This is a genomic window from Arsenicibacter rosenii, from assembly GCF_001870735.1.
Classification (GTDB): Bacteria; Bacteroidota; Bacteroidia; order Cytophagales; family Spirosomataceae; genus Arsenicibacter; species Arsenicibacter rosenii.
The window spans coordinates 1-57671 of record NZ_MORL01000029.1 but is presented as its reverse complement, the minus strand read 5'-3'; the positions used below and the strand labels follow the sequence as shown (position 1 = coordinate 57671).

Annotated in this window: 47 protein-coding genes (1 of these 47 running past the window's edge); 25 read left to right on the top strand and 22 right to left on the bottom strand. The window is 53.5% G+C overall.

The annotated features are described in order from the left end of the window. The 4 genes in view from BLX24_RS26855 to BLX24_RS26840 are tightly spaced (at most 1 nt apart) and all read left to right on the top strand, a layout consistent with a single transcriptional unit that may run on beyond the window. Nucleotides 1–420: the 3' end of a dihydrodipicolinate synthase family protein gene (locus tag BLX24_RS26855; RefSeq protein WP_071506316.1), read on the top strand. Its footprint begins 504 nt before the window's first position; 420 of the gene's 924 nt are visible here — the last part of the coding sequence; the start codon falls outside the window, past its left edge; its stop codon occupies nucleotides 418–420. Next, complete coding sequence (locus tag BLX24_RS26850) at nucleotides 389–1999, top strand: sialate O-acetylesterase (RefSeq protein WP_071506315.1); 1611 nt, start codon at nucleotides 389–391, stop codon at nucleotides 1997–1999. Before BLX24_RS26855 ends, BLX24_RS26850 begins: the two co-directional genes overlap by 32 nt. Then, on the top strand, nucleotides 1996–3999 hold the full coding sequence (locus BLX24_RS26845; protein ID WP_071506314.1) for a beta-N-acetylhexosaminidase: 2004 nt from the start codon (nucleotides 1996–1998) through the stop codon (nucleotides 3997–3999). Before BLX24_RS26850 ends, BLX24_RS26845 begins: the two co-directional genes overlap by 4 nt. Before the next feature lies 1 nt (nucleotide 4000). Further along, on the top strand, nucleotides 4001–5236 hold the full coding sequence (locus tag BLX24_RS26840) for an MFS transporter (protein ID WP_071506313.1): 1236 nt from the start codon (nucleotides 4001–4003) through the stop codon (nucleotides 5234–5236). A gap of 2 nt (nucleotides 5237–5238) precedes the next feature. Here the strand turns inward: BLX24_RS26840 and BLX24_RS26835 are convergent, their stop codons facing one another. Both BLX24_RS26835 and BLX24_RS26830 read right to left on the bottom strand, forming a co-directional pair. Beyond that, nucleotides 5239–6114 carry an aspartyl protease family protein gene (locus BLX24_RS26835; protein ID WP_071506312.1) on the bottom strand — a complete coding sequence of 292 codons (876 nt, stop codon included), beginning with the start codon at nucleotides 6112–6114 and terminating at the stop codon, nucleotides 5239–5241. A 109-nt stretch (nucleotides 6115–6223) separates the two neighbouring features. Next, nucleotides 6224–6979, bottom strand: coding sequence for a hypothetical protein (locus BLX24_RS26830; protein ID WP_071506311.1), 756 nt, complete (start codon nucleotides 6977–6979; stop codon nucleotides 6224–6226). 166 nt (nucleotides 6980–7145) lie between these two features. On the opposite strand from BLX24_RS26830, the gene BLX24_RS26825 reads away from it, so the two are divergent. Then, nucleotides 7146–7577, top strand: coding sequence for an OsmC family protein (locus BLX24_RS26825; RefSeq protein ID WP_071506310.1), 432 nt, complete (start codon nucleotides 7146–7148; stop codon nucleotides 7575–7577). A gap of 75 nt (nucleotides 7578–7652) precedes the next feature. On the opposite strand, the gene BLX24_RS26820 is transcribed toward BLX24_RS26825, so the two are convergent. Further along, nucleotides 7653–8033 carry a hypothetical protein gene (locus tag BLX24_RS26820; RefSeq protein WP_071506309.1) on the bottom strand — a complete coding sequence of 127 codons (381 nt, stop codon included), beginning with the start codon at nucleotides 8031–8033 and terminating at the stop codon, nucleotides 7653–7655. Nucleotides 8034–8116: 83 nt separating this feature from the next. Next, nucleotides 8117–9415: an aminotransferase class V-fold PLP-dependent enzyme gene (locus BLX24_RS26815; protein WP_071506308.1), complete on the bottom strand. Its 1299-nt coding sequence runs from the start codon at nucleotides 9413–9415 to the stop codon at nucleotides 8117–8119. 153 nt (nucleotides 9416–9568) lie between these two features. Between BLX24_RS26815 and BLX24_RS26810 the strand changes: the two genes are divergently transcribed. After that, nucleotides 9569–10714, top strand: coding sequence for an exo-beta-N-acetylmuramidase NamZ family protein (locus tag BLX24_RS26810; RefSeq protein WP_071506307.1), 1146 nt, complete (start codon nucleotides 9569–9571; stop codon nucleotides 10712–10714). A gap of 115 nt (nucleotides 10715–10829) precedes the next feature. On the opposite strand, the gene BLX24_RS26805 is transcribed toward BLX24_RS26810, so the two are convergent. The 7 genes from BLX24_RS26805 to BLX24_RS26775 form a co-directional block, all read right to left on the bottom strand. Next, nucleotides 10830–12476, bottom strand: a complete 1647-nt coding sequence (locus BLX24_RS26805) for an amidohydrolase (RefSeq protein WP_071506333.1) — start codon at nucleotides 12474–12476, stop codon at nucleotides 10830–10832. 183 nt (nucleotides 12477–12659) lie between these two features. Beyond that, the gene (locus tag BLX24_RS26800; RefSeq protein WP_071506306.1) at nucleotides 12660–14060 is read right to left on the bottom strand and encodes a RagB/SusD family nutrient uptake outer membrane protein; all 1401 of its coding nucleotides are present in this window, start codon (nucleotides 14058–14060) and stop codon (nucleotides 12660–12662) included. A gap of 15 nt (nucleotides 14061–14075) precedes the next feature. Beyond that, the gene (locus tag BLX24_RS26795) at nucleotides 14076–17231 is read right to left on the bottom strand and encodes a SusC/RagA family TonB-linked outer membrane protein (RefSeq protein ID WP_229201902.1); all 3156 of its coding nucleotides are present in this window, start codon (nucleotides 17229–17231) and stop codon (nucleotides 14076–14078) included. A 387-nt stretch (nucleotides 17232–17618) separates the two neighbouring features. After that, nucleotides 17619–18938: a TolC family protein gene (locus tag BLX24_RS26790; RefSeq protein WP_071506304.1), complete on the bottom strand. Its 1320-nt coding sequence runs from the start codon at nucleotides 18936–18938 to the stop codon at nucleotides 17619–17621. 42 nt (nucleotides 18939–18980) lie between these two features. Further along, the gene (locus BLX24_RS26785; RefSeq protein WP_071506303.1) at nucleotides 18981–20105 is read right to left on the bottom strand and encodes an ABC transporter permease; all 1125 of its coding nucleotides are present in this window, start codon (nucleotides 20103–20105) and stop codon (nucleotides 18981–18983) included. Nucleotides 20106–20117: 12 nt separating this feature from the next. Beyond that, nucleotides 20118–21089, bottom strand: a complete 972-nt coding sequence (locus tag BLX24_RS26780) for an HlyD family secretion protein (protein ID WP_071506302.1) — start codon at nucleotides 21087–21089, stop codon at nucleotides 20118–20120. A gap of 35 nt (nucleotides 21090–21124) precedes the next feature. Next, nucleotides 21125–21808 carry an ABC transporter ATP-binding protein gene (locus tag BLX24_RS26775; RefSeq protein WP_071506301.1) on the bottom strand — a complete coding sequence of 228 codons (684 nt, stop codon included), beginning with the start codon at nucleotides 21806–21808 and terminating at the stop codon, nucleotides 21125–21127. 511 nt (nucleotides 21809–22319) lie between these two features. Here BLX24_RS26775 and BLX24_RS26770 point away from each other — a divergent pair. From BLX24_RS26770 to BLX24_RS26745, 6 genes are all read left to right on the top strand, one after another. Continuing rightward, a complete protein-coding gene (locus tag BLX24_RS26770; protein WP_071506300.1) occupies nucleotides 22320–23003 on the top strand; it encodes a MarR family winged helix-turn-helix transcriptional regulator in 684 nt (227 codons plus the stop codon). Nucleotides 23004–23186: 183 nt separating this feature from the next. Next, nucleotides 23187–23753 carry a hypothetical protein gene (locus tag BLX24_RS26765; protein ID WP_071506299.1) on the top strand — a complete coding sequence of 189 codons (567 nt, stop codon included), beginning with the start codon at nucleotides 23187–23189 and terminating at the stop codon, nucleotides 23751–23753. Between the two features lie 83 nt (nucleotides 23754–23836). Beyond that, nucleotides 23837–24289 (top strand): hypothetical protein, encoded by a 453-nt coding sequence (locus tag BLX24_RS26760; protein WP_071506298.1) that lies wholly within the window; start codon nucleotides 23837–23839, stop codon nucleotides 24287–24289. 294 nt (nucleotides 24290–24583) lie between these two features. Further along, on the top strand, nucleotides 24584–26137 hold the full coding sequence (locus tag BLX24_RS26755; RefSeq protein WP_071506297.1) for a DUF1800 domain-containing protein: 1554 nt from the start codon (nucleotides 24584–24586) through the stop codon (nucleotides 26135–26137). Then, a complete protein-coding gene (locus tag BLX24_RS26750; protein ID WP_071506296.1) occupies nucleotides 26134–27696 on the top strand; it encodes a DUF1501 domain-containing protein in 1563 nt (520 codons plus the stop codon). The genes BLX24_RS26755 and BLX24_RS26750 overlap by 4 nt, the downstream gene beginning before the upstream one ends. An 84-nt stretch (nucleotides 27697–27780) precedes the next feature. After that, nucleotides 27781–29136: an NAD(P)/FAD-dependent oxidoreductase gene (locus BLX24_RS26745; RefSeq protein ID WP_071506295.1), complete on the top strand. Its 1356-nt coding sequence runs from the start codon at nucleotides 27781–27783 to the stop codon at nucleotides 29134–29136. A gap of 16 nt (nucleotides 29137–29152) precedes the next feature. Here BLX24_RS26745 and BLX24_RS26740 read toward each other — a convergent pair whose 3' ends face one another. The 4 genes from BLX24_RS26740 to BLX24_RS26725 form a co-directional block, all read right to left on the bottom strand. After that, nucleotides 29153–29653, bottom strand: coding sequence for a hypothetical protein (locus tag BLX24_RS26740; protein ID WP_143092824.1), 501 nt, complete (start codon nucleotides 29651–29653; stop codon nucleotides 29153–29155). Nucleotides 29654–29734: 81 nt separating this feature from the next. Continuing rightward, nucleotides 29735–29914 (bottom strand): hypothetical protein, encoded by a 180-nt coding sequence (locus tag BLX24_RS26735; protein ID WP_071506293.1) that lies wholly within the window; start codon nucleotides 29912–29914, stop codon nucleotides 29735–29737. A 2-nt stretch (nucleotides 29915–29916) separates the two neighbouring features. Further along, complete coding sequence (locus BLX24_RS26730) at nucleotides 29917–30159, bottom strand: hypothetical protein (RefSeq protein WP_071506292.1); 243 nt, start codon at nucleotides 30157–30159, stop codon at nucleotides 29917–29919. 13 nt (nucleotides 30160–30172) lie between these two features. Continuing rightward, nucleotides 30173–31609, bottom strand: a complete 1437-nt coding sequence (locus BLX24_RS26725; RefSeq protein ID WP_071506291.1) for an NADP-dependent isocitrate dehydrogenase — start codon at nucleotides 31607–31609, stop codon at nucleotides 30173–30175. A gap of 89 nt (nucleotides 31610–31698) precedes the next feature. On the opposite strand from BLX24_RS26725, the gene BLX24_RS26720 reads away from it, so the two are divergent. The 3 genes from BLX24_RS26720 to BLX24_RS26710 all read left to right on the top strand — a co-directional run bounded on the left by BLX24_RS26720 (nucleotide 31699) and on the right by BLX24_RS26710 (nucleotide 34323). Further along, nucleotides 31699–32622 carry a LysR family transcriptional regulator gene (locus tag BLX24_RS26720; RefSeq protein WP_071506290.1) on the top strand — a complete coding sequence of 308 codons (924 nt, stop codon included), beginning with the start codon at nucleotides 31699–31701 and terminating at the stop codon, nucleotides 32620–32622. Between the two features lie 242 nt (nucleotides 32623–32864). Next, the gene (locus BLX24_RS26715; RefSeq protein WP_071506289.1) at nucleotides 32865–33710 is read left to right on the top strand and encodes an AraC family transcriptional regulator; all 846 of its coding nucleotides are present in this window, start codon (nucleotides 32865–32867) and stop codon (nucleotides 33708–33710) included. Between the two features lie 79 nt (nucleotides 33711–33789). Continuing rightward, nucleotides 33790–34323, top strand: a complete 534-nt coding sequence (locus tag BLX24_RS26710; RefSeq protein ID WP_071506288.1) for a carboxymuconolactone decarboxylase family protein — start codon at nucleotides 33790–33792, stop codon at nucleotides 34321–34323. Nucleotides 34324–34934: 611 nt separating this feature from the next. Here the strand turns inward: BLX24_RS26710 and BLX24_RS26705 are convergent. After that, entirely contained in the window at nucleotides 34935–36554 is a 1620-nt protein-coding gene (locus BLX24_RS26705) for a serine hydrolase domain-containing protein (RefSeq protein ID WP_374755020.1), read from the bottom strand. 214 nt (nucleotides 36555–36768) lie between these two features. Here BLX24_RS26705 and BLX24_RS26700 point away from each other — a divergent pair, with 214 nt between their 5' ends. Genes BLX24_RS26700 through BLX24_RS26690 form a run of 3 tightly spaced genes read left to right on the top strand, consistent with a single transcriptional unit; the run spans nucleotide 36769 to nucleotide 38831 of the window. Then, complete coding sequence (locus BLX24_RS26700) at nucleotides 36769–37545, top strand: SDR family oxidoreductase (protein ID WP_071506332.1); 777 nt, start codon at nucleotides 36769–36771, stop codon at nucleotides 37543–37545. A gap of 27 nt (nucleotides 37546–37572) precedes the next feature. Beyond that, on the top strand, nucleotides 37573–37917 hold the full coding sequence (locus BLX24_RS26695) for a hypothetical protein (protein WP_071506286.1): 345 nt from the start codon (nucleotides 37573–37575) through the stop codon (nucleotides 37915–37917). Between the two features lie 5 nt (nucleotides 37918–37922). Next, entirely contained in the window at nucleotides 37923–38831 is a 909-nt protein-coding gene (locus BLX24_RS26690; protein ID WP_071506285.1) for a helix-turn-helix domain-containing protein, read from the top strand. 78 nt (nucleotides 38832–38909) lie between these two features. Here BLX24_RS26690 and BLX24_RS26685 read toward each other — a convergent pair whose 3' ends face one another. Genes BLX24_RS26685 through BLX24_RS26675 form a run of 3 tightly spaced genes read right to left on the bottom strand, consistent with a single transcriptional unit; the run spans nucleotide 38910 to nucleotide 43172 of the window. Beyond that, on the bottom strand, nucleotides 38910–39608 hold the full coding sequence (locus tag BLX24_RS26685; RefSeq protein ID WP_071506284.1) for a 3-keto-disaccharide hydrolase: 699 nt from the start codon (nucleotides 39606–39608) through the stop codon (nucleotides 38910–38912). Further along, nucleotides 39605–40426, bottom strand: coding sequence for a formylglycine-generating enzyme family protein (locus BLX24_RS26680; protein ID WP_229201901.1), 822 nt, complete (start codon nucleotides 40424–40426; stop codon nucleotides 39605–39607). The genes BLX24_RS26685 and BLX24_RS26680 overlap by 4 nt, the downstream gene beginning before the upstream one ends. Beyond that, nucleotides 40419–43172: a PQQ-dependent sugar dehydrogenase gene (locus tag BLX24_RS26675; RefSeq protein ID WP_071506283.1), complete on the bottom strand. Its 2754-nt coding sequence runs from the start codon at nucleotides 43170–43172 to the stop codon at nucleotides 40419–40421. Before BLX24_RS26675 ends, BLX24_RS26680 begins: the two co-directional genes overlap by 8 nt. A gap of 276 nt (nucleotides 43173–43448) precedes the next feature. Between BLX24_RS26675 and BLX24_RS26670 the strand changes: the two genes are divergently transcribed. Beyond that, entirely contained in the window at nucleotides 43449–44204 is a 756-nt protein-coding gene (locus BLX24_RS26670) for an NUDIX hydrolase (protein WP_071506282.1), read from the top strand. Nucleotides 44205–44253: 49 nt separating this feature from the next. Here the strand turns inward: BLX24_RS26670 and BLX24_RS26665 are convergent, their stop codons facing one another. From BLX24_RS26665 to BLX24_RS26655, 3 genes are all read right to left on the bottom strand, one after another. Beyond that, nucleotides 44254–44718: a heme-binding domain-containing protein gene (locus BLX24_RS26665; RefSeq protein WP_071506330.1), complete on the bottom strand. Its 465-nt coding sequence runs from the start codon at nucleotides 44716–44718 to the stop codon at nucleotides 44254–44256. A 23-nt stretch (nucleotides 44719–44741) separates the two neighbouring features. Further along, the gene (locus BLX24_RS26660; protein WP_071506281.1) at nucleotides 44742–45695 is read right to left on the bottom strand and encodes a sugar phosphate isomerase/epimerase family protein; all 954 of its coding nucleotides are present in this window, start codon (nucleotides 45693–45695) and stop codon (nucleotides 44742–44744) included. Between the two features lie 129 nt (nucleotides 45696–45824). Then, entirely contained in the window at nucleotides 45825–48512 is a 2688-nt protein-coding gene (locus BLX24_RS26655) for a TonB-dependent receptor (RefSeq protein ID WP_071506329.1), read from the bottom strand. Between the two features lie 576 nt (nucleotides 48513–49088). On the opposite strand from BLX24_RS26655, the gene BLX24_RS26650 reads away from it, so the two are divergent. The 6 genes from BLX24_RS26650 to BLX24_RS34010 all read left to right on the top strand — a co-directional run. Then, nucleotides 49089–50159, top strand: coding sequence for a sensor histidine kinase (locus BLX24_RS26650; RefSeq protein WP_071506280.1), 1071 nt, complete (start codon nucleotides 49089–49091; stop codon nucleotides 50157–50159). Nucleotides 50160–50166: 7 nt separating this feature from the next. Beyond that, entirely contained in the window at nucleotides 50167–50943 is a 777-nt protein-coding gene (locus tag BLX24_RS26645) for a LytR/AlgR family response regulator transcription factor (protein WP_071506328.1), read from the top strand. Between the two features lie 3 nt (nucleotides 50944–50946). Continuing rightward, the gene (locus BLX24_RS26640) at nucleotides 50947–52008 is read left to right on the top strand and encodes a hypothetical protein (protein WP_229201900.1); all 1062 of its coding nucleotides are present in this window, start codon (nucleotides 50947–50949) and stop codon (nucleotides 52006–52008) included. Then, nucleotides 51971–54418: a hypothetical protein gene (locus BLX24_RS26635; RefSeq protein WP_071506279.1), complete on the top strand. Its 2448-nt coding sequence runs from the start codon at nucleotides 51971–51973 to the stop codon at nucleotides 54416–54418. The genes BLX24_RS26640 and BLX24_RS26635 overlap by 38 nt, the downstream gene beginning before the upstream one ends. A gap of 151 nt (nucleotides 54419–54569) precedes the next feature. Continuing rightward, on the top strand, nucleotides 54570–55385 hold the full coding sequence (locus BLX24_RS26630) for an aldo/keto reductase (protein ID WP_071506278.1): 816 nt from the start codon (nucleotides 54570–54572) through the stop codon (nucleotides 55383–55385). Nucleotides 55386–55566: 181 nt separating this feature from the next. Beyond that, on the top strand, nucleotides 55567–57671 hold a 2105-nt coding region (locus BLX24_RS34010), incomplete at its 3' end, for a choice-of-anchor Q domain-containing protein (RefSeq protein WP_310590805.1).

Below are 57671 nucleotides of genomic sequence, written 5' to 3'. Positions count from 1 at the left end.
CACAACGACCTGATGGAATACCGGCAATGTGTGCTGTTTGACAACGGGAAGTATGATATGCTCTGGGGATGGGACGAAATTCTGCTGGCCGCAATGGCGATGGGCGCCAGGGCCGGGGTCGGCAGCACCTTCAACTATGCCGCCCCGCTTTACCATGACCTGATGGCAGCGTTCGATGCCGGTAACCTCGAACTTGCCCGGCAGTTGCAGGACAAGTCGATTGACATTGTGCGGTTGCTGGGTAAATACGGCGGCATTGCAACCGGCAAGGCCTATATGCGGGCTATCGGCCTCGATTGCGGTGCGTTCCGGTTGCCGGTCCGTAACATGACCGCCGGCCAGTACGGGCAGTTTCTGACCGACCTGGATGCCATTGATTTCTACCGGTATGCTTCACAAATACCGGTCAGTATCGGCTAAACAGCAGGGAATAATGCGGGCAATGGTGTGGTTTCTTGCAGTCATCGGGCTGGGCATCGGACCGGTGGTTGGGCTGGCGCAACAGCGGTTGGCGCAACAGCGGTTGGCAGCACTCCGGCTGGCCGACGTATGGCAGTCGGGTATGGTGGTGCAGCGCGGACAGCCGGTAACGGTTTGGGGATGGGGTATACCCGGCAAACGCATTAAGGTCACCTTCGGGCGATCTGTGACGCAGACGCGTGTCGCTCCGGATGCCAGCTGGCAGGTGCGCTTTCCCGCCCGGAAAGCCGCGGCGATCCCCGTAGAGCTGCGTGTGGAGTCCGGAACAGATCAACAGATCCTGACCGACATCCTGGTCGGTGACGTTTGGCTTTGCGCCGGTCAGTCTAACATGGCGTTCCCAATGACCGGCGACCCGTCTGCTACCCGGACCTTGTCCGGCGCTGGTTATCCGCTGCTCCGGCTCTGGAACAGGATTCCCGGCGCGTTTAAATACAATCAGTCGTTTACCACCGGCGAGGTAGCGCACCTGCATCCGGAGCAGTATTTTACACATACACCCTGGCAAACGGCAGACTCAATAACGGCGCGTCCGTTTTCGGCAGTGGGCTTCTACACCGGTCTGGTGTTGCAGCAGGCGCTACATATCCCGATCGGGCTTATTCACGTGGCCGTTGGCGGTTCACCGGCCGAAGCGTGGCTACCACCTGCCACAACAGGCCCGCAGGCCCCCTTCTTTACCGGCGACTGGTGGGCTAATCCGGTTCTGGAACCGTGGTGTATACAGCGGGGGCACGAGAACCTGGATGCGTTGATAAAAGCCGGCATTCCCGTTCCGCGCGATGCCGGAGGGTATCAGCATCCTTATAAACCGGGCTTTCTGTACACCGCCGCCATTGCCCCGCTAAACCGGCTGGCAATCAAGGGCATTCTGTGGTATCAGGGCGAAAGCAATGCCCTGAGCCTGGCCCGTGTACAACAGCATGAAACCTTATTTCCGGCCATGATCAGCCAATGGCGGCAACACCGGCACCAACCCGGTATGCCGGTGTATATCTGTCAGCTCTCGTCTATAAGTACCGAAAAAGGCTATCAATCAACCTACTGGCCCTTGTTTCGTGACAGCCAGCGCCGGATGGCTACCCACATCCCAAACATGGGTATGGCCGTTACCAGCGATCTGGGGCACCCTACCGACGTACATCCGGTCAACAAAAAGACGGTGGGCGAGCGCCTGGCGCGTGAGATCCTGGTGAAAACCTACGGACAAAAGCGCCTTCCGGCGCCACAACCGCAGCGTGTCGTCAGAACCGCAACCGGCTGGCGGCTTACCCTCACGCACACTGGTACCGGTCTGCACACCGCCGACGGGCAAGCTATCCGTGGTTTTGCTACGGGCGATGCAACCGGTCCGCAGACCAATGTTACCGCCCTGTTTACGGGTTCTGCGGTTTTACTCAGCGACACCGCTGCGGCAACAGGCCGCTACCTGTATTACGGCTGGCAACCCTTCACTACCGCCAATGTCGTCAATAGCGAGGGGTTACCGCTCACCACCTTCCGCATGCCTTTGCCATGATTCGTTTACTGCCTTTACTCCTTTTTCTTTGGCCCCTGCGCCATGCCGTGGCACAAGTACATCCGGCCCTGCTCCCAAAACCGAAGCAGTTGGTCTGGTCCCGTGAATCCTTTGTGCTAACCGGCCCCCTGACCATATCGGCGACCGATCCGGCCACACAGGTAGTCAGCGATTCGGTAGCGGCGTTTATCCGGCACGTCAGTCCGGCGGCAGTCGTTGAAGCCCCCCGAACAGCCGGACAGGCAACGATTGTCCTGAACATTGACGCCACGGGTATACTCCGCAACCGGCCGGAGGGTTATACACTCACCATTACCCGCCGCCAGCTCAGGCTGACCGGTGCTTCGGCGACCGGTTTGTTCAGGGCGTATCAAACTCTGCGGCAGTTGTATCAACCGGCACCGGCCCGCTTTGCAGGCTGCCGCATTACCGATTATCCGGCCTTTCCTATTCGGGGTTTCATGCACGATACCGGCCGTAGTTTCATTCCTTTTGATACGCTTAAGCAGCACATAGACCGGCTGGCTCGTTACAAAATCAACGTTTTCCACTGGCACCTCACCGAAGACCTCGCCTGGCGGCTGCAAAGCGACAGCCTGCCCAACCTGACCAGTCCGGCCGTTACCCTGCGCGATCCCGGTTATTTTTACACCAAACAGCAGGCGCGTGAACTGGTTACGTTCTGCCGGCAACGCCATGTATTGCTGATCCCCGAACTGGACATGCCCGGCCACAGCGCGGCCTTTGAACGGGCAACTGGGCATACCATGCAGTCGCCGGCGGGGAAAATCCTGGTGAAGAAACTCATCCGCGAAGCCTGTGCGCTGTTCGATGTGCCGTATATCCATCTGGGAACGGATGAGGTAGCGTTTAAAGACCCTGCGTTCGTCGGCGAGATGATCGCCGAAGTCAGGCAGTGCGGCAAACAGGTCATCGGCTGGTATCCCGGAGCAGCCATGGCACCGGACATCCCCCGGCAGCTTTGGGTCCGCAACAACAAACCCCTGCCGCCTATGCCGGTCATCGAATCGCGGAACCTCTACTTCAATCACGCCGCCACCCAGGCCGACCTGATCGGTATTTTCCAGCGGAACCTGTGCGATACGACCGAAGCCTCTCCGACCCGGCTGGGGGCCATTGGCTGCATCTGGAACGACCGGAAACCCGCCGATGTGGCCCAAATCGAAACCCTGAACGGGTTTTATCCCCTCATGCTGGCTCTGGCCGAGCGGGCATGGTGCGGCGGTGGCCGGCCGGAAACGGAACAGGGCGTGGTTCTGACCGATAAGGCCGCCTTTCAGGAGTTCGAAAACCGGTTGCTGGCCCATAAAAAGCAGTACTTCCGTGGCCTGTCCTTTCCGTATGTCCGGCAGCAGCATCTGCACTGGCGGTTACTGAAACCGTTTCCGAATGAGGCCCGGTTAGCCACCAGCTTTCCGCCCGAAAACGGTCAGCTGGATTTTCCGGGCATTGAGGCTACAGGCGCCACTATTTACCTGCGGCATACCTGGGGCCCCGCCGTGGTGCGCGCCTATCTTGATGCCCCTCAGCCAGACCATACGGCGTATGCGTATACGTACGTGTATTCGCCCCGAAAGCAGGAGCTTGACGCGTGGATTGACTTTCATAATTATGGCCGGTCAGAAAAAGACGCCTCGCCAATGGCCGGCACCTGGGACTATAAAGAAAGCCGCATCCAGGTAAATGACAAGGTGATTCCGCCACCGCTCCGGGAACAACCGGGACTGCATCCGGCTCATACCGAACAGCCCTACCGCAATGAACCGTATGAGCTTCGGCCGCCGGTAAAGATCGCCCTTAACAAAGGCTGGAATAAACTACTGGTTAAACTACCGGTCGGGGCCTTCAGTACCAAAGACTACCGGCTGGTGAAGTGGTTGTTTACCTGCGTGTTTATCCGGAAGGATCCCGAAACCAACCATTGGGAAACCGCCGGTGAACTCATTTTTTCTCCCGACAAAACCTTTACTCAACCTTAACATGCATCCGGAAAAAAAGCAAAGCCTCTACCCGTGGATCGTCGTTGGTCTGCTCTGGTTCGTCGCCATGCTCAATTATCTCGACCGGCAAATGCTGGCGACCATGCGGCCTTCCATGCAGGGCGATATCCATGAGCTGCAATCAGCCACCGGCTTCGGAAATCTGATGGCGGTTTTTCTGTGGATTTATGGACTCATGAGCCCCCTGTCGGGCATGATGGCCGACCGTCTCAACCGAAAATGGCTTATTGTCGGCAGCTTGTTTATCTGGTCGGGTGTTACCCTGTTGATGGGCTTCGCCACCACGTTTGAGCAACTGTACGGGCTGCGGGCGGTGATGGGCATCAGCGAAGCCATCTATATCCCGGCCGGGCTGTCGCTCATCGCCGATCTGCATACCTCCCGGACACGGTCCCTGGCGGTCGGCATACACATGACAGGCCTGTACATGGGACAGGCACTGGGAGGGTTTGGAGCCACTGTTGCCGGTTCGTATTCGTGGCAGACAACGTTTCAGGCCTTTGGTCTTGCCGGGGTTATTTATGCCGGCGTCCTGCTCCTTTTTCTGAAAGAAGCCGGTACCCGGTCTGCCTCTGCGGATCAGCGGGATACCGACCGTATTCCGACATTTCAGGCCGTTCGGCTGCTACTGACCAACGCCTCGTTCCGGGTGATTCTGCTGTACTACGCCATTCCCAGTCTGCCGGGCTGGGCCACCAAAAACTGGCTGCCAACGCTCTTTGCCGGCAATCTGAACATCAGCATGGCCGAAGCCGGTCCGCTGTCGACCATCACCATTGCGGTTTCTTCGTTTATCGGGGTCATTGCCGGTGGTCTGCTCTCCGACCGGTGGGTGCAGACAAACGTGCGCGGCCGGATCTACACCAGCGCCATTGGGCTTTTCTTAACCATTCCGTCGCTGCTGCTGATTGGGTTCGGTCAGTCGCTGGCCCACGTTCTGGGAGCCGCCTGCTGCTTCGGTGTCGGGTTCGGGATGTTCGATGCCAATAACATGCCCATCCTCTGCCAGTTTGTACCGGCCCGCAGCCGCGCCACTGCCTACGGACTGATGAACATGACAGGGGTTTTCGCAGGCGCCTTTATTACAAACCGGCTCGGCAAATCGACAGATGCCGGAAGCCTGGGGAGTGACTTTGCGCTGCTGTCGGCAGTGGTTTTACTGGCCCTGGCGGTGCAGTTGTATTCGCTCCGCCCTCAAACAGCAGATGTACAGTAATCTTACGCCGAACGGGCTTTTTTCAAATAAATAAATGCCCGTTTGGCGTCAATAATGAGGTTAAAGCGTTTCAGCAGTTCACCGCCCATGATGCTCATTTGCTGCCGGCCAAGCGATCCTTTAAAGAATCCGGCCGAAACATTGGTGAGGGTCTCCTTCCCAACCATAAACGCAGGCAGAATCGCTTTCTGCGTTTTAATCACATTACCGAACGAATCTTTCAGCTCTTTTTCGTCGGTGATGGTCAGTTTTTCGGGTAGTTTATGCTCATTCGTAAACTGATCATCGAACAAAAGCGCACCGGAATAGCCCGAATGCAGCAAAAACCGGTTGGTGAGCACCTGCCCGCCAACCAGACAACCGCCTTCCAGAAATAACATATCATCCCGGAAGGTCAGCGGCTGTTTTTCGTAGGTTGCCGCTTTTTTCGGCAGGGCGTTATGAATCAGAATGAGGCTTTTGTCGAAATCAATTTCGATGACCTTACCGGCAAACAGGTCGATGCCGAACTTGCCGTCGGTTTCAGGGCCGGAGTTTTTGTTTTCCCAGATCGGCGTATCTGACCATGACTGCCCGCCGATCTGCACCCGGTTCTGTTTACTAAACCGTGATGTATTCTGGCTGCCTCCCCAACTCTTAACGGTGTCGGCACCGCTGAACACCAGACTTTTGACCCGCTGTAATGCCTCGTCGGTCAGGGTAATGGCGTTGGCAGCCGTATGAAACATCAGGTTAACGGTATCTTTTCCGTTCAGGACCGCTTTAACCGAAAGGTTATTGTGGGTTGTCAGCCGGAAGGGAATGATATTTACCGGCGTTGGGCGCTGAGCAAAGGTCAAGGCAGGCAGCAGGAACAGGAACGTAATGTATCTTAACATAAGGAATGGCCTGAAACAGTGGTGGCACGACCGACAGCCGGAGCTGTTTAAGTCGTGCCACCACTAACTAATGATATGTATTGAGCCTGAGACGCAACCTATTGCGTCTCTACTTTTTGGTGCCGAAATAAAGCGTTACGAAGCCTGATGTGAAAAAGCTGCGGTTCTGGGCGTCGGGCATGATCACAATCTTCTGCGGAAACGCCTCGGCCAGGAAACCGATTTCGATGCCTGTCGTGTTATTACGGAAAGCACTTAACTCAAAACTAACGGCTGCTTTTACGTTGGCCCCTACGGTGAACTTCGATTCGCCGAAGCCCTGGAAAAAGCCACCGGCTCCGCTGATGCTGCTGGAGTTTCTAATCGCCGTTGCATACGATACCGTACGGGTACGGTTGCCTTCCGAGATTTCCACGAAATAGGGCTTGATAATGCCCAGCGAAGGGCCTACTGCAAAGATGCCGTTGATGGTAATGCCTTCGTCGGCCGAGCGCTGGAACAGGGAGATCTCCCGCCCGTATTGCGGCCGGATTACAAACAGGTAATTTTCTTTTCCGTACGTAAACCGCGTTCCCGAATAACTTGCCATTTGGGCAATCTCTTTCGGGTGCTTTACATTCACAGCTTCAATTGCCAGATAACGGAACTGCTTTTTGCCCAGGAATGTCCCCGGCAACAGCTTCGACTGACGGAAGACAAACCCGCCAAGCAAGCCTGCGTTTGTATTGGTTGTAATCCCTAATGAGGTTACGGATTGGTAATTATCATCGTCGCTGTCAGCTGGCTTTACCTGTCCGTTCGCACTAACCGATGCCAGCAGCCCTAAGGTAACCGCCACACACCACCATTTGTATATCGTTTGCATTACAGTAGAATTCAACGATTAAAAATAATACTTTCTCTTTTATATCCAATACATCTTCGCCCGGCTTTCAATCTAACTGCATTTAAGGCGCTTAAGTTTGTAAGTCTGGGTAATCAATCCCTATTTTTACCCATAATCTTAGCAATTATTCCAGCAACCTGCACGTATGGCAACCATTCATATCAGTTACGTCGGCGATTTACGCACGGCATGTACACATCTTCAGTCGGGCACACTGATCAATACCGATGCGCCAACCGACAATCAGGGTAAGGGCGAAGCCTTTTCACCAACGGATCTGGTCGCCAATGCGCTGGGCACCTGCATCATCACCACCATGGCCATCTTCGGCCGCCGCGACGGTGTTGACCTGACGGGCAGCGAAATGTCGGTGACCAAAGTAATGTCAACGGATGCGCCCCGCCGGATCAGCCGGATCGAAATTGACCTGACCCTGCGGGCAACCGACGGATTACCGGAAGAGGCGGTACGGACCAAACTCGAAAAGATTGCCCATACCTGTCCGGTGGCGATCAGCCTGCACCCTGACATTGTACAGGACGTTAAAATCCGCTGGGACGTTGCGGAAACCGTTTGATTTTAATCTGTTTATATAACGCGGCCGCCGCCGTCAGGCATATAATCCTGACGGCGGCGGCCGGTCTTTTTCCGTTTATTCCGGTACAACGCCGATCACCTGCCTTTTCCGCAGCAGATAGGTGAATATCGATGTATTACCGTCCTTATCGGCACTAACCGCCGTTGACACAAGCTCCCAGCCGTTTCTGACCATAAAATTCAGCGCGTCCATGGGTGAATTAAACGTCACGGGATTACCGTCTTTACCGGCAATTTCTGTTTTACGCCAGTTTGACCGGCTCAGTTGCCCGTAATCAATCCAGAAATACCCTCTGGTTAGCAGTGTCGCCCGGGTCGCAAACAGCTGGCAATACTGAATGTTCTTCTCATTAATGTTTTCGCCGTCTACATACACCTGCGCCGACGCACAGACCGCCCAAAAGCAGCTAATTGCCGTTATAAGAACTCTTTTCATACATGAATGATACGTTGAGATTCTAAATATAGGCAATAAAAGCGCGTACGCGTACGGAGCCGCAAGATGTTGCGGCTCTGCGGTCAGGATTTCTTGCGTTTGCTGCTGATGTCTTCGATGGCATTGACCAGCCGGTCGAGGTCGCGGGTAGAGGTATAGATGTGCGGCGTTACCCGGACACCCTTGATATTTTCCCACTCAATACCCACCGTATGAATTTTATGCTGGCTGAAGAGCGCGCCGTCTACCTCCGAGGGCTTCATGCCATCGATGGAAAAGAGCGCAACCCCACCGGCATACTGCGGCTTCAGGGACGTATGCAGCCGTACACCAGGTATGTTTTTCACCCGTTCGGCCCAGTAGTTTTTGAGGTAATGGACACGGGCAAATTTACGGGCCGTACCGATGCCTTCGTGGTAGTCAACCGCCGTACCGATGGCCATTTCGGAGGCAAATGAGCGCGTGCCCAGGCTTTCGAACTTGCGGATATCCGGCCCGTCGGGTTCGTTGTTCGACAGCAGGGCCCAGACATTCTTAATCTTATCCTTCCGGACATACATCAGGCCGCTGCCAAACGGCGCACAAAGCCACTTATGCAGGCTCGACGCAAAGTAGTCGCACCCTAAATCCGGAATTTTGAAGTCGAACAAGCCAAAGGTATGTGCTCCGTCGGCAATGACCTCGATACCGCGTTTGTGGGCTTCATCGGCAATTTTGCGGACCGGCGTAATCTGCCCGACCCAGTTGATCAGGTGGGTGATGTGTACCACCTTTGTTTTTGCTGTAAAAGCTTTGGTATACTGCTCTACGAAGTACTCATCGTTTTCCTGCGGCAGGTCGAGGTTCAGATAAACCAGTTTGATACCGTCGCGCTTTTCGCGCTGTTTCCAGGCGTTCAGCATGTTCGGGTAATCCTGTTTGGTAAGCACGACCTCATCGCCGGCCTTCAGATTCAGGCCGAAAATCACGGTATTCAGCCCTTCGGTCGCGTTCCGGTTAATGGCGATCTCTTCTGCCGAACACCCTGCCAGATTCGCCAGCTTGCTCCGGAGTGATTCCCGCCCCTGATCCAGAATCCGCCACATGTAGTACGAAGGGGCTTCGTTGGCATACTGATAAAAGCGGATGTGGGCATCCTGCACAATCTTTGGCTGCGGACAAACACCCCCGTTGTTCAGGTTCAGGATATTCGGCGATACCGTATAATCGGACTTAATCCATGCCCAGAAATCCTCGTCTTGCGCCAGTTGTGCAGGGGTCAGATGGGCGGGCATATGCCGTTGCAGATTTTCCGCATAGGCTTCCGGCATGAATCCCGGCAGGGTAATGGCGCTGGCAGCAGCAGCACCCGCCTGACGAAAAAAGGAGCGACGAGTAGACATGGTTCAGGTTGGTATAACGTTTGTGATCAGTAGTTAAGTAAATCTACTCGTTTCAGCCATCAAACGTACTATTCCGTTGGCAAAAGATTTCATTTACCCGCCATAAATGAGGTATTTTACCAATTTGTCCAAATTTTTCACCACTTTACACCCATGTTCGGGATTGATGCCTTCCTCCGCAATAACCATCATCTGAAAACCAGACGCCTCGGCCTGATCACCAATGATGCCGTCGCAACCAGGGAGCTGGTGCCGGTCCGGCAGGCCCTGCTCCGTGCAGCGTTCCGGCTGGAGGTCCTGTTTGCACCGGAACATGGCTTGCAGGCGGTCGGTATTGACGGCGAGGCGCAACCCCATACCACCGACTACCTGACGGGTCTGCCGGTGTATAGCCTGTACGGACCAGGCCTCGGACCACCGGAAGCGATTCTGTCGCAGCTTGATCTGCTGCTCTTTGATCTGCCCGATATTGGCAGCCGCTTTTATACCTACATCTGGACCCTGTCGCATACGCTCGAAGCATGCGCCCGTACGAAAACGCCCCTGTGGGTACTCGACCGCCCGAATCCACTCAGCGGACGCCTGTCGCTCGCCGAAGGGCCGATGCTGGACGAAACACAGTTGTCATCCTTTATCGGACGCTGGCCTATCCCGATCCGGCATTCCCTGACGGCCGGGGAACTGGCCACCTACTGGAAAGCACAACGGCCAATCGACGTTGATCTGACGGTAGTTTCGCCGGAAGGCTGGCTACGGGAGACTTTTTTTCACCAGTGGGGCGTTCCGTTTATACCGACCTCACCCGCCATTCCGACAGCTGAAACGATGTTTACCTACCAGGCGCTGTGTTTTCTGGAGGGGACCAATCTGTCGGAAGGACGTGGTACCGTTTACCCGTTCCGGGTGTGCGGTGCGCCGTGGATCAATGGTGTGCGGCTGGCCCATGCGTTCAATGCGCTTAGCCTGGCGGGTGTACGGGCACGAAATGTGTTTTTTACCCCGCTGGAAGGGAAATTTACGCGGCAACTCTGTCAAGGCATCATGCTGCACGTAACCAATTTTGCCACTTTCCGGCCGGTTCTGACGGGACTATCGTTGATTTATCTGTTACGCACGCAATATCCGGAGCAGTTTGCGTGGGCGCCCTACCCTACCCACGTCAACCTGACGGGTGCAAACCATTTTGATTTGCTGACCGGCCAGGCATCTGTCCGGCAACATCTGGAACAATCGCCGGAGACGTTTCTGGCTGCTTTGCCGACTATGCTTGCCGTGCCCGAATGGGGAATCATGCCTTAAAATGTACGGGCGACCCCACGTGGTCGCCCATTTATCAACCCCACGTGGTCGCCCATTTATCAACAAAAAGGGCGACCACGTGGGGTCGCCCGTACGGGGGAGGGATGATCACGGATCAGAAAACCCGTTCGCCGCCAACCCACGTTTGTCTGACCTTAACGGCCCGTAGCTGTTCGTTCGGGATTTTCATGATGTCCTGCGCCAGTACCACAAAATCGGCCTGTTTGCCGGTGACGATGCTGCCGCGCAGGTGATCTTCAAAGTTGGCATAGGCCGCCCAGCGCGTCATGGCCAGCAGGGCCGACTGCCGGTCTACGGCGTTTTCCATCTGATAGCCGCCCGCCGGATAGTTCTTTGCATCCTGCCGCGCAACGGCCGAATGAAAGCCAAACAGCGGATACACGGCCTCTACCGGAAAATCACTGCCGAACGCAATCAGGTTATTCTGCTTCATCAGGTCCTTGAAGGCATACGCGCCTTTGACCCGGATTGGCCCCAGCCGGTCGGCAGCCCAGTACATGTCCGACGTGGCATGTGTCGGCTGCACCGACGGGATCACTGAATAAAGACCAAACTTCTGAAAATCTTCGGGTGAGACAACCTGCGCGTGTTCAATCCGCCAGCGACGTTCATTTTTGGTTTTCAGCAGCTTACCGTACAAATCCAGAATCAGGTGGTTGGCCGAATCACCGATGCAGTGTGTGTTGGCCTGAAAGGAGCTGCCGGCAATCTGCGTCAGAATCGTTTCCAGCTCTTTCGGCGATAACAACAGAAAACCCGCCGTTTCGGGACGGTCGCTGTACGGCTTCCGCAGACAGGCCCCGCGTGAACCAAGCGCCCCGTCGGCATAGAGCTTAAACGACTTCACCGTCAGGCGGTCAGTCTGGTACGGGCCTTTTTTGAGGTAGTACTCAATATTGGGCAGGCCCATCGAAATCATCACGTAGTCGCGGATTTTCAGCTTGTTTTCGTTTTGCAGCTTCTCGACCAGCTCAATGTCTTCGCGGTTCAGACCGGCATCCGATACCGACGTCAGCCCCAGCGAAAAGCACACCTGCTGAGCCGCCAGCAACATCCGCGTTTTGTCGGCATCGTCCGGCTTCGGAATCACCCGCTTAATGAGGTTCATCGCATTATCGACCAGCACGCCGGTCGGGTCGGTACCCTGCAGCACCACCTCACCACCGGCCAGTCTGGAACCGGCCGTCACTTTCGCCAGTTCGAGCGCCTTCGAATTGACAAGCAGGGCGTGGCCGTCGATCCGGGTCAGCGCCACGGGAATATTCGGGAAAGCCGCATCCAGTTTTGCTTTAGTCGGGAAACCGCTCACCGGCGAATCGGTTTTGGGCCAGTCGTTCTGATCCCAGCCCCGACCCGTGATCCACATCGCATCGGGGTGCTTTTGAGCATAGGCTTTCAGGCGGGCAATGACCTCGTCGTACGAGGCAGCATCGACCAGATCGGCCTGATCCAGCTTTTGGCCAAGGCCCAGAAAATGGGAATGCGGATCGAAAAAGCCGGGATACACCGGTGCCCCGCCCAGGTCGGCGGTGCTGTCGGCCTCGAATTTCGCCGTCAGATCGGCGGTTGTACCCACAGCAATAAATTTACCGTCCTTCACGGCAAACGCCTGTGCGGTCGTAAAGGCCGAGTCGGCGGTATAGACCGTGGCATTGGTAACGAGTAAATCTGCTTTTTCTTTGGACGAGCAACCCGCCAGCCCGAGAGCCAGCACAAAAAGTGACGTAGTGATTTTTTTCATAGTCTTGATGAATGCCATCCAAATTACGCAAAATGGCAACATCCAGTGGCACAGGGGCATTGGAAACCGCAAATTTAGCCGGAACGTTTGCCACCTGTTAAATCAGCATGTCCCTGCTAACAGTAGTTGTAAATACCGTTGGCAGGGACATGCAAGCTGCGTACACGTTATTGGCTGACAGGCCTAATATCCCGGATTCTGAGCAAATGTTCCCGGATTATTGTACACATCAATTTCTGACTGCGGAATCGGGTAAATCAGCCGGTTGGCAGGTACTGTAATGCCCGTCACTTTTATGGCATCAATGGCTTTGCCCGTACGGATGAGATCAAACCAACGCTGGCCTTCAAGCGGGAACTCCAGGCGGCGTTCGGCCAACACAGCGTCACGGAATGCCGTCTGTGACGTTAGTTGTGCGGCCGTATAAGCCGCCACTCCGGCTCTCGTACGGATCTGGTTCAGAAGCTGCAGCGCTTCCCCGTTTGCCTGATAGCCTGCCTCGTTCAGGGCTTCCGCAAGCAGTAGCACAACATCGGCATAACGCAGAACAGGATAGTCGTTACCAACATCATTCGTAGCCGAAACCTCATCATAGTATTTACGGGGAACAACATTGACATTGCTGGGCACGGGTATCTGGGCAATCAGCGGTAATCGCTTATCGTCAGCCGCATACGCCGCCCGCAACGACTTCTCGATGTTGTCGCCGATGTTTGTTCCAAACCACAGACCGTGGCCTTCAGACACGCCACCCACCCCTTTGCGAAACTTAACGGCAAACACAATCTCGGCGTTATTCTTGTTAGCCACCGTAAATACGTCGGCAACATTGGGCAGCAGGCGGTAGGTATTGCTGTTGACCACCTCCCGCAAGACCTGCGCGGCCTGCGTATATTTCTGCTCCGTAATCAGCACCTTGCCAAGCAATGCTTTCGCCGCACCCGACGTCGCCCGCCCCACATCCGATCCGCTGTAACTGGCCGGCAGATTGGTGGCCGCAGCGGTCAGGTCTTTTTCAATGGCGGCATAAATGTCCGCCACCTCATTCCGGATATAAGCCCGCGCGTCGGCCGTGCTCCCGGCTTTCAGTACCAATGGTACCTTGCCCCACAGCCGCACCAGATTAAAGTAGGAGAGCGCCCGGATAAACTGCGCTTCGCCCGTATACCGGGCCTTCAGTGTAGCATCAAACGGGATGGCGTCGATTTTATCCAGAATTAAGTTGGTCCGGTTAATGCCGGTATAAAGACTTCCCCAGGTGTCGCGCAGGACAGTATTGGTTGTGGGTTCGATAAACCGGTCGATGTTGTAGCGCAGGCCTGCATTTGACGACGGGTCATTATCAAGCACATTATCGCTTCTGGCTTCCAGCAGGGTATTAAAATCGCCGCCGTACTGATTGGCCGATTGCAGGGCATCGTAGGCACCGTTGACAGCATTGCCGAAATCATTCGCCGTCCGGTAAAAATTGTCGGCATTCGGTTGCGACTGGGGAGTCAGATCCAGAAATCCGGACTTACAGCCTGTCAGTAAGGCAGAGACGGCCATCGCCAGGCCGATGTTTCGTAAACTATGGAGATTCATGAGTTGCATGGGAGATCAGAAGCTGAGGTTGAGACCGATAGAGGTAGTACGAGCAATGGGGTAAGTACCGTAATCTTCGCCTGGAGACAGGGCATTATCAGGCCGTGCGCTCACCTCAGGGTTATAGCCACTGTATTTCGTGAAGGTAAATGGATTTTGGGTGGTCACATACAGACGGGCCCGGTTCAGCCGTAACCGTTGCAGCAGCGCTTTGGGCAGTGTGTATCCCAGCGTCAGCGTACGGATACGCACAAACGAACCATCTTCGATATGCCACGTCGAAATCTCTCCGTTAGAGCCTGTTGCCAGCCGGTTAGCCCGGTTGACCAGCCCGCTACCGGGATTAGTGTCTGACTGCCACCGGTCAAGGGCGCCACGGAACTGATTCCCGTTCCCTTCGGAGTTATAGATATACCGCCGGATCAGGTTCAGAATCTTGTTGCCCTGAGTTCCCTGTATGGTCGCACCAAGGTCAAAATCAGCATAAGACAGATTGGTGTTAAACCCAAATGTGTATTTAGGGAAATAGCTTCCGGTCACCGTCCGGTCACTGCTGAAATCTATTTTACCATCTTTGTTTATGTCGACAAATTTGAAATCGCCCGGTTTGGTTGTAGACGTATGCGGGTAGGCATCAACAGCGGCCTGATTCCGGAAAACACCGTCAAGCTGCATGGTCCAGTATTGGCCGATGGGTTCGCCAATGCGGGTAATAAACTGCGCTCCCGCGACCCCGCCCGACACGATGATCGGATCGCCGGACGGCCCCAGGGCTTTTACTTTATTTTGATTGGTGGCGATGTTGGCACTGGCATTCCACCGGAAACGCCCGAAGGTTTGCTGAGTACCAAGCGTAACTTCAAGCCCCTGGTTGTTGACTTTACCGATATTCTGTAGTTCTGTACTGAACCCTGAGGCACGCGGGACCGGTACATTCAACAACAAGTTAGACGTGTTGGCATTGTAATAATCAACGGTCAGGGTCAATTGATTACGGAAGAAATTAGCATCAAACCCAACATCGAACATAGCCGTTGTTTCCCACTTCAGCCGGTCATTGGCAGAGTTGCCGGGAGCCAACCCACTGACCAGCACATCGGATCCAAGGATATAATTCTGGTAGTTCAGCAAACTGACGGAGCCATAATTCGGAATCTGGAAGTTTCCGGTAAGGCCATAACTCGCCCGGATTTTCAGGTCGTTGACCCACGAGGCATTCTTCAGGAACGACTCCTGCGAGATGTTCCAGCCAGCGGATATACTCGGGAAATAGCCCCAGCGATTGGCGGCTCCGAACCGCGATGAGGCATCCGCCCGAATAGCCCCTGACAGCAGGTATTTCCCGGCGTAATCGTACTGAACACGACCCAGATACGACAGCAGTGACCATTCCTGAATGTCGGACCCGCCCGCCGATACCTGCCCGGCATTCAGGGTTTGCACCAGATCGTTCGGGAAGTTGGTCGCTGTCAGCTCCGTGGCCGTTCGGCGGTCTTTCTGGGCCGAGAAACCGAGTAGCGTCGACACATTGTGTTTCCCGAACGACCGGTTGTAATTCAGGGTATGCTCCATCAGCCAGTTGATGGCATTTTGGGTCCGGGAAAAGCCCGTTGGGATAGACGGCCCCTTACGGTCACGGATTTCAACCGTAGACGGCCGGTAGTAATCGCGCTGGAAATTATTAATGTCTCCCCCAAGGCTCAGCCGATACGAGAGCCCGGCAGCAATATCATACTGGGCATACGCGTTTCCCAGCAGGCGCAGCTGGCCTAGTTTGTCTTTCACTTCCCGGGCAATCGCCACCGGATTCAGGATAGACGTAGCACCGTATCCCCAGCCGTTGGCGTCGAAATTATACGTACCATCAGGGTTATAAACAGGCCAGATCGGCGCCATCTGCACCGCAAGGCCAATAATGCCATCGGCCAGATACGGGCCTTCGGCTTTAATGAGATCGTGATACGAGTAGGATGGATTTAAGTTAAAACCAACCGTCAGCCGTCCGCTTTTGATATCAAGATTTGCCCGGGCACCATAGCGCTTATACCCCGAGTTGATGACCGTTCCCCGCTGATCTAAATAATTACCGGAGACGAAATAGCGCACATTGGTATTACCCCCGCTGATTGATAACGTATGATTCTGAATGGGTGCAGACCGGAAAATTTCATCCTGCCAGTCGGTGTTGGTTAATCCGGACTGCCCGGACAAATAGGGGACAACCTGAGGCGGAATGAGCGTACTGGGTGCGCCAACACCCCGTTGCCGTACATCATTGGGATCCGTGATTTTGCCGGTTGGGTTACGGTCGATGTAGGCATTATTTTTGGCCTCGGCGTTTAAGGTCGCATACTGATAGGCATTGAGCAAATCGAGCTTTTTAGACACATTCTGCACGCCTGCGTAGGTATCATAGTTTATGGTTGTCTTCCCTTCCTTACCCCGTTTGGTTGTCAGCAGCACGACGCCGTTTGAGCCTCGTGAGCCATAAATAGCCGCAGCAGAAGCATCTTTCAGTACCTCAATGCTCTCAATGTCATCAGTATTGATGGTGCTCAGCACATTGATCGGGTTATCCGGAAACTGTGTATTGGTACTGCCCGTTGCGAATTTGGTATCACGAGCGAGCGGTACACCATCAATAACATACAGTGGATCAAGACCCGCACTAATTGACCCCGTTCCCCGGACCCGCACTTGCAGCGCAGCACCGGGAGCCCCCGACGTTTGGGTAACCTGCACGCCGGCAATCCGGGCCGCGAGCGCATTATCAAAACTGACAACAGGCTGGTTGGCGATATCCCGCGCCCGCACCGATCCGATAGCAGTGGTAATATCCCGCCGGTTCTGCACACCATAGCCTACCACCACCACTTCATTGAGGGCATTGGTTGCATTGGATAAACGAACATCTACCACCGAACGATTACCGACGGCGACTTCAAGCGGCTGGTAGCCGATAAAAGAAAAAATCAGAACCGGAGATGCGAGATCGGCCGGAATACTCAGCCGGTAGCGCCCTTCGGCGTCCGTGGTAGCGCCTTGATTAGCCGCCTTGATTTGTACGGTAGCCCCCGCCAGAACGTCACCCGATGCGGCATCGATTACCTTACCGGTTATCTGCTTCTGGGCCAGGGCCGAAAAGGCCAGGCAAATAAATAGTGCGAACAAGACCAGGTTGCGAAGCCGGTCCCGAACCCGGCCTCTGTCAAAGGAATGTGTAGGTAGAATGTGTTGCATATAACGATTATGAGTAACTTAGATTAAGTAATAACCTTTTAGTTTACCAAGCAAATTCAGCCTTGATTAAGCATAACTACACCGGAACATCTACATACCAACGTATATGAACACGTCTCCCCTGTTAATCTAAATCACGACTACGTGCAGGCTTCCTGATTAATGATGGCCTAAAGGTAAACGGATAAATGTGTAACCTCCAAGTAAGTAGACAAAATTTATAGAATAAAACTAGTAGTCCCTGTAACCTACCGGCTTAACGAACCTATATAGCTCATTAACAGATAGATTACAGGGACTAATAAACCTGATCCGGTATTACAGCTTACCCAATGCTTTTTTCAGCTGTAACTGCCCGACCAGTACGTCATATACAGCCTTCAGGTAATTGTTTTCCGCGTTTTGCAGGGTATACTCACTATTCCGGAAGTCGGCCAGCAACAGCGTGCCGGCATCGAAACGCACCCGGTCAACCGCCAGAATGGCCTGTGCCTGGGTAATATTCCGGCGGGTTTCGGTCAGATTATCGCGGGCCTGCACCAGGGCGTTCAGGGCACTTTTCGTTTCATAACCCACATCCGCCCGAATGCGGTCAATTGTCGTCTGACTGATCTGTGCGCGCAACCTATACTCCTGTTGATTCAGCCGCGTCTGCCGGCCATCAAACAGCGGAATGTTCACCTTGAGCCCCAGATAGTTGTACGGAAACCACGTATTGGCCGTAAACGGATTAAAGACATCGTTGAATTGCTGGACATAATACGCCCCATAGGCCGAAACGGTCGGCGAGAGCCGTGCCCGTTCGCGCTGCTGGTTCAGCAGATTGGTTTGCCGGTTCAGTTCCTCCTGTCGCACCTCAATGCGCTGTGCCGGCTCACCCATAAGCGCGGCTTCGGTTTTCTCCTGCGCAAACAACGCTCCCAGCGAATCGGCGGGCACCACCGGCTGGCTCTCCGGTACGTTCAGCCGGTAGCGCAGATTGTCCAGACTCAGTGCATACTCCCGCTGGTTGTTGCGGTGAGTCAGTTCGGCGTTGCTCAGGTCAAGCCCAAAGCGATCGAAATCGGTTTTGAGCAGCGAACCGGCGTCGAAGCGCGTCTGTGCCTGCTCCAGATACCGCTGTGCCCGTTGCCGGGCGCCTTCCGACAACCGGAGTTTTTCGCGGTTGAACACCGCCTGATAGTAGGCTTCGGTAATCTGCTGTCTGACGTCGATACGGAGTTTTTCCAGACCGGCCTGTTCACTTTCCACGCCGACCTGGTTTAGTTTCCGGTCTACCCGTGACTGGGCGTCATAAATTTTCTGGTCGGCCTGTGCGCCCAGCAGATTGTTAAACGGCACCCCGAATTTTACCCGTACATCCTGCCCGTTGGCAAAGGGAGCATCTTTCAGCACACTCGTCTGAATCTGCGTATTCCACCGCAAATCGGCCGATGCGTTGACCTGCGGCAACCAGCCCGCCTGCCGTTTGGCCTCCTGTCCTTCGGCAATGCGAAGCTGGAGTTGCCCGCCCTTCAGTTCCAGCCGGTTTTCCTGCCCCAGCCGCAGGGCCTCCTCCAGCGTAACCGGCGTCTGCGCAAGGGCGCTGCCTGTCAGCCAGCAAACCAGATAAGCAACTATATAAATGCTGTTTCTCATAGTTAAATAGTCTCTTAAACATGTATTGCTTTTCGCTCGACCCTACCCCCTGAACACCTGAGCAGGTTCCAGCGCCGTGATCCGCCGGATGGCGAACAGACTACCGCCCAGCGAAATGAAAAGCGTAATGGCAAACAGCGCATATTCGAACCAGGCAGGGAAATAAAACAGCGTGCCCGACTGGGCAATGCCAAACCGGAAGCCCTCCACCAGCAGCCGCCCGACCACATAACCCAGCAGGGCAAACAGGAGCGCCTGCGTCAGAATCAGGCGGCGGATGTAGCCGTTGGTCGCCCCGATGGCCTTGAGTGTACCGTAGTCCTTGATCCGGTCGATGGCCGCCGAATAAAGCGTCAGGCCAATGATGACCAGCCCCGAAATGATCGCGAAACCAATGAGGCTGCCGAACGAGGCTGCAATGCCGTTCGTCGCCAGTACGGTTTTTACCGTCGTTTGGGCAAAATCTTCGGCATCCCACGCCCGCACCCCGTTGATGGTCTGATTAATGGCCTGAATAACCGCTGCCGGATCGGTCCCGGCCTTCCATTTGACGAGGTAAAAACTGACCTTGTCGTTCGAAAAACCGGTCAGCGCACGGGCGCGCTCAATGGTTGTGAACGTGTAGGTCCCCGCTCCGAAGCCGCGCACCCCTTTGGTGAGCCCGGCGTTGTACACCTTCTTGCCGTTTACTTCGAAGTAGTCGCCTTCTTTCAGCCCGCCGAGGGCTTTGGCATCGTAGAAATCGGTCAGGATGGCTCCTTCGGGCAGCATATCTTCCTTGCGGGCGGTATAGAGCCGCCACGGTCCGCCGACAAAATCCGGCGCTTCGGAGCCGATCAGGGCCAGGCCGCCAATCGCTCCGTTGGCAAACTTAGCGGCCCCCGACGCGATCACCACCGGATACACGCGCTCAACGCCCGGCAACGACGCAATCTCACGGCCCTTCCGGACATCCAGAGGCGACAGTTGGTTGGCGTTGCGGGTGGTTTCGTCGGTCACCCAGATATAGTCCTGATTATTAGCCACCAGGCTCTTCATGGCATCGGTCAGGAAGATAAACACCCCTGCCTGCTGCCCGATCAGAAACACCGAAATGATAATGCCCGCCAACGCACCGATCGACTTGGGCTTATCGTATTTTATGAACTTAAACGCCGTTTTTAACATACGCGGAGGGGGCTATGGCTGAGCAGCCGACTGATTGCCTACCTGAATGAGACATTCGACGCGGGCTCCGATCAGCACCTTGTCGGGCTCGTCGATTTTCACCCGCACCTCCCGGACCCGCCGGTCTTCCAGATTACCGGTATTATCCGAAAACAGGGATTTCTTGCGCAGGTAGGGCGAGGTCAGGACTACCGTCCCCGTCGTCAGAACTTCGTTGCTGCCCTGTGGCCGGATAATAGCCTTCTGCCCGACTTTTATTTTAATCGCAAACAGCTCATCGATTTCTGTCAGGGCAATCAGCGGACCCGCCGGTGCAAACTCCCCGATCGACTGGTTCGTGGTCAGGTATTGGCCAACCTTCGCGTCGAGCGACAGCAGCGTGCCATCGGCGGGGGCCTTCACCGTTTTTTGTCCCTGCACCGTGTTGTAATAGCCGATGTCGGCCCTGAGTTCGGTAATCCGGCTCTGGCTTTGTTTGAGTTCGGCTTCGGCGGCGTTAATCTGCTGCTGCACATCCGCTACCGTATAGCGGGAGTCTTCGAGTTCTTTCTGAGTCAGCGCGTTGCCTTTAAAGAGCTTTTCGTCGCGCTGCAGATCGGCCTGTGCTTTGGTCAGCTGCAGGCGGAGCTTGTTCAGGTTCTGGCGGGCGGCTTCGATAGCATCCTGCTGCGTCCCGATTTTGGTGGTCGCCTGCCGCAACTGTGCCGACTCGACGGCATTGTCGAGCACCAGAATGGTCTGGCCTTTGGTCAGTTTATCGCCGATGTTCACCTTCACGTCACGGATCAGGCCGCCGGTCTCCGCCGACAGCTCCGTAATGAGCGCTTCGGGTTCAATGATGGCGATGCCCAGCACCTCGTTGACCGAAACCGGCTTTCGGGTGGTGGTCAGCGAATCGGTAGCGGCTTTGTTTTTGGCGCTGTCGTCTTTGCCCCCGCAGGCGAGCAACCCCAGCGCGATACACAGTATAGGTAGTCGTTTCATGATAGCGTATAGATCTCCTCGTTGTTCTTTTTCGTTCAGGCGTCGAACCCGCTTACTTCGGTCACCTCGCCGTTTTCGACCTCCACAATGCGGTGGGCGTAGCTTTTCAGGCGCGGGTCGTGGGTGACGACGGCCACCGATTTGCCCTGATCGGCGAGTTGCCGCAGTTCGTTCATGACCACGCCCATGGAGTTTTTGTCGAGCGAGGCCGTGGGTTCGTCGCAGAGGACGAGTTTGGGGTTAGTCACCAGCGCACGCGCCACGGCAATGCGCTGCTGCTGCCCGCCCGAGAGGGCTTTGGGCAGGTTTTTGCGCCGGTCGGTCATGCCCACAATGGCCAGGGCCTCCTCGGTGCGTTGACGGGCCTCGCGTGCGTTGACCCCCTGCAACTGGAGCGGCATCATCACGTTTTCTTCCGCCGTCAGCGGGGCCAGCAGGTTAAAGTTCTGGAAAACAAAGCCGATGGTGTTCAGCCGGAGCTGGGCCAGCTCCGATGCGTTCAGTTTGTTCACATGCTTTCCGTCGACCCACAAATCCCCGTAACTCGGATAAATGACACAGCCGAGCAACGACAACAAGGTCGTCTTACCAGACCCCGACGGCCCGATGATGAGCAGCAACTCACCTTCATTCAGAGTAAGCGACGTCGGTTGCAGCGCCACAATGGTCTGGTCCCCCGTTTTGTATTCTTTCCCTACAGACTTAAGCTCTGCAATCATAGCTTATAAACGGCTATTAATTATTTTTACTATGAAACCGTAATGAAGTAAAAAGGTTTTAAAAGTAAGTATAGGGAGGAAGAATTTTTTACGGTGGCGAAAGGAAAGGCCTTTTTCAGGGACAAGATCTTATGAATTTAACCGGGGGGCCACCTACCCGGAATTGTTAACAGATCAGTCTTCCTATAGGAACAGGCAGGTATTTAATCTGTCAAAACCCGGGTGTTTTCGGTCATTCTCAACCCTGCCTTTTAGGCATTTCAGAGAGCACTTCCAGTAATACGTTTAGCTTGTTATTCAGTCAGTGTTGGTAACAAACCATCATCTTATTGTTTTACTGCCATTTATACCTAAACCATTATAAAGGCGGGCTTGCCATTATCAACAACCGGATTTTAGCCTTGGGTCCTTAACAACAAACGCCTGAACCTCTTCCCATTACTAGCTAACCTAAAACTTTTTGTCCTCTTTTTACGTATATTTATAGCAAAAGCTATGAAATCATAGTATAATGGACAGCGGAGAAAAAAAATTAGTTGAGTTAGTCAATCGGTGGGCAGCCTATAGCGAACAGCATCCGAACGCCGGCCTGGCCGATTTTTGTTTACATTACCTGACCGAACACTCGGCCTTTGCCCCACCAACCACCGATGCGGTACAATGGGCCGATAGCCTGAGCAGCCAGGCCCCCCGGGCAAGTGTGCCCATGAGCATGGATGCGCGGCTGGGCTCCCTGGTCGGCAAGCTGTCGCGCTACGCGACGATCTATTCCAAAAAAGCCATGCAGCCCCTCAATTTTAAGGGGATCGACGATCCGCTTTATCTGATGGCGCTGCTGCAGATGGGTACGCCCAAGAAAAGCGAGCTGATTTATGAGATGCTGTCGGAGTTTCCGTCGGGGATCGACATCATCAACCGGCTGATCAAAATGGAGTATATCGAAGAGTTTCCGGACGAGACCGACCGGCGCTCGAAACGGCTCCGGATTACCCCGCAGGGGATGGCCGTCGTGCAGCAGTGTTTTCCCGAACTGACCCGCGTGGCCGACATCGCTTTCGGTACCCTGACCGAGGGCGAAAAAGCGGTTCTGGTACACCTGCTCGACCGGCTGGCCATCTATCACGCCGACCACTACAAGGACCTGCGGAATGCCGGTTTCGAAGAGGTATACACCCGTATGTCCGAAGCATCATAAGGTCTGCTTAAAGCCAACCAATTCCGGGTTTCCGGTGTTATCAGGGCGTATGAGCAACAAAAGTCCTGTTTGTTCTTTTACCGTAGCAGCGGCCCGCTCCTTCACCGTGGGGCGGCCGGACTGCGCCGATTGCTCTTTCATTCTTTTGCTCTTTCACCGCGGCAGCAGACCGCTCTTTACCCCATGCAAGACATCGAACCTTACTACGGTTGGGAAAAATATTACGTCTCGGCCGATGACGAGCGCTCTCCCTTTTACGGACGGGAGTATAATCTGAATCAGTACGAAAACACCATCTATGGCTATTACATTCATCCGCTCTGGGATGAAATCGGCTCCGAAACGCTCTATTGCAAAATCCTGTTTGTGGATTATGAACGCCGGTATGCCATCATTGAGCTGTTTGGCGAATGGAACGACACGCTCCATAACGACATCATGTACCTGAAACGCCAGGTGGTCGACCTGCTCAATGAAGAGGGAATCAACCATTACCTGCTCGTGACAGAGAATCTCCTCAACTTCCACGGCTCCGATGACAGCTACTACGAAGAGTGGTTCGACGATGTGGAAGAAGGCTGGATCGCGGCCATCAACGTACCGGAGTTTATTGAGCGTGAATGGAAGAAATACCACCTCGACTATTACATCAATTTCGGGGGTACGCTTCAGGTCGGTAACTGGCGGACCTTAAAGCCGAAAATGCTTTTTGAGCTCGTCAGTAATCTGATTATACGCCGGATTGGATAAGTTAGCAAACGGTATGCCCGAAGTCATTGAAAAAGTCAGCAAGACCATCTAACTTACAGGCTTATTACTAACCATTCTGACACATGGAAGAGAACGCAAAAAACGAAGCCAAAGAGACTGTTTCCGATAAAATTGACGCCCTGAAATCAGAAGCCGGTGCCCAGATCAATGCTGCTTCGGAGAAGCTCGGTGAACTGAAAGACCAGGTTGTTAACAAAGTGAATGAAATGGCGGCGGAGGTCGATGTCGACGGACTGAAAACCCAGGCATCGGCAAAGCTTGCCGAACTTAAGGCTGAAGCGGGCGAAGTCGCGGCCACAGCCTCGGCCAAATTCGATAGCCTGAAAGCCGAAGCCGGTGAAGAACTGTCGGAGTTTAAAGAAGACGCCGCCGAAAAATTAAGCGAACTGAAAGCCGAAGCCGCCGAAACCCTGGAAGCTGCCGAGAAGAAGTTCGATGAGCTGAAGGCCGAAGCATCGGAGCAGTTTGACGAGCTGAAAGAAAAAGCCAAAGACGCCTGGAATAAGCTGTTCTAGCCGCTAACCAATTATCCGGTTCCGCACAAAGCCCTGTCGCCCTGACAGGGCTTTGTGCTTTTAAGAACAATTTAATAAGCAATTCATAATTTGATTTATTAACTTAACGTAGTATTAGAACACTATGTATTACTTGTTAATGAGTAGTTTATACTGGTTCTTTTATTTAGTTAATCACTAACCACGTATAAATCAAAAATCTTATCAATCAGCATGCAACGGTTCGATGAAAATTTCTGTCCGACCCTACAAACCGGAAAGAAAGGTTTTCGTTCCGACAGCTAATGAAACCATATGCCCTGGCTAACTCCGATTACCCAGCCACTGACCGCTGCGCAGGCGGCACACCTGCTCAGACGGGCAACGCCCGGGCCAACGCCTGAGCAGGTCAAGACCTTTACCGGTATGAAACCGGCAACCGCCGTAACGACGTTGCTGGCCGATCAGCCGGTACCTGCCCCTCCCCTCGACGCCACAACGGGGCAGACCTACACCGATAAACCCTTCGTAGAAGCATCGCAGGGCAACCACCAGAACTGGCTCAAAGGCTGGTGGTTGAACCTGATGATCAGCGAAGGGACATCGGTACAGGAAAAAATGGTCTTGTTCTGGCAAAATCATTTTGTTACAACCTTCGCCGAGGTCAACGACAGCCGGTTTATGTACCGTTACAACATGCTGCTCCGGCAACATGCACTCGGTAATTTCTCCGACTTTGTGATTGCGGTCACCAAAGATCCGTCGATGCTCCGGTATCTGAACGGCAACCAGAATACACAGGGCAAAGCCAACGAAAACTATGCCCGTGAATTACAGGAACTGTTTACTATCGGCCTCGGCAAGGGCAATTATACCGAAGCCGACGTGAAGGCCGCCGCCCGTGTTCTGACAGGCTGGACTGATACCGGCTACCGCAACACAACCATTCCGACGATTGGTTCGACGTTCCGGATTGCGCAGCACGATACGCTCGACAAAGCCTTTTCGGAACTGTATGGCTCCGTACTCATTAAAGGCCGGACTACAGCTACGGCGGGCGATGAAGAAATCGCCGACCTGATCAAAATGATTCTGGCTCAGGCAGAAACGGCACGTTTTATCGTCCGGAAACTCTACATCTGGTTTGTCAGTTCCGACATTACGGCCGATATAGAGAAAAATTACATTGAGCCCCTGGCCAAAATTTTCCGCGATAGCAATTACCAGATCAAGCCGGTATTGACGGCCCTGTTTACCAGCAGCCATTTTTACGAAGATACCCTGACAGGTGCCATTATTAAGTCGCCGGTTGATCTGATTGTAGGGGCTCTGCGCTGGTTTAAGGTTACCCCGCCCGACCCGGTCAAAGACACGACCAACTTCTACACATTTACCAATTACCTGCTGACCCGCGCCCGCGAGCAGCAGCAAAATCTGATGGACCAGCCAACGGTTTTTGGCTGGGAGGCTTATTATGATACCGGTTACTACCAGGCATGGATTTCGGCCAGCACACTGGCCTTACGGGCCTATTTTACCGATCAGTTGGTGAACGGCCTGATAAAAGTAAACGGTAAAGCCTATACGTTTGACCCGGTTGAGGTAGCTAAATCCTTGCCCGATCCTTCGGATGCCTTTAAACTGGTCGACGATCTGACGGGCCAGCTCTTCGCGGCCGCACTCACCAACGCACAAAAGGATTTTCTGGTGGATACGGTGCTGCTGGCCGGATTGCCGCGCTACGAATGGCCGGGCGACTGGGTAGACGCCACGCAGAACAACATTGCGGCCAAACGTACGGTCGTGAAAATGAAGCTTACGAATTTATTTCTGTACCTACTCCGCATGGCCGAATTCCAACTTCTATGAAACGTCGTCATTTTCTAAAACAGGCCGCCGCCGGCATGATGCTTCCGGTGCTTTTTGATGGCTACGGTGCGCGCGCGTTCGGACAGGAATCGGCCTTTGTCCAGGCATTGGCTAAACTGGCCGATGTGAACGACCGCGTACTGGTCATGATCCAGCTCAACGGCGGAAACGACGGCATTAACATGGTACTGCCACTCGACCAGATGAGCAAATACACCTCGCTACGGTCGAACATTGCCATTCCCGAAACCAAAGCACTGAAGCTATATAATACGCTGACCACGGGCCTGCATCCGGCCATGACCGGCCTGCAAACCCTGGCCAACGACGGTAAGCTGTCGATTGTGCAGGGTGTTTCGTACCCGTCGCCCAACTTTTCACACTTCCGTGCCAGCGACATCTGGTTTACCGGTGCCAACGCCAACCAGACCCTGACAACCGGATGGCTGGGACGTTACCTGAATACCGAATATCCGGGCTATCCCGACAAATACCCGAGCCCGAGCATGCCCGACCCGCTGGCGGTACAAATCAGCGCCATTGCGTCAACGGCACTGTTAGGCCCCAGCCAGTCGATGGCGATTGCGATTCAGAACCCCGATACCTTTGCCGCGCTGGTAGGCGACAAAGCCGTACAGGATCCCGGCACCGGTACGAATACCCCTGCCGGCCGCAACCTTACGTTTATCCGGCAACAACAGGTATCGTCGGTCCAGTATGCCGCTCAGCTCAAAGCGGCGGCCACAAAGGGCAAAAACCTCGTCACGTACCCAACCAGCAACAGCCTGGCCGACCAGCTCAAAATTGTGGCGCGGCTGATTCACGGGGGTTCACGCACGAAGGTCTATTATGTCTCACTGGGCGGTTTTGATACCCATGCCAGTCAGACAACCGCTACCGATACCACTACCGGCACGCATGCAACCCTGCTTAAACAGGTATCCGACGGCATTAAGGCCTTTATGGACGACCTGAAAGCCCAGGGTACCGAAGACCGTGTGGCCGGCATGACGTTCTCGGAGTTCGGGCGGCGGGTGGCGTCGAATGGCAGCATCGGCACCGACCACGGCACGGCCGCTCCGGTGTTTGTATTTGGCAAAGGCGTGAAAACACAGTTTATCGGGAAAACCCCGAACCTGTCCGATCTCGACAACGGGAACCTGAAAATGCAGTATGACTTCCGGCAGATTTATGCCACACTGCTGACCGACTGGCTGGGCGAAACAACATCAACCGTGACGAGTGTACTGCAACAGAGTTTTCAGCTGCTGCCGATTTTCCAGCAGCTTTATCTGGGTACCGAAGACCCGGTCGCCGACTTCCGGCTCTATCCGAATCCGGCGTCGAGCGAAGTGTTCCTGCAATCCGATGTATTACGGGGCGAGGTCCATACGGTCGATGTCCTGAATTCTGCCGGCCAGTGGCAGCGCGTGCCGACCCGCCGCCTGTCGGCCGATCAGTTTCAGCTGACGGTCCGCGACCTGCCGATGGGTACTTACATCATTCATGTCGAAACGGATCAGCAACGGATCAGCAAACGCCTGCTGGTAACGCGCTAGATTAAATTTGATCTATTGAAAAGAGCCGTCTGAAACAATCAGACGGCTCTTTTCGTCTATATTTACACCCTATCCGGCTTTGCTATGCGCTCAATCGTCATCATCGGCAACGGCATTTCGGGCATCACCGCCGCCCGCGAAATCCGCAAACACAGTGCTGACTCCATCACGGTCATTTCGTCTGAAACGGAGCATTTTTTCTCCCGTACCGCACTCATGTACATCTACATGGGCCACATGCAGTACCAGCATACCAAGCCCTACGAAGATTGGTTCTGGGCCAAAAACCGGATTGACCTGGTCCATGCCCGCGTTGACCGGATCGACACCGGTGGCCGGCATCTGACACTCACAGACGGGCGGCGTATTCGCTATGATGTACTGGTGCTGGCGCTCGGCTCAACCCCCAATGAGATCGGCCTACCGGGCCACGCAGGGCAGCAACTGACGGGTGTGCAGGGCCTGTACAGTCTGCAGGATCTGGAACAGATGGACACCGATACCAAAGGCATCCGGCAGGCGGTCGTGGCCGGTGGTGGCCTGATCGGCATCGAGATGGCCGAAATGCTCCTGTCGCGGGGTATTCAGGTAACGTTTCTGGTCCGGGAAAGCAGCTTCTGGAATCATACGCTCCCCGAAGCCGAATCGGCAATGATCTCGCAGCATATCCGTGACCATACCATTGACCTCCGTCTATCGACCGAACTCGCGGAACTGATTGACGACGGAACGGGGCGGATCAGTTCCGTCCGGACAACCCGCGGCGACCTCATTCCGGCCCAGTTCGCCGGCATCGCCATTGGGGTCCGGCCACAGATCAGCCTCTTGCGCGGCACAGGCATCGACACCGACCGGGGAATTCTGGTCAACGCGTTTCTGGAAACTAACGTACCGGATGTATACGCCATCGGCGACTGCGTTCAGCACCGCACACCGCCAACCGGGCGGAAAGCCGTTGAGCAGATCTGGTATACCGGCCGCATCATGGGTGAAACCGTTGCCAAAACCATTCTGGGCAAGCGGACAGCTTACCAGCCCGGCGTTTTTTTCAACTCCGCAAAATTCTTCGACATCGAATACCAGACCTACGGGCTCGTTCCGGCCAGACTCCCTGCCGATGGCAGCCTGCAAAGCCTTTACTGGCAACATCCCGAACAGGCCAAAGCGCTCCGGATCGTCTTTACGGGCGATGACCGGCGGGCCGTAACAGGTATGCATACGTTCGGAATCCGGCAACGGCAGGGTATCTGGGAGCAATGGATCCAAACCGGCGCTCCGGTTCAACAGGTTATGGCGCACATAGCCGACACCAATTTTGATCCTGAATTTGTGCAGCGCCACGAACCGGCCATTGTCAGCCGCTTCAACGAAATGTTTCCGGAAATGGCCGTATCCGTGCCCGCAGCCCCAAAAAACTGGCTAAGCCGGTTATTCAGCTAAACAGCCATGCAGATTGTTACGCAATGATGGTAATGCTGTTATCCGATTTGTTAGTCAGCAGCGCGTACATGGAGAGCGTTCCGGCAGCAATCCGCTCAGCAAAGAGCTTTTTCCGGCTCAGCAGCTGGATTTCCTGCGTCACGACTTTGGCCGCGAGGGATTCATTGGTGTCATAATCAGTTGCCAGCTCCCGGATCAGCGATTCGCAGGCGATTCCGCGTTTATTCCGGTTTTCCAGCACGTTCCGTACAAACATACACGACGTATCTGCCACCACATACAGGTGACTGATGTTCTCCTCCCTGATCAACCGGTCAATAGGATCAAAAAAATCATTGTCGTAAATATGGAAAATGGCGGCCGGTGCCGTCAGAAAAAATACCGCCCCCGTTTCTTTGACAATAAAATTCTCGATCTGACAGAACGGGCACACTAAAAAAAGATTATTGGCACCTGACGTACCTATCCTGTTGGCCGGCATGCTCTTCGTAGCATGCCGGCCATTCTCATGTAACATACTCACCATAAACAGCTTAATCACAAAACATGGTCATCGATCTACAATCAGAAGTGCCGTAAGCGGACAGACACCGCCCACCTATAGCGGTGTATTATCCGTAAAACCGCCCTGTCTCAGATACTTTATGGTCAGCAATAGCAGCAGCAGGGAAATACCCTTTAAAACACCAGCCAGCAGTTGATCGTCTGTCTTAAACACCAGCAGCATACAGAGTAATGAAGGCAGAAAACAACCCAACGGGAGCAGTTTTTTTTTCATGATCAGCCAATCAGGATATCTGCCGTAAGCGTACAGTGCTTTTCTTTCGCCAGCATCAGTTGCCGTGCTTCATGCAACGACTGCTGAAGCTGGCGGATTCTGCGCTCCCGCATTTTTATGTCTTCTTCGCTGTCTGTTCCGGCGATTTTGCGTTCGTGAAATTTTATTTTCACGTTGACCATGCCAGTCAGGATATCGATTGCTTCGGTCGGCGTAAAATCGCCTTTGATCAGTTGTATGTTCATTGTCGCGCTGTGATTATTGACCCTGTCCAAGTGAAAAAGCCGGTTTACCATCGAAAGCATACAGGTTTTCTGTTTTGATGACATCGATATGTTTTTCGTCGGCGGCCTGGAGCAACCGGATAATGTCCTGCTTCGTAAGCTGTTCCCCTTCGGCAGGCTTGAACCGGCAGCGCCAGTGGTCGGTGCAAAACGTTTCAGGGAATCCATCGGGGTATACTTTGATGCCCCGGTTTGTAATCATACTCAGCTGTGCGGCCGGTGTATTCAGTTGTTCGACAAGGGCGGCGAGCTGTGCTGCATCCTCCCCGTTCCAGTGCACGAAAACATCTACGCCCTGCAGCTCTTTTTTCTTCGCCGGCTTACGTACATACTTCGGCAGATTCAGCGTGGAGCCGTTGCCGTAGTGCACCGCTTTCAGCTGCGCGGGTTTCTGGCCGAGGTTATTGATGACGGCTTCGGCAAACTCCTTTGTACCAACCTTTTGCGTACTGACACCTTCTTTGTAGATGTCGTAGGTATGAATGCCGTCCTCAATGGTTTTGAGCCATGCATTCTGTACCTTCTCCGCAACGTCGGCCTGGCCGATATGGGTAAGCATCTGAATGGCCCCCTGCAACAGCCCCGAGGGATTGGCCATATTCTGCCCGGCCCGCCGCGGAGCAGACCCGTGTATGGCTTCGAACATGGCACAGGCCTCCCCGATATTTGCCGAACCGGCGAGCCCGACCGAACCGGCAATCTGCGCCGCAACATCGCTCAGCACATCGCCGTAAAGGTTCGGCATCACGATCACGTCAAACGCTTCGGGGGTATCGGCCATTTTTGCCGCGCCGATGTCGATAATCCAGTGTTCGTTTTCGATCGACGGATATTCCTGGGCGATCTCGTCAAATACCTGATGAAACAAGCCGTCGGTCTGTTTCATGATGTTATCCTTCGTAAAGCAGGTCACTTTACGGCGGCCGTACCGGACCGCATACTCAAAGGCGTAGCGGATAATTTTTTCGCAACCCGGCCGGCTGATCAGCTTCAGACACTGCACGACTTCGTCTGTTTGCTGGTGTTCAATGCCCGCATACAGATCTTCTTCGTTTTCCCGCACAATAACGATATCCATCTGCGGGTGTTTGGTTTTCACAAACGGATGCAGACTGACACAAGGCCGGATGTTTGCATAAAGGCCCAGAAATTTGCGGGTCGTCACATTAAGGCTTTTGTAACCGCCCCCCTGGGGGGTTGTGATTGGTGCCTTCAGAAAAACCTTGTTTCTGCGGATAATGTCCCACGACTCCCGGGCAATACCTGAGGTATTGCCGGCCAGATACACTTTTTCACCGATCTCAATTTCATCAATCTCAATCCGGGCCCCTGCGGCTTTAATGATTGAGAGCGTGGCATCCATAATTTCGGGACCGATACCGTCACCTTTTGCTACCGTTATTCGTTGCATTTTCTTTGCGTTGATTGACGGTGCAAAACTGAGAAAGGCAGATTATAAGTAAAAATATAACTTTGCAATACTCATCATAAATACTTTTTATGAACTACACACTAAACCAGCTTCGGGTGTTTTTGAAAGTGGTGCAAACCCTGAGCATTACAAAGGCAGCCGAAGAACTGCACCTCACCCAGCCCGCGGTGTCGATTCAGCTCAAAAACTTTCAGGATCAGTTTGATATTCCGCTGATTGAGGTGATTAATAAACGGATTTATGTCACGGAGTTCGGGAGAGAGATCGCAGCAGCGGCCGACAGAATTCTGGCCGAAGTGCACGCGATCAGCTTTAAGATGCACGCCCACAAAGGGCACATCACCGGCAAACTTAAACTATCGGTTGTTTCAACGGGGAAGTACATTGCCCCTTACTTCATCGCTGATTTCATTAAACAGCATCAGGGCGTTGAGCTGTTGATGGATGTTACCAACAAAGCGCAGGTTGTACTGAGTCTGGAGAAGAACGAGGTGGATTTTTCACTGGTCAGCGTATTGCCGGAAAACCTGAGCACCGACCATGTTGAACTGATGCAGAACAAGCTTTTTGTGGTGGGCAACAACGATGTGCGCTTCGACAGTCCCGCCTACGACAAAGAGATTTTCGAACGGATTCCGCTGATCTACCGGGAGCAGGGCTCAGGGACGCGGCATGTGATGGAACGGTTTATCAAAAGCAACAGCCTGCCGGTGCAGAAAAAGATGGAGCTAACCAGCAATGAAGCCGTTAAACAAGCCGTTATCGCCGGTCTCGGGTATTCTATCATGCCGTTGATAGGGATCAAAAACGAACTGCAAAACGGTCAGTTACAGATTATTCCCGTAAAAGGCTTTCCGATTAAGTCAAACTGGTATCTGATCTGGCTGAAGGACAAAAAAATGTCGCCGGTTGCGGCAGCCTACCTCAATTATCTGAGACAGGAAAAGCAAAATATCATCCACAATAAGTTTGACTGGTTTGAGAAATACTGATTCGTAGTGGTAGCGTCTCCGGACGGCGGCGCCGCCGCAATATTACTTACGGTGCCCCGCGTTCTTTAGCCGTTAGAGCGGGCTTGATACGTTTCTACCGTTACCTGGCCCTAATCAGCTTCTGTACAGGCATTGCATTCCATCCATACAAAACAACAAAACATCATATAAAAAATAATACAACCATTCCGATACATTTTAGCCATAATAACGTCATATAAACATAAAATAATTGCTACAATATGGAGTTTCTCGGAAAAAATAATGAGTTTTTACAAATACAGGTTCTAAAAAACAACACCACCATTACATATGACAAATCACTGGAATTCCCTTTAATATTTATCTGGACTAAGGACAAATGTTCAGAAATAATTCACGAAGGCCGTAAGTATATCTTACCAATAAATACAATCATCTGCCTTACAGAGTTTCATGAATTAACGGTAAATAATGAATTAGAAACACGTCAAATAAAATTCAATAAAGAGTTTTATTGTGTGCTAAATCATGATAAGGAAGTTGGCTGTAAAGGGATATTATTCTACGGAGTCAATCAAATACCAATGCTTACTATACCAGATGATAAAATTGAACAATTTGAGATAATATGGAAAATATTTCAGACAGAACTTGAATCGAAAGATGATTTACAACTTGACATGCTGCAAAGTATTCTGAAACGTTTTATCATTTTGTGTACCAGAATCTATAAAGCACAAAACAACCTACATCAACAAAGTAGTACCGAGGTAAACATCATCAGAGAATTTAATTTCCTTGTAGAAAAAAATTTCAGAACAAAACATACAGTTAAAGAATATGCAGACATCCTGAATAAATCACCCAAAACGCTCTCCAACTTATTCTCGGCTTTGTCAGAGAAAACACCCTTACAGATTATTCATGAAAGAAAAATATTAGAAGCCAAAAGGCTACTTAAGTATACTGACAAATCAATTAAAGAAATAGCTTATGACATAGGTTTTCAAGACATCCATACGTTTAGCCGTTTTTTTAAAAAGATGGAAAAAATGAGTCCGTCTAGTTTCAAATGTTCAAGTGCAGGAAATATTGCCAATTTATAAGGAAAAACAACTAAACACATTTGCGCATAGTCAGCTTACTTTTGTATCGTACTTAATCTAGTCATAAACTAAATAAATAATGTCGGCATTTTCAGTTCCTTCCAGAGAAGAAGTATCTGCTAACAACCAAGCGATTTTTGATAATCTTAAAAAAAGTCTGGGCTTTGTTCCTAACCTTTATGCTTATTATGCAAAAAATGAAACAGCCTTAGGTGACTATCTTTCCTTCCAAAACAGGAAAAGTACCCTAAGAGCAAAAGAAAGAGAAGTAATCAACCTGGCAACCAGTCAGATCAACGGTTGTCGGTATTGTCAGTCTGCCCATACAGCGCTAGCTAAAATGAATGGGTTTAGCGATGATCAAATTCTGGAACTCCGAAAAGGTACGGCCTCTTTTGATGCTAAACTTGATGCATTGGTTAAGCTGACTGTCTCAATAGTAGAAAATAAAGGCCGGGCCAGTACAGACACTAAACAGGCTTTCTTTAATGCAGGATATACAGAAGCTAACTTAATAGATGTAGTATTTGTAGTTGGAGATAAAATTATCAGTAACTATATCCATAACTTAACAAGCTTTAGTATTGACTTTCCGCTTGCACCTGAGTTATAAACGGCAAGCAACAATTAACACTAGGAATAAAACACAAATAAAAAAATTCAAATCCTACCCACTAATACCATATCCTCCACACCATTATACCATTAACTTAAAGCAAGTAAATGGCTTAGCAAATGATAGAATCATTTGCTAAGTTTAACCAGTTACCACCGACGGATTATTATTAACGGAGACCCAGTAACCGGTCATTCAGTACAAATAAACTTATTACAATATACACCAGGTATTGCTAACTATTTACCAGAGAAGTTATTTTATAACAAGTAATTAGTTGAGTATTACACAAAGACAATTACAATTTGTGTGCCTGCTTTTTTATTCACCGTTCCTTATACACATGCTGTCTATAGATAAACTACTACAACCAACATAATTGGTACGAGTAGTTTATCTGAGACGGCAACCCTTTATACCCGGACATCAAACGTATGTATTACGCCTTATCATTCTCCCTGTTTAGCGCAGCATCACAAGAATAGCAGGTCATTCCCTGCGGGCCGCGAGAACGCTTTTGCGTCTGACCCGGACGTACAACACTCACCCCGGCGGTTAATATTCCCGTCAGCGTGGCTTTCCAGAGATAATTCATAGGTTTTGAGCCGTTATTTACCCTGCGACAGCGTTGATGTCATTACTTTCCCGTGTAAAACAGGCCGGTCATCTTTGGTATTCGGATTGAGAACAACCAGACTTTTCGTAAACGTTACCTGCACCTGATCCCCGTCGAAACGGCAGGTTACGCGGTCGTAGTGCGCCGTTTCGTTGAAGCGCCAGACCATCTCGAAGGTGTTCGGGTCGGTCCAGGTACCGCTGGCGGAGACTTTGGTTTTCGTTTCGCCCGGCACCGGCGTCGGCACCAGCTTTATCGGAATGACCGAAAGCCCCGTTTCGCCCTCTACCCGACGGCCCAGCCCGCACAGAATCCGGTGTTCGCCCTGCTCGTTTCGCATAGTAAACAAACACCCTTCCTTGCCGAAATTCAGTCCGACGGTTTTTACACCCATCGAATTGGCATCAACCGCAAACGTTTTCCCGCTGATCTGACTTACCAGCGGCGAGGTTGACGAAACGACCGGCAACGGCATCGACAAGGCCGCCAGTTTTTTGGTCAGCTGCTGATGTGCGGTGGCATCGGCAGGTAAACTGCCGGACCGGAACCCACCCAGAATGTGCGTCCACACCTCATCCATGACCGCCTGCATATCGCCCGTTTCGCTCGTAATCGCTACCACGGCGTCTTCCTTCGGCAACACGATGCAGTACTGCCCGAATGCGCCGTCGCCCCGGTACGCGTCGTGGCGGCAACGCCAGAACTGGTAGCCATAGCCTTGTAGCCAGTCATTCTGTTCTTTCGGCCGCGAACCGCCCGCCGACTGTACCTGAAAGCGGGTGGCATCGGCAATCCAGGCTTCGGGCAGAATACGCTTGCCGTTCCACATGCCTTTCTGCAGGTACATCTGCCCGAATTTAGCAATGTCTTCGGTCTTTACCCGTAGGCCCCAGCCACCCACGCAGATGCCGTTCGGGTCAACCTCCCAGTCAGCCCCTTCAATGCCCAGCGGGTCGAAAAGCCGTGGTTTCAGATAAGCCAGAACAGGCTGACCGGTCAGCTTCTGCACAATGGCCGACAGCATGTAGGTTGCCCCGCTGTTGTAGACAAAATGCGTCCCGGGCTGGTGATCAACGGGCTGTGCCAGAAAGGTTTTTACCCAGTTCGGATCACTGCCCCCGCGCACGGCAGCGGTCGTATCCTTGTCGTGGCCGGTCGACATCGTCAGCAGGTCTTTTACCCGCATTGCCGCCAGATTTGTACTGATGGTCGCCGGTACGTCGTTCGGGAAAAACGACACTACCTTATCTTCGACACTCAGCCTGCCTTCTGCCACCGCCAGCCCGACGGCCGTTGAGGTAAAGCTTTTGCTGAGCGAATACAGGGTGTGTTTCAGCGTCGGGCTATAGGGTGCCCACCAGCCCTCAGCTACCACCTGCCCATGCCGGACCACCATGACACTATGGACATTCAGTTTCCGCGACTCGACGGCGTTGATAAAGTCCAGGAGTCCGGTCGATGATACGCCCTGCGTTTCCGGTATGGCGCGGGGCAGTTTAAACGTCCGGTTCGGCGCGGCGAAGGTTTCGCGGGGCAGGCCGGCGACAGCATATAGGCCGGCCAGTCCCCAGCCCATGTGTTTCAGAAATTCTCTGCGATTGGTTTCCATCATTGGTAAGGGTTTAGACAGGTAACTTCCGGAACAGGGCCGCCTGGCGACCGTACGCGGCTATGGTTTAGAACTTCCGGGAAGTTACCTATCTAAAACCCGGATGATCACGGATTTACCTATCCGTCCCTGCTTTTTCAACTACAACATTACGACTTTTGGCTACATCCGTTTTTTGCGTAGTGCCGAACTTTGCCTCAACAAAAAAACAGAAACAATGAAACTATCAGACAACACAATTTTAGTTACAGGCGGCACGGGTGGATTCGGCATTGAATTTGCCTCAAAACTCATTGCTTTAGGGAATACCGTCATCATCACCGGACGAAACGCGCAGAAACTTCTGGAGGTTAAACAGCAACTGCCGCAGGTACATACCATACAAAGCGATGTCAGTAGCGCAGAGGACATTGTCCGGTTGTATGAGCAAGTCATCCGGGACTTTCCGGCCCTGAATATCCTCATTAACAATGCGGGCGAAATGCGTAAAATCAGCCTGCACCATCAGCACGAACTAACCGATATTACCCGTGAAATTGACATCAACCTGATCGGGCCCATCCGGATGGTTCAGCAGTTTCTGCCGCACCTTAAGACCAAACCCCATGCGGCGATCATGAACGTAACGTCGGGCATTGCGCTCATGCCTTTCCCGATTTCTCCGGTTTATAGTGCCAGCAAAGCAGGACTCCGGTCGTATACGCAGGCATTACGGGTCCAGTTAAAACACACAAACATTAAGGTTATGGAGTTGGTAGCGCCGGGTTCTTCGACCCCGCTGAACGATAAATTTGTGAACGAAGACGGTTTCAATGCGGGTATGTTGATGGCCCCTGACAAAATCGTGGACACGGCTATCAAAGGGATGAAAAACGACAGGGATGAAGTGTACCCGGGCCTGGCCGGTGTTATGCGTGTGCTGAGCCGGATCGCGCCTAATCTGCTGATTGCGCAGTCGGGCAAAATGGGCGCCTCATTCATGTACGGGAAATGATTAATTTGTCTTTTAAACAAGCCAGCAATGAAAATCGTCAGTATTATCCTTCTTTTAGTTTCGGCCTTCCTGAGCATCAAACATGGCTGGGACGCATTCCGGCCGGCCAATGCCGAACAATCAAAAATGATGGCCGATTTAGGCATCACCCAATCCATCATGCCGTTTATGGGTGCCCTGTCCATCCTGATTGGGCTGATGCTGCTTTTCCCGCAAACCTTTTTCATCGGCAACCTGCTAAACGCGGTTATTATCCTGTTGATCATGGCCTTGTCGCTGCGGGCCGGGAACGTTCGGATGGCACTCATCGAAATTCCGTTTCTGGCCTTGCCGCTGCTCTTAATCTGGTTAAAATACCCGTTCAAAAACTAACTGTCATGGACCATACAAAGCCATACCGGATTAAGTCTATTGCCGAAATCCACCGGCTCATGAACCTGCCAAAGCCACATCATCCGCTCATCGGCATTATTGACCTGAAAAATCTCAGAAATGACACGGGGATTAACGCCGTTATTTCAGACTTCTACGTGGTATCGCTGAAACGGGGGTGCGATAAGCTGTTTTATGGCCAGCAGAAATATGATTTCGATGAAGGGCTCATGGCGTTTATGTCGCCGGGGCAGGTTTTGCGCGGCGAAGACAACGGTGTACCGCACCATCTGGACGGCTGGATGCTGTTTATCCACCCTGATTTTCTGTGGAATACGACACTTGCCAAAAAAATCAAGCAGTACGAATATTTCGGGTATTCGGCAAACGAGGCCTTGTTTCTTTCCGACAAAGAAGAAACGGTCATCAACGGCATTGTGAACAATATCCGGGAAGAATATCACGCCAACATTGACAAATTCAGCCAGGATGTGATTATTGCCCAGCTCGACGTGCTGTTTACGTATGCCCAGCGGTTTTATGAGCGCCAGTTTATCACCCGGAAAATCACCAACAGTAAAACGCTTGAACGCGTAGAAGACGTGCTGACAACCTATATCAACGATGAAGAACGTTTATCCGAAGGGCTGCCCACGGTTCAGTACATTGCTGAAACCCTCCACATGTCGGCCAAATACCTGAGCAGCATGCTGAAACAGCACACCGGCCTGACAACGCAACAGCTGATCCATGAAAAGCTGATCGACAAAGCCAAGGAAAAGCTCTCGACCACCGAACTGTCCGTCAGCGAAATCGCCTATGCGCTTGGTTTTGAGCATTCCCAGTCGTTCAACAAGCTGTTTAAGGCAAAGACAAAACAAAGCCCGCTCGAATTCAGGCAGTCGTTTAATTGAGCGATTAAATGCAGACAAACTCTCCGGGGGTTTAAAACCTTCGGAGAGTTTATCCAGCATCCGGTTTCCAGCCTCCCCTCACAACTCCTTCACCGCGATCCGCCGGAAGCGGTGGGCACCGCCGGGCTTCCAGGAGCCGGCCATGCTGAAGGCCTGTACGCCCGGCTGATAAGCCGACGACCAATGGGCCTGCAAGCCGATCATGCCTTCGGTCGCACCCGCCACAAAGTCATTTTTGGGTTCGGTAATGTCCCACATCAGTACGTCATTTACCCACAACGTCAGGTGTGGCACCTCGCCTTCCATCCGGATCCGGAATGCGTTCCAGTCGTTGGCCCGCCAGACCGACGCCAGTTTCGTGGCTTTGGCCGACTGGCTGATGGGCAGCATTTCGCCCAGCAGGTCGCCGGTGCCGCCGGGCGTGGCCAGCTCAATCTGGTACGCCTGCCCGCTCTCCGTCGACCGCAGGAAAATACCGCCGTTGCAGAATGAATCAATTTTGGCTTCCAGATACAGCTCGAAATTGCGGAATTTACGGTCGGTCAGCAACACACCGCCCTGCCCGTACGGCTGTTGTTTGAGGACAATCGTCTCGTTTTCTACGTAAAAATTACCGGTCGTCCCCTGATGGGTCGTCCGGCTTTTGTGCCATCCGGTCAGGTTTTTCCCGTTGAACAGCGGCCGGAACCCAGCCGGTATTCCCCTTCCCTGCCCGAAAGCAGTTATGGCCGATAATACACTGACCAGCAGGCAGCTCAGGTGAAATAGACGTTTCATTTTTCTGTCTTTACTTCCATCACAATCCGTACGCCCACATCCCAGCCATTGGCCGGACCGGCGGCGTGGGTCATGTACGTAGCATTCTTTACATCGCCGACAAACGACGCGCCTTTGAGCACATGCTGCCTGCCCGTACGCGGAGGCACCGGATCAGCAAACTGCTTGTCGTTGTACCAGTCCTGTACCCACTCCCAGACATTGCCGAGCGTGTCGTACAGCCCCCAGGCATTGGCCGGCTTCTGCCCGACCCTATTGGTGGTGCGGGTACCGGTCTGCGCCGTTTGCCAGATGGTTTTCCATGGGATATCACCCTCCGCGCCCGCGCGGGCGGCATACTCCCACTCAAATTCGGTCGGGAGCCGGTACCGGTGCGCGTTGTCGAGCTGATTTAATTTCGCAACAAACGCCTGTGCATCGGCCCAGGTAATGTTTTCTACGGGATGATCAGCCGTTTCACCCGCTAGTTTATCTCCCTGAAAAACCGACGGATTCCAGCCCATTACCTGCGTCCATTGCCGTTGGGTTACCTCGAACCGACCGATGTAATACGGCTTCCGGATCGTGACCGGAAAACCCGGACGCGCGTCCTGCCGGGCCAGTTTTTCGGCCAGTTTAAACTCCGCATCGGTCCAGTACACATCCTTGTCGCCGGGTTTAGGATACACCGGCTCAAACCGGCCCACCACCATCGTCCCCGGCCGGATGAGTACGAACTCCATCCCGACCGCATTCGTAATCGATGCCGGCTGCGCCATCAGACCGCCCGGCAACAAAAGACCGGCCAGGATAGCGTATATGCGTTGATAACTAATCATATAGCGTAATTGAGGCTAACGGAAACAACGCATCGGACGGCGGCACCTTGTCGTTCCGGAACATAAAATACACATCGTGCCGGCCCCGCACCGCTTCTTTGAGGGTGGCTTTGGAAGCCGTTGTTTTCAGGTTACGGTCGCTGCCCGGCGGGCCACCCCAGAAATTACCGATACCGCCCGGAAACTTCTTGATGTTAAACTGCTCTTCCTTCAGTTCCGTCGTGCCGATAACCGGCCCTGTCGGCGAATTCAGCCGGATGTCGATAAACCCGCCACGGTAAATGTCATACAGGTGCCAGTTGGGCCGGAACTCAATCTGCCGCACGTCCGTCAGATCAAGCTGCCGGAAGCCGATGTACGTATTCGGTTTGGCCGTCATAAAGGTATAGTCGTCCAGCTGATCGCGGACGGCCCCTTGCACCACCTCTGCATCGGTGGGCACTAATCGCGGTGCCCGCAGAACGACAACCGCTTCCGTTGTCTGCGACGGCACGCTGGTCGGCCGGTCGGTATAAGCAGCCCGCAGCAGGTATTTGCCCCGCCCCGGATCATCGGCCGGAACACGCGTGGTATATGACCCTTGTACCGGCAACGTACTGAGTTTCTGTGTATCGATGTTCAGTATGTATCTGACGATAGTACGGGCATCGGCCAGTGCCAGCGTCGGATGGGCGGGCATGATGGCTTCCGTACCCCAAACACCGGTACCGCCCGTAATGATCTTTTTCGCCAGCCGGTCGGTCGCTGCCGGATCGGTTTTGTATTTACCGGCCACCTCCCGGTATGACGGGCCGACGCCTTTGCCGGCCGTATTATGGCAGTTGCCGCAGTCGGTTTTACGGATCATTGCCCGTGCCACCGCAAACTGCGTCGAGGCATCGACTTTTTGCTGGTTGATGTGCGCATCGGCAAAATCGAAGCCTTCTGATACGTAATCGATGCTGACGGCCACCTGTTCGGGTTTGATACGGCCGTTGCTCAGGCTGCCATCTTCCCGGTCCGTTACCGCAACGGCATACGAAACCGGTTTGTCCGGGAAAAAGAACTGTGCATTTCCGGTCAGCGTCAGCCCCACGACGGGAGGTTCGTTGCCCGCCACAAGCCGGATCGACTGGCTGTTCTGAGCGCCGTGTGCATCCGTAACCGTCAAGGTAGCGGTATACACCCCGGCCTTTTCAAAGACTACCGATGGGTTAGCCGTTGTAAACGAGCGGGTTGGCTGTCCCTTGCCAGTCACCTGCCAGCGGTATGTAAGCTGGTCGCCGTCGTAATCTTTAGTACCGTCTGCCAGCAGCGTTACCGACAGGGGCAACGCCCCGCCCCGCTTACTGGCCGATGCCTGCACGACCGGCTTCCGGTTACCGGCATTATATTCAAGCCGCACCAACCGTGCTTCAGCCGGTGATTTCAGCGTACTGCCTCCATATTCCAGCACATACAAATCCCCCTCCGGCCCGAATTTCAGGTCAATTGGCTGGCGGGGATGGTAATCGGGCGCAAAACGCTCCATGCGGTCGTAGTCGCCGTTGGGTTTCATACTGATGGCCATAATCCAGAACCGCGACAGGTCGGCCGCCAGCCATTTTCCCTCGTAGTATGCCGGAAACGGCCGTTTCGGACTGGTAAAATCAGACCGGTGATAGACCGGACCACCAATGGCACAGCGCGAACTCGACCCCACCAGCGGAAACGTCTCCGATACGGCATAGGGATAGTAAATAAACGCCGGTTGTGCCGGTGGCAGCTCCGTCAGGCCCGTGTTATTCACCGACTTGTTGACGGGATGTTGCGGATCGAGCTTGTGCGTCGGTTTGTTGGTGGCATAGTCATAGATGGGGTAGGCATAATTATCGCCGATGAAGTAAGGCCAGCCGAAGAAGCCCGGCTTCCGGGCCTGATTCAGCTCGTCGTAGCCACGCGGCCCGTTCTCCGAATCCACATCGGCGTCCGGCCCGATTTCGCCCCAGTAGAGCCAGCCCGTTTTACTGTCGATGGATGGCCGCCAGGCATTGCGGGTGCCCATGACGTAGATTTCCGGCCGTGCCCGATCTGCGTTTTTCGGGAACAGATTGCCGGCCGGAATGCTGTAGGTGCCGTCTGGCTCGGGGTGTATCCGCAGAATTTTGCCCCGCAGGTCGTTGGTGTTACCGGCCCCGCGCTGATCGTCCCAGCGGCTGCGGCCGGGCCGTTCATCGGTCTGGGCCATATAGGAGTTGCCGGTATTGTTGCCCACAGTGAGGTAGAGATTACCGGCCGCATCCCAGGTCATGCCGCCACCCGTGTGGCTGGTTTCGGCACGGTCGACCGGAATCTCAAGCAAGACCTTTTCCGACGCCTGAATCAGTTTATCATTCCGTAGTTCCCAGCGGGTGAGCCGCATCTTACTTTCGGTCGGATGGGCGTAATACAGGTAAATCCAGTGGTTTTTATCGTAGTCAGGGTCCATTGTAAAACCGACCAGGCCCTGTTCATTCTCCTTAAATACCGGAATGGTAGCGATCAGGCCGACGCTGTTGGTCACCGGATCAAATTTTTTAAACGCCCCCTTGTGCTCGATGATGTAAACCGTCCCGTTTCTGAGTACCTGAAAAACCATTGGTTCATCAAGTGCACCTTCGGGAGTCAGTACCACAGGCGTAAAGCGGTTATCATCCGGTTTGGGCGGTTGCCCGTCCGTAAAACTGCCCAACAGCAGCGAACCGGCGGCCAGGACAATCAGACCTGTAAGCGGCCACGTTTTCATCATAGGATTCTGATTACAGGATTAATCAAGGACAAATTACGAAACAATCAGGAGTTTATATTGCTTTCCGGTCAGCCATCTACCCGTCTCTATGTGATGCGGTTAGCCTCTTTCCAACCAAAGGCCGGGTTTCTGTCTGTTTCTGAGTTCTTTTGGTTCTATGACCGAATGCCTTAATTTTACCTGCCGGTCCGGTTACTCTGTACAGATTCAGCGTCAACATTCGTTTCTAACAGTAACCTGCTCCATCAGCGCCCTTATCTCATCGTCTGGTTTCCCATGCAAGCAAACGAGGCTCTTAAAAACTTTCTCGACAACGGTGACGCTATTTTTCAGAATGTGTCGATTGACTGTGTCATCTTCGGTTTTCATCAGAACCAGCTCAAGGTACTGGTGCTTACATTTAAGAATACCGATAAACGGTCGCTGCCGGGGGGATTTGTTTTCAGAGACGAAGGCATCAACGATGCCGCACAGCGGATTTTGCAGGAACGGACGGGTCTGCACGACATTTACCTCGAACAGTTCTGCACCTTCGGTCAGGCCGACCGCGCTATTTCGAAGGTACACCGGGACACCATGCAGGCCATTGGTATTGAGCTGCCGGACGACCACTGGGTACTCGGGCGTTTCCTGTCGGTAGGCTATTATGCGCTGGTCGATTTTTCGAAGGTCGTGCTGACAACCGGTATACTCGATGAGGACTATCACTGGTACGACATTCACCGGGTTCCTCCGCTGATTCTGGACCATAACCACATTACCCGCAAGGCCCTGGAAACCCTGCGGCTGATGCTGGACTACAAACTGATCGGCTTTAACCTCTTGCCCGAGATGTTTACAATGAGCGAGTTACAGGCGCTGTACGAAACGATTCTGGATAAAAAACTGCTGCGGGCTAATTTTCAGCGGAAGATGCTGAGTCTGGAAATTCTGGAGCGGGTCGACAAAAAATGGACCGGCGGCGCACACAAGGCCCCGTATCTCTACCGCTTCGATCCCAGGCGGGCGGCGGCCTTTCTGGAGCGGGAATGATCCGGACAGCGCTGGCGCTGTCCGGACAGAAAACTACTATAACTAATCATTACTGCCCTATTTTGGCCGCAACCTGCTGTTGCTGCGCTTTAGCCCAGGCAGTGAGCTCAGCCATCTGCGCTTCAGTCAGTTTTGCATCGGCATGAATGAGGGTATAGGCCGGTAACGGCATGTGGCCTTCCTCTACCTCCTCCGCAATTTCTTCGAGCTTATGCGCCATCCGTTTAGGGGCATACGTCGCAAATTCCGTAAAATTCAGTTCTTCCTTGCCCTCCTCCACGTGATGACCCAGCCACAACCCGACCGGCTGAATATTAGCGTACCAGGGATAGGCCGTTTTATTTGCGTGGCAGTCATAACACGAGGTTTTCAGCATCGTCAGCACCGGAGCCGGTACCGCAACGGCATGGGTAATATCCTGCGGCCCGTCAGCATTGCCCAGGTTCCGGGCCGGCCGGATGAACTGGATACCAGCCAGCAGAAAGATGGCGGCCATCAGCATGCGCTTTTTCATAGCGCTACGGCGGGCGTTATCCATTAGATTACCTTTTTCAGGTTGGCAATACTGGTCAGAATGCTTTCCACACCAGGCGCCATGTCCTGCTCCACAAAAATGTACTTTAATCCGGCGATTTTGGCGGCGGCAAACGCTTTTTTAAAATCAACCACACCGTTGCCTACTTCGGTAATCGTTTTCAGATCCGACTTGATGTCTTTGATATGCCAGAGCGGGAAGCGGCCGGGCTGCCCCTTAAATAACTCAACCGGGTCTTTACCGGCTTTCACCGCCCAGGCCAGGTCAAGTTCCATTTTTACCAGGTCTTTATCCGTCTGCGACAGGATGAGTTCATACGGTGTTTTCCCGCCATCGACCGGATCAAATTCCGTAGCGTGATTATGGTAAGCAAACCCGATACCCGCTTTTTTGCAGGCCTCACCCGTTTTCTGAAATACCTCAATCGACTTGTTAATGTCGTCGATGGTACCAACCGGCGTGCTGGAACAGACCAGATACGACAGTCCGCCCTCGACAGCTTCGTCGACCAGCTGCTGGTAGTTGTCGCGCAGGTTCAGCATGGGCGGCATGTTGGCCGGCATACGCGGCGCCTGAGCAGGGGGCCCACCGGCTGCCGATGTCGCGCTGGCCGGTGGCGTCGGGCGAGGCCGGAAGGGAGCCCCGCCGGCATGGTGTGCCCGCCACGTCATACCCATGCCTTCAACCAGCGCTTTAAATTCTTTGGCGCTGTAGCCATAATATCCACCCCGCGTATTAAACGCCGATTCGACCTCCTTGTATCCCGCTGCCGCCACTTTTTCCAGTGTTGCTTTCGGATCTTCGTTCATAAACCGGAACAGCGTAAACAACTGTATACCGACAGGCCGTTCGGCCAGTAACCCACTGGCCGACAGATTATTTACAAAGGCAGGCAACGCAAGTCCGCCAAGCGCAGTCACACCTGCGTGCTTCAGAAAATTTCTTCGGTTAAGCATGTTAAGATAAGGTTAGTTGTATGGTAAATTTTAGAAAAAACAGGACTCCTGTCGGTAAAGTACTTAAAAAAAGCGTTGGCTTTCGGACTGCCAACGCTTTTTTTAAGCATGTTTTAACAAAGTATCTGCTTATTGGCGAGGGCGTCCGCCACCACCGCCTTGCTGCATACCACCTTGCTGCTGCTGCTGTCCGCCGCCATTATCATTGCCACCGCCTTCGCTCTTCACGTCGTCGTTGCTGATTGATTTCTTCCTGCGGCCGAGTGAGAAGCCTGAGCCATCGAAGCTCATTTTGCCCAGCCGGTAGTTAAACGTAATCCGGAAGTTGGCGTTATACATGCTGTTTACGCTCTGCTGCGAGAAAATCGGCGACATTGACTCCGACCGCACCTTGAACGGATAGTTCAGGAAGTTTTCGGCTGCGAAACCGATGCTGCCGCGTTTGCTCTTGAATTCTTTACGCACACCAAGGTTGTAGAACGCAAAGCTGCCCTGATAGCCCTGTAACTGCACCTGACGGCCACGGGCACCACCGAATGCCTGTACACCCCAGCCGTTTTTCAGGGTCAGGTTGCTGAATAAGCGACCTGATACAACCCAGCCCGAGTTCGACGCCCCGTACATGGCGCTGCCGTTGTTGGTCAGGAACGTGTGGTACAAATCAACACCACCGCCCACCTGCAGTTTCGAGAAGAACGTAGCGTTCAGGAAGAGGTTAACCCCGTAGGCATCTTCGTGACCAATGTTGCGGTAAGTCGTCCGGATAACCTGTTGCAGGCTTGTGGCCCCGCCCGTTGTAATATTCTGCGTTAACGTATCGCGTACACTCGTGATCGAGTTATCGGTACGACGGGCAAACAGGGTGGCATTCATGTAAACCACTTTCAACTGACCGCTAAACCCTAATTCAAAGTTATCGGTCAATTCAGGCGACAGGTATGGGTTACCCACGCTGATGTTGGTCGGGTTAGACGCGTTTACGTTCGGGTTCAGGAACTGAATACCCGGGCGCTGCAGCCGGCGGTTATACGACGCCTTGATGGTTTTACCACCCCGGATGCCTTTCGACAGGTTGATGCTCGGTACAAACGTGCCGTAGTCCGGAATATCGCTCAGATTACCGGCCTGCTCGTTGTTGAATTTCGCGTTGATGAACGTATACTCATAGCGTCCGCCTGCTTTGATTGTCCATTTGCTGCGGCTCGCGTAGGTATAGGACAGATAACCCGCCGTTACGTTCTGATCGTAGTTCAGCGTATTGGCCGGACGTGTCTTGTCGAGAATATATTCGCCGGTAGCAGTGGCGTTATAGTAGGCATAGTCACTGTTTACCTGACGGAAAATGCCTTTACCACCGACCTCCAGCAACTGTGTCCGCTTGATCGGCGTCTGGTAATCGACCTGCACCGTCGATTCCTGGTTGTAGCTCAGGTTATCGTTTTTCTGACGGGCAATGATGGTCTGCATGTCTGTTCCGTTCAGGAGGTCAGCCACGAAGTTGTTGGTATTGTTGTTGCGGCTGTAGAGACCCAGCACGCTCAGTTCCTGGTTGGTCTTGTACGTTTTCTGGTAGCTGATGTTGGCATCCAGGGTTCCCGACAGGTTCTTTGTTTCTACGTCACGGCCCGACAGAATTGCACTCGTTGCTTTCGGCAGAAACGTTTGCGTCAGCAGGTTATCCTGCGTCGACAGCTGGTTCCGTACGCCATAACGCAGGCTGGCCGACAACGACGTATTCTTGTCGATATCGTAGTCCCAGCCCAGCTGATAATGACCAAACATACCGCTGCTTTTGGTGTTGGCCGTCTGAATGGTGCGGGTTGTACCGGCAGAACCGAACGTGCTCTGCGTGTTTTCAAACGCTCCTCTTACGTTGTAGTTGGCCCGGCCGAAACCACCCAGGTTAAAGCCCATTTTCCCCTGACGGTATGAACCGTTTACGTTCATGTTGGCCCCACGGTTACCCACGCCCAGATCGACGTTCAGTGTAGCCCCTTGCAGGGTGTTCTTTTTGGTAATGATATTGATGATACCGGCAGACCCTTCTGCATCGTATTTTGCCGACGGGCTGGTAATGACCTCGACCGACTTGATCATGTCAGCCGGAATCTGCTTGAGGGCATCGGCCACGCTGCTGGCCACAATCGTTGACGGCTTGTTGTTGATCAATACTTTTACGTTCTGGCTGCCGCGCAGACTCACATTCCCGTCAAGGTCAACGGTGAGCATCGGCACTTTCCGCATGATGTCGGTAGCATCACCGCCTTTTGAGGCAATGTCCTTATCGGCGTTATAGACCAGGCGGTCCACTTTTTCTTCGATAACCGCCGCCTGACCGGTCACGGTAACTTCGCTCAGCGTCCGCACATCCGGGTTCATTTTCACGATCCCGACGTTGATGTCCGTCCCTTTAGCGATGGTGATGTTATTGATGGTTTCGTTCTGGTAGCCCATAAACGATACCTGCAGGTAGAATTCACCGGCCGGCAGTTTCGAGAGCGAGAAGCGTCCTTTTTCGTCAGAAGTCGTTCCGTCAACCGGCTTTTTGGTTTTTTTATCCATCAAGGCTACGGTTGCGTACTCTACCGGTTTATTGCTGGTCGAGTCCATCAACAAGCCGGCTAATTTACCGTTACCACGCGGGCGATCGTCGTCGGCAGTACCGGGTACAAAAGTTTTTTGGTTTCGCTGATCCCCCTGACCTGGCATTTGACCGGGACGACCGAATCCTCCCCCCATACCACCGCCGGGAAACTGGGCATATGCCTGCGAGAGCAGGGCTGTTGTAATGAACAGGGAATAGAACGTTTTATTCATGAAGTTGATATGATTGCACATTTCAGATGCAAAACAACTTCTGCTCAATATATCAAAAAAGTACAATAGATGATGACCCGACGAACGTCGACTAAATCTGCATTTTGACCGACAAAGTGATCTATGTATGCTGATGATCAGTGCCGCAGCCCATTCGTCGGTGAAAAAGGGGGATTTAGTCGGGAGAATCGGGAATATTATCTATTTATGAGTTACATATTGCATTCATCTATTATGTTTGTTGTGTAACACTCTGCTCGAACAAGTCGGCGTGTTTCATGATAAGATTAGAAAGGTTAGATTCAGCCTCATTTCCGTGAAATGAGGCTGTCTTGTTTCAGCACCACTCACTAGTATCGCTACCTACTGAAAATCAAACTACTTGTGTGCACGGATTCATCCGTACATCATACTCACCGTTAGAAAAACCGGCGGCCGGCCAAGCGGCTGTAGTGCCTGTGTATGGCCGTTAGCAGATAAAATCCGATAGTTAGTCGGGAGATTTCCCGGGCCGGTAGGTTATCTGCGCAAGTATGTAAATTGTAATGTAGTATTGTGATATAATAGTCCGTTATAATGACCTCTTTTTCGATCCGTAGTTCGGTTCCTGTACTGATCCATTTGTTAGGATGGGCCCTGTTCGGCTTCATTCTGCTTATGTTTCAACCCCTGACGTGGCAGGTTGATCTGCCTCCTCAATTCTGGGTCCGGCAGGGCTGCCTGTTCCTGTTATGGATGGGTATTTATTACCTCAATACGCAATTTGCTGTTCCGAAATTGCTGCTCAGTGAACGTACCGGCCTGTTTATCATCTTCTGTCTGTCGATGATTGCTCTGGTGCTGCTGTCGGTCAAAGCCCTCGACAGCTGGCTCAACCTGCCGGAATTAATGGAGCGGGTCTTTTTCCCGAAAGGCCGCCAGTATCCGAAAAAAGGCCAGCAGTGGTTCGATATGTTCCGGTTCCTGACCACGGCTTTCATCCTCGGTATCAGTACCAGTATTACCGCCGTTCAGAAATGGCAGCACGATGCCGAACTGCGGCAGGCCCTCGAACAGGACAAAACCCGCTCGGAGCTTTCGTTTCTGAAAGCACAGATCAACCCGCATTTCTTCTTCAACACGCTCAATAACATTTATGCCTTAACGCTGATCGACATCGAAACGGCGCGCGAGGCCCTGCACCGGTTGTCGCGGATGATGCGGTATGTGCTCTACGAAACCCAGAGCACCACCACGCTCCTCAGCAAGGAGATTGCCTTTATTCAGGATTATATCCAGCTGATGCAGCTCCGGCTGACCGATAAGGTAAAAATTACCCTCGAAGTGCCTGAGCCGCTCAACGACGTATCAATTGCGCCGATGCTGCTGCTGCCGTTTGTTGAAAATGCCTTTAAACACGGCGTAAGTGCAACGCAACCGAGCCATATCGTGATCATTATCAAGCAGATCGGCCCGAAAGTCAACGTTGAGGTGCGGAATACGCTCTTCAGTGAGAAAACGCCGTCGCTGGAGCTAAGCAACGGCATTGGACTGGTCAACACCCGCCGCCGGCTGGATCTGCTATATCCGGAGCGCTATGCCTTAAGTGTCAACGAACATACGCCGAATGATGAGTATGCCGTACATTTGTCCTTAAATGTCGGGTAATACACACATGGTCTTAAATTGCATCGCTGTCGATGACGAACCCCTCGCGTTGGGCCTCGTCGCTGCTTTTATTGATAAAACGCCTTTTCTGAAACTGACCGGCCGGTATTCGAGCGCGGTCGAAGCCTTGCAGGCCATTCAGCAGCAGGCCGTTGATGTGATTTTTCTGGACATTCAGATGCCCGACCTCACTGGTATCGAGCTGGCGCGCGTTATCGAACGGGCATCGGCCGGTGGCCGTGGCCCGCGCATTATCTTTACCACGGCCTTCAACCAGTTTGCGGTCGATGGCTACAAGGTCGATGCCCTTGACTATCTCCTGAAACCCTTTAACTACGAAGAATTCTTACGGGCGGCCACCAAAGCCCTCAACTATACCGAGTTAGTTCACCGCGCCAACACACCCGCTCCGCTGACGCCCCCTGCGCCAGAGACCGAACGCAAGGCCGAAGATTATCTGTTCCTGAAAGTGGAGTACCAGCTCGTCAGGGTAGCCCTCGACGATGTCTTGTACATCGAAGGACTGAAAGACTACGTAAAAGTCCACCTGAAACAAGACCGCGACGGCGGAACACACAAGCCGATCCTGTCGCTGACAAGTCTGAAGGCCCTGGAAGAAAAACTGCCGTCGACCCGCTTCATGCGCGTACACCGGTCGTTTATCGTAGCCCTCGACAAAATCGAAGCCATCACGCGGAACTCTATCCAGATCGGGTCCGTAACGATTCCGGTCAGCGACCAATACAAAGAGCAGTTTAATCAGTTTGTCAGCAAGTGGATTTAGGGCGTGCAAACGGCTAAACAGCTTTTTACAGGCGTAGCCATCCGCCTGATGCTGGTAGTCAGCGGCTTACTACTGTTGACCTGCCAGCCCGACCGGCAAACGCCCAAACACCTGTCTCCGGCATTTTATTTCTGGCAAACCACTTTCCGGCTCAGCCCAACGGAACAGCAGGCGCTGAAAAGCCATCACGTATCTACCGTATACGTCCGCTTTTTCGACGTGGACCTGGACGCACAGCGGCAACAGCCGGTCCCCAAGGCCCCCATTCGTTTTACCGGCAAACTGCCGGCCGGTCTGCGGATTGTACCGGTTGTGTTTATCACCAACCAGACCCTCCGGCAAATCCGGCCGGCCGCCATCCGGCAGCTGGCGGAGCACCTCCTGACCAGGATCAAGGCCATCGCGCAGGAACAGGGCATTCAACCTGCTGAAATCCAGCTCGACTGCGACTGGACCCAATCGACCCGAGACCGGTATTTTGCCCTGATTCAGTTGGTCCGGAAGCAAAGCCGCGTACCGGTATCGGCAACGATCCGGCTGCATCAGGTCAAATACATGGCCCAAACCGGGGTACCGCCTGCCGACCGGGGCATGCTGATGGTCTACAACATGAGCGACTGGAAACGCCCCGACACCCGCAACTCGATCTATGACGTTGACGTGGCCGAACGATACACGTCGGTTCTGGATCAGTACCCGTTGCCGCTCGATGTCGTTTTCCCGCTTTTCCGCTGGACGGTGGTGTACCGCAATGCCCGTTTTCTGGTCTTGCTGAACAATCTGGAGCAGGCGACGCTGCGCAAACAGCCTTTTCTGGCGATGCAGACAGACACCAACCGCTTCGTTGCCCGACGCGATACCGTGGCGCTGGGCCTGTCCATCCGGAAGGGTGACCTGTTCAGGGCCGAAGCCTGTTCCGTTGAAGAATTAGCCCGCGGGAAAGCGGCTATTCTGAAAAAGATTCAGACCGAAAAAATTACATTTGCGCTCTATCATCTAGACAGTACGGTTCTGACCCGTTATCCCCATGCGTTTATCAAATCCCTTTTCCGCTCTGTCCCGTAAAACGGCACTGGCCTTTGCGATTCTACTGGGTTTTGCCTGCGGCCCCGGCCCTTCCGACATCAACGAATTCATGAGTTTTTTCATGCCGGAGAGCAGCAATGCCAAACCAGAGGATCAGCTCTATTTTTTCTCTCCGCAGATTTATAATACGCCCGAAAACGGGTTACCTGTCGACAACGATTCGCTGGTTGTCGATGAAAGTACACAGGCCTGGGCAGCCTATCTGAAAAATGCCCTTCCTGCACCCGAAATCCGGCAATCGCTCTATAAGGGCAGCACCGCCCTGAGCCGCTATCTGCAAACCAACAATGCACCGGCACACGCCTACCTGACCTTTTTAACGGATACCCAACAGGCCGCTCCGGAAAGCGAAGACCCGTGGACACCGGCGAAAGCAGATACGACCCGCCTGACCGCCTTGCTGGAACAAGCCAAAACAGCCTATGCATCGGCCGCCGACCCGTTCCTGAAAGAACGCTATGGTTTTCAGGCCGTTAAGCTGGCCGACCAGATCGGTGATCCGGCGCAGAGTCAGACGTTGTATGATCAGTTTATTAAACCACTGACCCGGAAATCGTACGTGAGCGACTGGGCACTTTGCCGTCGGGCGGGGGCTTCGCTGGCGCTGGGGGATACGGCCCGTGCGATTTACGAATTTGCGCAGGTGTTTGACCGCTGCCCGTCACGGCGCCGGGAGGCCGAAGCCAGTTTGCGGATTCATGGCCTGCGCTTCACCGAAAAAGCGCTCGGACTGGCCCAAACCGATCAGGAAAAAGCCGCCGTTTATGCGCTCTGTGCCATTCAACCCAAACAGGATGCGTTGTCGTTTCTGGAAGAAATTGTAAAACTGACACCGCAAAACCCGCTGATTGAGCTCATTTTTGCCCGCGAGATTAACCGGAACGAGTATTACTTTTTTACTGAAGGAAACCCGGTTTACGCTTACGACGAAGCATCGCGCAGGGATTCGATTGCCTTCACCAAACGCCGGACTGAGACCGATTCGTATTCCGGCAAACTAAAGGCCTTCGCCCTTGATGCGGCCGGTAACAAACAATTGAGCCAGCAAAATGCGGGCTCACCGGCGTTCTTTCTGACCGCAGCGGCGTATCTGGATTACCTCAGAAAAGATTACGCATCGGCCGGGAAAACGCTGGAACAGGCCGAACAGATGCCGACCGGAAACGAAACCCTGAAAAAGCAGATTGCCGTACAGCAAATGCTGTTGCTGGCCGCTCAGCCGGAAAAAATTACGCCGGAGACTGAAAGCAAACTGATCGGTTATCTCGAACGCTTCGGCAAAACAGCCAGCTTCCGGCTTAACAATGCCTTTGTCCGTGCCTGTCAGCAGTTTGCCAGCCGTTACAAAGGCAGTGCTGCCAGCGAAAGCAGCAGCTGGGGCTGGCTGACGTCGTGTATGGGGTCGAAAAAAGAAGCCGCCAGCGACGCCGATATAGCCAAAGCCTTTCTGCTAACGATGCTGACCACCCATGAACTGGCTACCGATCAGGCCTATTTCATGAACAACACCGACCAGCTGATCATTGAAGACAGTACCTCGGCCGCTACGGCGCAAAAAGTCGTCTCGTTTGCCATGCAACCGTCGGCTACCGACTTCGACAAACGGCTCCTGAAACTGACCGGTTTCGACAACGACTACCTGTATGCCTTCCTCGGTCGCCGGCTGATGGCTGAGCAGCAATACAATGCCGCCGCTGAAGCCTTCGCCAAAGTCAGCGAAAAAACATGGAAAGACGAGCCGTTTACGCTTTATTTTACCGTCAATCCGTTCACGATTAACCTGCCGGACGAAAAAACCGATAATCCCTATACGCCGGTTACGTTTGCCCGCCGCATGGCTGAGCTGGAAACACAGGCCAAACAGGCATCCGGCGATCAGGCGGCGGAGCTGTACTACCAGCTGGGGTGCGGAGCCTATAACCTGAGCTGGCACGGCAATGCGTGGCTGCTGGTGCACCGCTTCCGGAGCGGCGTCGAACCAAATGTGTATATCTACATGCCGTATGGCGGCCAGACCGACCGTATTGGTCTGGAGCGGCTGGCCAATGATAACTATTACACGACTGCCGCGGCGCAGCGCTATTTCGGGCAATCAGCCAAAGCGGCTAAAAATCCGGAACTGGCCGCGCGCTCGCTCTACATGACCGCCCGCTGCGAAGAACATGCTTTCCTGGCCCGCAAGGCGGTTGAACAGGCTCAACGCGGCTTCGATGCCGATCCGGCGCTGTTCAACAAGTCGATGGATAGCCTGCGCCAGGGCCAGTACGCAACCTATTTCAACCAATACCGGCAACAGTACACCAAAAGTAGTTTCCATGCCGATATGGTGCGGGAGTGTGCGCTTTACTCTGCCTTCCTCGCCGGCGAGACGGCGCACGCGGGAGAATAAACAGGCAGTGGTGGTATCCGTTCCGTTCTTGCGGATGACACATAAAACCAGGTAAAATAACCGATTCGCCCGGAAACCGGCCAGCCTTGGTAGTTTCCGGGCGAATCCGTTTATTTGCGGGTAGTGCTATTGACTTAACCCCTTACCCGTAATGACTCCTACCGTAGTGCTCAACAATGGCGTGGAAATCCCGCGCCTTGGCCTTGGGGTATATGCCCCGTCGCATAATCACGAAGTACAGCAAGCCGTTGAATGGGCGCTCGAACTGGGTTGCCGGCTAATTGACACTGCCGCTGCTTACGGCAACGAACAGGAAGTGGCCGACGGCATACGCGCCAGTGGTGTGGCCCGCCGCGAGCTATTCGTTACGACCAAGGTCCGGAACGATGACATGGGGTTCGACACGACCCTGCGGGCCTTCGACGAAAGCCTCCGCAAGCTCCGGACCGACTACGTTGATCTCTACCTCATCCACTGGCCGGTCCGCGAAAAACGGCTTGATACCTGGCGGGCACTCGAACACATTTACCAGCAGAAAGGCGCGCGCGCCATCGGGGTCTGCAACTACTACCAACCCCACCTCGACGAATTACTGGCCACCGCCGAAATTATGCCGGCGGTTAACCAGATTGAGCTGAGCCCATATTGTCACCTGCCCGATGTGCTTGCTTATTGCCGGCAGCATGGCATCCAGGCCGAAGGCTATGCACCGCTGGTACGCGGCCTGAAGCAGCATGACCCTGCGCTGGTTGCTGTTGCCCGGAAATATGGTAAAAGTACCTATCAGGTCCTGGTCCGGTGGTCGTTGCAGCAAGGGGCCGTAACCATTCCCAAATCGGTGAAAAAGGACCGTATCCGCGAGAACTTCGATGTCTTTGATTTCGACCTTTCCGGCGAAGACATGGCCCTCCTCAACAGCCTCCACGACAACACCCGCATCGCCGACGACCCGATGGATTACCTGTAGGCGGTCGGTCGTGCTATTGCTTCATGTATACCGTTAAGCACCATTTTCGGCGCTCAACCCCCAAATTTGGTCAAATAAGGAACGTCCTGACCAAATAGGGAAACTTTTTGGTCAAATAAGGAACGTCTTTGTCGGGGTGATCAGGGAATTTTACCTCCGGAAAATTCCCTGATCACTGACCATGACAACCCTTTTACTTATCCTCTCCGGCCCACCCAAACGGACACACCTTCTATCCGGCCTGCTGCTGACGCTTTTGGTCTGCACCGCCTCACGGGCACAGATCACCCGCTATGTCTCCACAACGGGCAACACCCCGGCCGCCTCGGCCATCAGCTGGGCCGCCAGCACGACTGACCTGCAGGGGGCAATCAATGCCAGCCAGCCCAACGACCAGGTCTGGGTAGCAGCGGGTGTGTATAAGCCGGCGCAAAATCAGAGTTTTTCCATGAAGGATGGCGTGGCCATCTATGGCGGTTTTGCCAGTGGCGAACAAAACTTCAGCCAACGTCCGGCGGGAAATCCGGTTACCGGCCCTCCTTCCAGTGTGACGCTGGCGGGCAACGGAAATCGGGTGATTTACAATCCGGCCAGTTTAAGTCTGACCTCCACAGCGATTCTGGATGGGTTTGTTATTACAGGAGGAAGCAGTATGACATCCGGCGCCGGTATGTTCAATTCAGGTAACAGCCCCAGCCTCCGTAACTGCCTGTTTATTGGCAATTCTGTTATTTCGCCGGGGGGAAGCCCGGATGCCTACTATGCCTTTGGCGGCGCCATTTGCAATGATAACGCAAGCAGTCTGACATTAACCGGTTGCCGGCTGCAAAACAACATTGCTGCCGTCTCAGGTGGAGGGGTCAACGCGCCTTACGGCGGGGCCATTTATAATTCCGGTGCCAGTACGTTGGTACTGACAAACTGTAGTCTGCAAAGTAACACGGCTACCGCATCCGGAATAAGTAGCTGCAATGCTTTTGGCGGAGCGGTCTACAATGATGCCTTTTGCCAGGCCATCCTGACCAATTGCAGTTTACAGGACAACTATAATACAGCACTCGGTAGCAATGCCAATTTTGCCTCTGGCGGGGCCTTATTCAACTTTGGCAGCATGCTGGTAACCAACTGTAGTATCCGGGACAACACCGTTATTGCGTCGGGCGGCAGCAATATCAACACCCCGCGGGGAGGTGGACTCTTAAATTTTGCCGGTAGCCTGACACTGGTAAACGCTGTATTCTGGAACAATGGTGCCGATAACACGCTCTATAACTACAGCGGCGATCCTTTGGCGGCCACCTATTGCCTCTTCGACCATACAGTAACGGGCTACAGTGGTTCTACCAACTTTACCACTGCTACTTCGCCCTTTGCATCGGCTACGTCGGTAGTTTTAGCCGCCTGTTCGCCGGCCATCAACGCGGGCGATCCCACGAGCACGACAGCTACGGCAGGGGCTACCGATCTGGCCGGCAATCCCCGTATCGTCGGCAATCGGGTCGATATAGGGGCTATTGAATATCAGGCAATTCCTGTCGGGCTTGCACCGCTACCGGCCTCAGCAACAGCCGTATGTTCCGGTGGGCGCATTAGTCTGCCGGCTTCGGTGACCGGTACGGTAACGGCCTATCAGTGGTACAAGGATGGTTCACCGGTTACCAGCCAGACGGCCGCCACCCTGTCTATACCGCAGGCAGCTACGGCCGATGCAGGCAGTTACTCCCTGGTCGTTACGGGCGCCTGCAACAGTCTCACTTCCACAGCCTTTAGTCTGTCCGTAAACGTGCTCCCATCCGTAACAGTAACCGCCGCCCCCTCCACCACCCTTTCCTGCACCAACCCGAGCCTGACACTCACGGCGCAGGCTTCGGCAACGGCATTGGTCTGGAACAGCGGCGGCAGCACGGGCCAGACGCTGCCTGTAAGCCAGACCGGCATTTACTCCGTCACGGTGACCAATGCCAATGGCTGCACCGCCGTCAGCAACAGTCTGACGGTCTCACAGGACAACACTACCCCTGCCATCAGTATATCAGCGATCAGCAGCCAGCTGACCTGCGCGCAGCCAACGCTCACCCTGACCANCTGGTCAACCGGCCAGACGACGGCGACCATCAGCGTCAGCCAGACCGGTACCTATTCGGTCACCGCTACGGGCGCCAACGGCTGCACTGCCCTCAGCAACAACCTGTCTGTGACGGAGGATTTCAGCCTGCCGCCGTTTACCATCTCCTCGGCCACGGTCTGTCCCGGCCAGTCGGTGAATCTCACCGCCAGCGGCTGTGG

What these genes read in the sequence shown, in the direction of transcription:
- BLX24_RS26690 (WP_071506285.1), top strand. Translation starts at nt 37,923, where the DNA reads ATGGACCATACAAAGCCATACCGGATTAAGTCTATTGCCGAAATCCAC.
- BLX24_RS26805 (WP_071506333.1), bottom strand. Translation starts at nt 12,476, where the DNA reads ATGAAAAAAATCACTACGTCACTTTTTGTGCTGGCTCTCGGGCTGGCG.
- BLX24_RS26750 (WP_071506296.1), top strand. Translation starts at nt 26,134, where the DNA reads ATGAAACGTCGTCATTTTCTAAAACAGGCCGCCGCCGGCATGATGCTT.
- BLX24_RS26635 (WP_071506279.1), top strand. Translation starts at nt 51,971, where the DNA reads ATGCGTTTATCAAATCCCTTTTCCGCTCTGTCCCGTAAAACGGCACTG.
- BLX24_RS26630 (WP_071506278.1), top strand. Translation starts at nt 54,570, where the DNA reads ATGACTCCTACCGTAGTGCTCAACAATGGCGTGGAAATCCCGCGCCTT.
- BLX24_RS26765 (WP_071506299.1), top strand. Translation starts at nt 23,187, where the DNA reads ATGCAAGACATCGAACCTTACTACGGTTGGGAAAAATATTACGTCTCG.
- BLX24_RS26685 (WP_071506284.1), bottom strand. Translation starts at nt 39,608, where the DNA reads ATGAAACGTCTATTTCACCTGAGCTGCCTGCTGGTCAGTGTATTATCG.
- BLX24_RS26800 (WP_071506306.1), bottom strand. Translation starts at nt 14,060, where the DNA reads ATGAATCTCCATAGTTTACGAAACATCGGCCTGGCGATGGCCGTCTCT.
- BLX24_RS26740 (WP_143092824.1), bottom strand. Translation starts at nt 29,653, where the DNA reads ATGTTACATGAGAATGGCCGGCATGCTACGAAGAGCATGCCGGCCAAC.
- BLX24_RS26820 (WP_071506309.1), bottom strand. Translation starts at nt 8,033, where the DNA reads ATGAAAAGAGTTCTTATAACGGCAATTAGCTGCTTTTGGGCGGTCTGT.
- BLX24_RS26840 (WP_071506313.1), top strand. Translation starts at nt 4,001, where the DNA reads ATGCATCCGGAAAAAAAGCAAAGCCTCTACCCGTGGATCGTCGTTGGT.
- BLX24_RS26670 (WP_071506282.1), top strand. Translation starts at nt 43,449, where the DNA reads ATGCAAGCAAACGAGGCTCTTAAAAACTTTCTCGACAACGGTGACGCT.
- BLX24_RS26775 (WP_071506301.1), bottom strand. Translation starts at nt 21,808, where the DNA reads ATGATTGCAGAGCTTAAGTCTGTAGGGAAAGAATACAAAACGGGGGAC.
- BLX24_RS26830 (WP_071506311.1), bottom strand. Translation starts at nt 6,979, where the DNA reads ATGCAAACGATATACAAATGGTGGTGTGTGGCGGTTACCTTAGGGCTG.
- BLX24_RS26655 (WP_071506329.1), bottom strand. Translation starts at nt 48,512, where the DNA reads ATGAATAAAACGTTCTATTCCCTGTTCATTACAACAGCCCTGCTCTCG.
- BLX24_RS26705 (WP_374755020.1), bottom strand. Translation starts at nt 36,554, where the DNA reads ATGATGGAAACCAATCGCAGAGAATTTCTGAAACACATGGGCTGGGGA.
- BLX24_RS26720 (WP_071506290.1), top strand. Translation starts at nt 31,699, where the DNA reads ATGAACTACACACTAAACCAGCTTCGGGTGTTTTTGAAAGTGGTGCAA.
- BLX24_RS26845 (WP_071506314.1), top strand. Translation starts at nt 1,996, where the DNA reads ATGATTCGTTTACTGCCTTTACTCCTTTTTCTTTGGCCCCTGCGCCAT.
- BLX24_RS26725 (WP_071506291.1), bottom strand. Translation starts at nt 31,609, where the DNA reads ATGCAACGAATAACGGTAGCAAAAGGTGACGGTATCGGTCCCGAAATT.
- BLX24_RS26660 (WP_071506281.1), bottom strand. Translation starts at nt 45,695, where the DNA reads ATGCTTAACCGAAGAAATTTTCTGAAGCACGCAGGTGTGACTGCGCTT.
- BLX24_RS26735 (WP_071506293.1), bottom strand. Translation starts at nt 29,914, where the DNA reads ATGAAAAAAAAACTGCTCCCGTTGGGTTGTTTTCTGCCTTCATTACTC.
- BLX24_RS26850 (WP_071506315.1), top strand. Translation starts at nt 389, where the DNA reads ATGCTTCACAAATACCGGTCAGTATCGGCTAAACAGCAGGGAATAATG.
- BLX24_RS26785 (WP_071506303.1), bottom strand. Translation starts at nt 20,105, where the DNA reads ATGTTAAAAACGGCGTTTAAGTTCATAAAATACGATAAGCCCAAGTCG.
- BLX24_RS26715 (WP_071506289.1), top strand. Translation starts at nt 32,865, where the DNA reads ATGGAGTTTCTCGGAAAAAATAATGAGTTTTTACAAATACAGGTTCTA.
- BLX24_RS26835 (WP_071506312.1), bottom strand. Translation starts at nt 6,114, where the DNA reads ATGTTAAGATACATTACGTTCCTGTTCCTGCTGCCTGCCTTGACCTTT.
- BLX24_RS26695 (WP_071506286.1), top strand. Translation starts at nt 37,573, where the DNA reads ATGAAAATCGTCAGTATTATCCTTCTTTTAGTTTCGGCCTTCCTGAGC.
- BLX24_RS26675 (WP_071506283.1), bottom strand. Translation starts at nt 43,172, where the DNA reads ATGATGAAAACGTGGCCGCTTACAGGTCTGATTGTCCTGGCCGCCGGT.
- BLX24_RS26710 (WP_071506288.1), top strand. Translation starts at nt 33,790, where the DNA reads ATGTCGGCATTTTCAGTTCCTTCCAGAGAAGAAGTATCTGCTAACAAC.
- BLX24_RS26645 (WP_071506328.1), top strand. Translation starts at nt 50,167, where the DNA reads ATGGTCTTAAATTGCATCGCTGTCGATGACGAACCCCTCGCGTTGGGC.
- BLX24_RS26825 (WP_071506310.1), top strand. Translation starts at nt 7,146, where the DNA reads ATGGCAACCATTCATATCAGTTACGTCGGCGATTTACGCACGGCATGT.
- BLX24_RS26755 (WP_071506297.1), top strand. Translation starts at nt 24,584, where the DNA reads ATGCCCTGGCTAACTCCGATTACCCAGCCACTGACCGCTGCGCAGGCG.
- BLX24_RS26770 (WP_071506300.1), top strand. Translation starts at nt 22,320, where the DNA reads ATGGACAGCGGAGAAAAAAAATTAGTTGAGTTAGTCAATCGGTGGGCA.
- BLX24_RS26700 (WP_071506332.1), top strand. Translation starts at nt 36,769, where the DNA reads ATGAAACTATCAGACAACACAATTTTAGTTACAGGCGGCACGGGTGGA.
- BLX24_RS26665 (WP_071506330.1), bottom strand. Translation starts at nt 44,718, where the DNA reads ATGAAAAAGCGCATGCTGATGGCCGCCATCTTTCTGCTGGCTGGTATC.
- BLX24_RS26745 (WP_071506295.1), top strand. Translation starts at nt 27,781, where the DNA reads ATGCGCTCAATCGTCATCATCGGCAACGGCATTTCGGGCATCACCGCC.
- BLX24_RS26680 (WP_229201901.1), bottom strand. Translation starts at nt 40,426, where the DNA reads ATGATTAGTTATCAACGCATATACGCTATCCTGGCCGGTCTTTTGTTG.
- BLX24_RS26790 (WP_071506304.1), bottom strand. Translation starts at nt 18,938, where the DNA reads ATGAGAAACAGCATTTATATAGTTGCTTATCTGGTTTGCTGGCTGACA.
- BLX24_RS26730 (WP_071506292.1), bottom strand. Translation starts at nt 30,159, where the DNA reads ATGAACATACAACTGATCAAAGGCGATTTTACGCCGACCGAAGCAATC.
- BLX24_RS26815 (WP_071506308.1), bottom strand. Translation starts at nt 9,415, where the DNA reads ATGTCTACTCGTCGCTCCTTTTTTCGTCAGGCGGGTGCTGCTGCTGCC.
- BLX24_RS26760 (WP_071506298.1), top strand. Translation starts at nt 23,837, where the DNA reads ATGGAAGAGAACGCAAAAAACGAAGCCAAAGAGACTGTTTCCGATAAA.
- BLX24_RS26650 (WP_071506280.1), top strand. Translation starts at nt 49,089, where the DNA reads ATGACCTCTTTTTCGATCCGTAGTTCGGTTCCTGTACTGATCCATTTG.
- BLX24_RS26780 (WP_071506302.1), bottom strand. Translation starts at nt 21,089, where the DNA reads ATGAAACGACTACCTATACTGTGTATCGCGCTGGGGTTGCTCGCCTGC.
- BLX24_RS26810 (WP_071506307.1), top strand. Translation starts at nt 9,569, where the DNA reads ATGTTCGGGATTGATGCCTTCCTCCGCAATAACCATCATCTGAAAACC.